This window comes from Streptomyces sp. NPDC055287 (assembly GCF_053646035.1).
Genome location: NZ_JBSHNE010000001.1, coordinates 271,472 through 327,500, shown reverse-complemented (window position 1 = coordinate 327,500; position 56,029 = coordinate 271,472). Strand labels below are relative to the sequence as shown.

Sequence of the window (56,029 nt, the reverse complement as noted above, 5' to 3'; positions counted from 1 at the left end):
CGCTCACTTCGTTGAGGAACTCCAACCGCTCGCGGACGGCGGCGTGTTCGAGGTCCTCACCAAGGGTCTGGTCGAGGTCGAGGTCGTGGTCGAGGTCGTGGCTCCGGGCCTCGGGCTGGGACTGGGCCTGGCCGAGATCGTGGTCGAGGGCGACATCCTGACGGCCGTTCTCCGCGTGGCCGAGCGCCCGGTCGGGGCCGCCCGCCGGGCGGCCGTGCTCCGGAGCCGTCCGTGTCCTGCGCCCACGGTGCTTCGGTACGCCCCAGTCGGGCGTGACCGGGACTCGCTCGTACGTACTCATCTCCAGTACGGGGTAGCCCAGTTCGAGCATCTGCGACACGATCCGGCCCGCCGTGGCCGGACCCATGTGGGGAAGGATGTCCGGCAGCCGGTCCGCGAGCCGGCCCGCCCCGGGGAATTCGGTGTGCAGCGCGAAACCGGGGGCGACCCGCTCGTGCGGGTCGCCGTCCTCGCCCAGCCGGGCGGCATCGGCGGCCAGTACCAGCAGCCGCTCCGGCCCCGGCAGGACCAACGGGTAGGCCCACCACAGCACGTCCAGCGAACCGGAATCGGCAGGCTGATGCGGGCCGCCGCCCGGCCGAGTGCACTTGGCACGCCCGGACGTGAGGTGGCCGGCGAAGCCGCCGGGCGGCCCTTCGTGCCCGGCGGCGAAGGCGTCGTACCCATAGGGCGTGGTCAGGGCGCCGGAGATCGGCAGCAGGTCGGCGGCGGGGGCGCCCACGGCGTCCTGCCTGCGGTGACCGAAGAGCCGCTGCGCGCCGGAGCTCCAGTGCGACACGAGGCCGTCGCCGCCCACCACGACGACCGCGAGCGGAATCCGGCCGGACACGGCGCGCTGCCGTGGCACCACAGCTTCCATGGGCTTGCGTTCCCTCCCAGCGGCAAGATCTCCGAAGGACCTCACGGTACGGGCGGGTAGTGGCCGGTGCGGGGACTACGGCCGGAAATGCCTTCCATCGAGTGCCGGGGCCGCCCGGGCTCGCCCGCGAACGCGCGTCTCCCTATGATCATGGGACGGGTGAGCGACGACGACGGAGGGCCGAACAACCATGGCGGAACAGCGAGTTGTCATCGTCACCGGCGGAGGGACGGGGATCGGCGCCGCCACGGCCCGGCTGTTGCGCGAAGCCGGGCATCGGGTGGTCGTCTCCGGACGCCGGCCGGAGCCGCTGCGACGCCTCGCCGAGGAGACCGGGGCGCTGGCGCACCCGTCCGACACGGCGGACCCGGACGCGGTCCGTGGCCTCGTGGACGCGACCGTGGCCGCCTACGGGCGGGTGGACGGGCTCGTACTCAACGCGGGAACCGGGCGCTCGGGAGCCGTGGGCGAGCTGTCGGTCGAGGACTGGGAGGCCGTGATGCGTACGAATCTCACCGGCCCCTTCCTGCTGCTGCGCGCCGCGCTCCCGCATCTGCTGGAGACGCGCGGCGCGGTCGTGGCGGTCGCCTCGGTGTCCGCGCTGCGCAACGGCGTGGGCAATGCCGCGTACGCCACGTCCAAGGCGGCTCTGCTCCAGCTCTGCCGTTCGCTGGCCGTCGACTACGGGCAGTACGGACTGCGTGCCAACACCGTGTGCCCCAGCTGGGTGCGTACCGAGATGGCCGACCGGCGGATGGCGCGGTTCGCCGAGGAGGCGGGGCTGGGGGAAGGCGGCGTGGAAGCGGCGTACGAGGAGGCGACCCGGCTGCTGCCGGGGCGGCGCCCCGGTGAGGCGGGCGAAGTCGCGGAGGCGATCAGCTGGCTGCTCTCGCCCGCCGCGTCCTACGTCAACGGCGCGGTGCTCACGGTCGACGGCGGAGTGACGGCGCTCGATCCCGGGACGGCCGCGTTCGACTTCCGCATCGAGGCGCGCGAGCGCGGCTGACCACCCGGCCGTCGAAATCCTGGCCGGTGTCGCCTGGGCCGTCGCGATCCGGCCCGGTGTCGCCTCGGCCGTAAGAGCCTCGGCCGTTGTCGCCCGGGCCGTCACAGCCTTCGGCCTCAGAGCCGGGGCGGCGCCAGCGAGGCCAGGTTCGGCAGGTGGTGCGGGTGGAAGGAGGCGAGTCCGGCGCCCGCGAGCCACCAGCCCCGGTAGACCAGCGCCCGGCACAGGTCCGCGTCGAGGCGGTCGAAGACGGTCGGCACGAGCGCCAGGTCCCGGCCGTCGAAAGCCCGGTGCTCGGCGAACGCCTCGCGCCACTGACGCAGCGGCTCCGAGCCGTTCGGCGGGAAGTCGGTGGAGAGTCCGACCAGGACCCCGCGACGGGCACCGTGCGACGGCACGCCGTCGCCGTCGGCACCCTGATCCCGCTGGAAGCGCTCCACGATCGCCCGGGTCCGCAGCGCCGTGCTCTGCCAGTACAGCAGGGAGTTGGCCCGTGCGAGGTCGCGAATCACCGGCACGCGGCCGTACACGCCCGGCCGGAGGAGTCCGCCGGCGTTGAGGACGAGCACGAAGGCGTGACGGTAGCGTTCGCTGTCGATGGCTTCCAGGCCGGTGTTGTCGTACGTTCCCCCGTCCAGCAGCGCCGGCGCGTGCGTGGCGCACGGGAAGTGGGCGCGGTCCAGGACCAGGGGCGGGAAGGCGCCGGGTACGGCGGCGGAGGCGGCCACGGCGAGGCTCATCCTCAGTCCCGTGCCGGAGGTAGGGGCCAGTCCGGTCGTGTAGTCGCCGAACACGTCGCGTTCGAAGGTGAACCGGGCGCCGGTGGTGAGGTTCGCCGCGTTGAAGATCCAGCGCACCTCCGGGTCCAGGTCCTTCAGCTCGATTCCGTCGAAGAACCACTCGTCCATGCGCTTCGCAAGGAGTTCCGTACGGGTCATCGGACCCAGCGTCCGCCACAGGCCCCGCAGGAGCGCCCGCTTGAACGACCGGGAGGAGATGCGTTCGACGACCGGGTCCACGACGAGTTCGTCGAAGGCCCGGGCAGTGAAGCCCCGCTCCCGCAGGGCGGGCCAGGCCGCGGCGAGGAATCCGTTGGCGACCGATCCGCCGGACACGGACGAGGCGTACCGCAGGCCGGACAGCAGCCCCGCGTCGGCCAGCAGCCGTACGAAACCCAGCGCGGAGAGCGTGGCCCGGAAGCCGCCTCCGGACAGGGTGACCGCGACCGGCAGCGCCGCGGCCGGCGGTTCGGCCGGGCGGAGTGTGTCGCCGCACGGCAGCGCCCGCAGGCCCGTGCCCACGGCGGGCGAGTCCACGACCCAGGCGTCCGTGGTGGGGTGGGCGGCTGAGCTCATCGTTGATCACCGACTTCTATGACGAGCGCGGGGTCCGTGGGTGGCCTGATGTCGACCTCGAAGCTGCGGTTCCCGCGCAGCTCTGCGAGCGCGTCGGTCGCGAAGGCGATGTCGTTCGTCAGGTGAATGACGTACTCGTCGTCCTCGTCCCTGGACTCGACGAGCCACCGCAGGGTGTCCTCGTGGGGATGGTGGTGTCTGATCCCGTCGGCGGAAATCACGTAGTGGTCGGCTCGCACGCTCTCGAAGAAGTCGCGTTCCACGTTGCGTTCGCTCCCGTGGTGCGGCAGCTTCAGCAGATCGACGTGGAACGGCTCCGAGTCTGTGAGCAGGCCGCCGGCCCGCAGCCCGTCGAGTATGCGGTCCCCGCGCGCGTCCCCCGTGAGCAGCGCGGTACGGCCGTCGTGCCTCAGCAGCAGAACGATGCTCGAGAGGTTCGGGATCGAGCTGTCCGTGTACGCCGCCGAGATCACCTCGGGGTCGCCCCGCTTCTTCGCCTCGCGCCAGCGCTTCTCCAGCCGTTCGAGGGCCTCCTCGTCGGGTGCGACGACGCTGACGTGGAGGTCGTCGAGCGTCGTCTCGGCGCCCTCGGTCAGCGGCCCGCCGAACAGGGGGTTGCCGGCCAGGCCCAGTGCCGTCGCCTCGTCGCGGATGGCGCGCCCTTGGCCGTAACTCGCCTTCACCGCGCCGCTGTCGGTCAGGGCGCGGTCGACGAGGGGCTGGACGGAGGCGCTCAGGCCGGGGGCGCGCCGGTCGACGAGCTCCTCCACCGAGTTGAACCACAGTCTCGTCACGCCGAAGGGCTCGGGAAGCTCGTCCCGTCGTGCCCGCCGCAGTTCCGCCAGCAGCCTGACCAGTCCGGCGGCGTGGTCGTCGTCGACGTGCGAGAGGCAGACGACGTCGAGCGTCGGGACGCCGTTGTGGGTGGGTGTCAGGTGCGTCAACTGGTCGCGGAGCGAGGCCTCGTAGACACCGGGAGGACCGCCGTCGACGAGCATGACGCGCTGGTCCCGCGTTCCCCACCGTACGAGGAAACAGTCCCCGTGGCGGGCGTCGAGGAAATCGAAGGTGAGCATGGTGGCTCCTTCCTGCCTGCTCCTGCCTCCTGCCTCCTGCCTCCTGCCTCGGACGGACGGCATCAGACGGGCTGTCAGACGGACTGCATCGCCCTGAGGACATCGACCAGGCCGTGGCCCTGGAAGTCCCGCTCGCGGGCGAGGTCCGTGGCCGTCGAGCACAGGATCTGCTTCACCCGCTCGGGACGCCCCATCAGCTCCCGGTTGCGGGCCAGCAGCATCGCCGCGGCTCCGCTGACGTGGGCGGCCGCCTGGCTCGTACCGTGCATCGCGGAGATGCCCGCGCCGGGGATGGGGCCGTCGATGTCCTCTCCCGGCGCGAGGAGGTCGGGCTTGGGTCTGCCGTCGCCCGTGGGGCCGCGACTGGAGAAGTAACTGACGCCGTGGCGGTGCGGGTTGCTGCGGTGTGTCGAGCCGACGGTGATGACCGACTCCGCGTTGCCGGGGTCGGAGATGCTGATGCTGTGATAATCGGTGCCCAGGGTCCGCATCGCTCCGCTGAACCCCGCGTTGCCGGCCGCCGCGACGACCACGACGCCCGATCGCGCCAGACGGTCGCACTCGATGCACACGGGCGTCCATCCGGTGGAGTGGGTCGCCACGTCGTGCGGTACGGAAAGGCTGATGTTGACGCCGGCGATGACGAACCGGCCTGCCTGCTCGTTGATGTGCCGGATCGCCTGAAGTGCCGTGACGATGGAGAACTCGTCCCCCTCGCCCTTGTCGTCGAGGACCCGGAAGTCGTAGAGCCTGATCCGCGGGCAGATGCCGCGGAACGCGCGGTCGGGCCACCAGGCGCCGAGGATCCCCGCGACGTGCGTGCCGTGGTGGTCGCCCGGGGTCGTGTACGGCATGTCGGTCCGCATCGCGCGGTTCTGCGGCGTGGGGAGTTCCATTTCGACGTACGGCAGGGCGCGCGACCAGTCGATGAGGCCGTTCTCGAGCGCGTCGGCGGACAGTGTTCCCCGTACGCCGACGAAGTTGAAGGCGCGGGTGACGCGTGAGGCCAGTTGCTGTGCGGGCGTGACGGACGTGTCCCAGTCGCTGAACGCCGGATGCCGGGCGTCGATACCGCTGTCGACGACGGCCCAGCCGATCGAGCCGCAGTCGACGGAGAAGACCTGCTCGGCGGCATCGGCCTTGATCGTGGACCGGGACCGGACGACCGCGGGCGCGGCCTGGCGGTTGGTCGTCACGGATGTGACCGGGTGCCGCTGCCTGCGGTCGATGACACCCCTGGCCGGGGTGCCCGACGGCCGTGTCAGTGGCGACTCCAGGGCAACGTCCGCCAGCATGTTCGTCATTGCCTCGGTCATGGCCGGATCGTCTGCGGATGCGCGGCTGAGTTCCGGATGCGAGGCGGTGATCACGTTGCGCAGCAGGTTGAGGAACCACATGAGGTGCTTGCCGCGCTCCTGGCGCCGTTCGATGTTGTCGTGGACGTCGCTGGTCGGCGGGCTCTTGAAGTGTCCCTGGAGGGCGGCCTCGACGCCCGCCGGGCCCACCTGCTGCGCGAGTTCCTTCCCGAGGCGCACGAGGCTGAGCAGGTTCGTCATGGGAAGCACGGCCTGCACGACTTCGCCGAGCGTCAGCCGGGCCGCCACGAAACTGCCCGCCGCGACCGGCTGGCAGTCGGTCATCCGCAGTTGCTTGAACTGCTGCAGAACCCGCAGTACGCCGTGCTCCTCGTTGATCGCGAGGATCAGGTCCTCGCGGTGATCGGGTCCGGGAGGCGACGGCTGGGCCAGTGCCAGCCAGGCGTCGAAGCGCACGGGACAGTCGGTGGCCCACGGAACGGGAAACGGCCCTTCCCCGTAGAACGCCGCCTCAAGGTCTTCTCGATCCATGAGTGCTCCCGGCTCCCGGAGGGAAGGGACATCGGCGGAACGGGTGGTGCTCCACGTGTTGTGCGTGGTGTTCTCAATTCTCCGTCCGGGGAAGGGGACTCGCAACAGAGCCTCTCAACGCACGCCCCGGGGGCGGAACTGCACGCTGATGCGCGGCCCCACGGCACGCGAGGTCTTGGGAATCGCGTGTTCCCAGGTGCGTTGACAACTGCCGCCCATGACGATCAGGTCGCCGTGCCCCAGCGGCTTGTGCACGGTGGCCGAGTCGCGTCGGCGCGGCCGCAGCGCCAGTTGCCGGGGTGCGCCCAGAGACATGATCGCGACCATGGTGTCCTCGCTGCTGCCCCGCCCGATGGTGTCGCCGTGCCAGGCGACGCTGTCCCGTCCGTCGCGGTAGAGGCACAGTCCGGCCGTCACGAACGGCTCGCCGAGTTCGGCGGCGTAGTGCGCGTTCAGTGCGGTACGGGCCTCTTCGAGGCTGGGATGCGGCAGCGGGTCGTCTTCGCCGAAGAACGACAGGAGCCGCGGCACCTCCACCACACGCTCGTACATGACGCGCTTCTCGGCGTGCCATGCGACCTCGTGCGCCAGTACGTCGAAGAGCGAGTCGGCCCCGCCGACCCACTGCGGCAGTACGTCGATCCAGGCACCGTGCCCGAGCTCCGTACGGCGGAGCCCTTCCAGCGGGCCGAGTGCGATCTCGTCTCCCTGGTCGAAGAGTGAGCCCTGGAGATGTACGGCCATGGGCCCAGTGTACCGTCACTCAAATGTTTGTGCGAATTATGGCCGGGGATTGCAGCCAGAGCGTCTCGGGGTCGTCGGCGTCCCCGCCCGGCGACGCGAAGAAACGCTCCACCTGCTCGGCCGTGACCTCCGCGAGGGTGGCCGGTGACCAGCGCGGAACACGATCCTTGTCGATCACCTGCGCGCGGATGCCCTCGACCAGATCGGGTGACGACAGCGCCGCGCACGAGACGCGGTACTCCTGCTCCAGGACCTGTTCGAGGGTGCCGAGCCCCGCCGCCCGGCGCATGGCGGCCAGGGTCACCTTGAGCGCGACGGGCGACTTCGCGAGGATCGTCTCGGCGGCCTCCTTCGCCGCCGGCTCGCCGCTGTCGAAGAGCCGGCCGACGATCTCCTCGACGGTGTCCGCGGCGTAGCAGTGGTCGATCCACGCGCGCTGTACGGCGAATGCGCCCTCAGGCGCCCGGCGGGCGTACCGGGGCAGCACCTCCCGCGCCGGGTCCTTCGCGAGGTCCGCGAGGAGGGCGGGCAGCCGGTCCGACGGTACGAAGTGGTCGGCGAGCCCGCACAGCAGGGCGTCCCCCGCGCCGACCGCCGCGCCGGTGAGCGCCAGGTGCGTGCCCAGCCGTCCCGGCGCCCTGGACAGGAGCCAGGTGCCACCGACGTCCGGCACGAAGCCGATGCCGGTCTCGGGCATGGCCACCTGCGAGCGTTCGGTGACGACGCGGACGCTGCCGTGCGCCGACACCCCGACGCCGCCGCCCATCACGATGCCGTCCATGACGGCGACGTACGGCTTGGAGAAGCGGGCGATGTGCGCGTTGAGCCGGTACTCGTCGCGCCAGAACGCCGCCGATGCGGTACCGCCGGCCGAGGCGTCCGCGTGGATCGAACGGATGTCCCCGCCCGCACACAGGCCGCGCTCCCCCGCCCCGGTGATCACCACGGTCACGACCGCCGGGTCCCGCTCCCAGGCGGCGAGGGCGCCGGCGACGCGGTTCACCATGGCGTGGTCGAGGGCATTGATGGCGCGGGGGCGGTTGAGCGTGAGGTGGGCGGCGTGCCCGTCGGTGCGCAGGAGTACGGAGTCGTCGGTCATCGGGCCAGCGTAGGGACGCGACGCGTGAGCGGGCGCCGCGGGCCCGCGTGAAGCTGCGCTGTTGGCCCGGTTAAGAAATCCTCGATGGACCGCGGGGCGCCGGGGCGACAGATTGGTACGCGTTCACGATCTCCCCCGCATCCCGCCTGGAGCCGAAGCCATGAAGGCACTTGTCAAGCAGTACGCCGAGCCCGGGCTGTGGCTGATGGACGTGCCGGAGCCGGAGACGGGCCCGGGTGATGTGCTGATCAAGGTGCTGCGTACCGGCATCTGCGGCACGGACCTGCACATCAGGTCCTGGGACGGCTGGGCCCAGCAGGCCGTCTCCACCCCGCTCGTCCTCGGCCACGAGTTCGTGGGCGAGGTCGCGGCCGTCGGCGCCGATGTCGCGGACATCGCGGTGGGGGACCTGGTGAGCGGCGAGGGCCACCTGGTGTGCGGGAAGTGCCGCAACTGTCTCGCGGGGCGCCGGCACCTGTGCCGGTCCACGATCGGCCTCGGCGTCGGGCGCAACGGCGCCTTCGCCGAGTACGTCGCCCTGCCTGCGTCCAATGTCTGGGTGCACCGGGCGAAGGTGGACCTGGACATCGCCGCGATCTTCGACCCCTTCGGAAACGCCGTGCACACGGCCCTGTCCTTCCCGCTGGTCGGCGAGGACGTACTGATCACGGGCGCGGGCCCGATCGGCATCATGGCCGCGGCCGTCGCCCGTCACGCCGGTGCGCGCAACGTCGTGATCACCGATGTCAGCGAGTCCCGTCTGGCGATCGCCCGCAAGGCCGGCGCGACACTCGCGCTCAACGTGGCGGAGTCGGACATCGCGGACGCACAGCGGCAGCTGGGCCTCAAGGAGGGCTTCGACATCGGTCTGGAGATGTCGGGCCGGCCCGAGGCGATGCGGGACATGGTCGCGAACATGACGCACGGCGGGCGGATCGCGATGCTCGGCCTGCCGGCGGAGGAGTTCGCCGTCGACTGGTCGAAGATCGTGACGTCGATGATCACCGTCAAGGGGATCTACGGGCGGGAGATGTTCGAGACGTGGTACGCCATGACGGTCCTGCTGGAGGGCGGCCTGGACCTCAGCCCGGTCATCACGGGCAGCTACGCGCACCAGGACTTCGACGCGGCCTTCGACGAGGCGGCGACCGCCCGCAGCGGCAAGATCATCCTCGACTGGACCAGCTAGCCCGTACCGCTGCGCGGGGCCCTTCTGCCCGCCCCGCCCCCTTCCCGGACCGGGGCTCCGCCCCGGACTCCACTCCTCAGACGCCGCAGGGGCTGAGATGTGCCGTCGCGCGGCGCGGCGGGGAACCGGCCCCGCGCGGCGAGCCGCCACCCCATCACCCACCACCGCACCCGCCAGGGAGAGGCCCACCAGATGTACACCTCCGTCCGCGACGACCTCCGCGCCACCCTCGACGAGATCCGCAGCGCCGGTCTCTACAAGCCCGAGCGCGTCATCGCCACCCCGCAGAGCGCGTCCGTCTCCGTCCCCTCCGGCGACGTACTCAACTTCTGCGCGAACAACTACCTCGGCCTGGCCGACCACCCCGAGGTCGTCGCAGCCGCCAAGGACGCCCTGGACCGCTGGGGCTACGGCATGGCCTCGGTCCGCTTCATCTGCGGCACCCAGGAGATCCACAAGGAGCTGGAGCAGCGCCTCTCCGCCTTCCTGGGCCAGGAGGACACGATCCTCTACTCCTCCTGCTTCGACGCCAACGGCGGCGTCTTCGAGACGCTTCTCGGCCCGGAGGACGCCGTCATCTCCGACGCCCTCAACCACGCGTCGATCATCGACGGCATCCGCCTCTCCAAGGCCCGCCGCCACCGCTACGCCAACCGCGACCTCGCGGACCTCGAGCAGCAGCTCAAGGACACGCAGGACGCCCGCCGCCGTCTCGTCGTCACCGACGGCGTCTTCTCGATGGACGGATACGTCGCCCCGCTGGCCGAGATCTGTGACCTCGCCGACCGGTACGACGCCATGGTGATGGTCGACGACTCGCACGCCGTCGGCTTCGTCGGTCCCGAGGGCCGCGGCACGCCCGAGCTGCACGGCGTGATGGACCGCGTCGACATCATCACGGGCACCCTCGGCAAGGCGCTCGGCGGCGCGTCCGGCGGTTACGTCGCGGCCCGCGCCGAGATCGTCGAGCTGCTGCGCCAGCGTTCGCGCCCGTACCTCTTCTCCAACTCCCTGGCCCCGGTGATCGCCGCCGCGTCGATCAAGGTCCTCGACCTCCTGGAGTCGGCGGGCGAGCTGCGTGAGCGCCTCACCGCCAACACCAAGCTGTTCCGTACGAAGATGACCGAGGCCGGCTTCGAGATCCTCCCCGGGGACCACGCCATCGCGCCCGTCATGATCGGTGACGCGGCGGAGGCGGGCCGCATGGCCGAGCTACTGCTGGAGCGCGGCGTGTACGTGATCGGCTTCTCGTACCCCGTGGTCCCGATGGGCGCGGCGCGTATCCGGGTCCAGCTCTCGGCCGCGCACTCGACCGCCGACGTCGAGCGGGCCGTGGCGGCGTTCATCGACGCGCGAGCGACAATGGCTGGGTGATCGACCCCAGACGACTGCGCATCCTGCGGGCCGTGGCGGACCACCGGACGGTGACCGCCGCGGCGGCTGCGCTGTATCTGACCCCCTCCGCCGTGTCCCAGCAGCTCGCCGCGCTGGAGCAGGAGACCGGCCACACCCTGCTGACGCGCAGCGGCCGGGGCGTGCGGCTGACCGCGGCCGGTGACATTCTGCTGGCCCACGCCAACGCCGTACTGGCGCAGCTCGAACGGGCCGAGGCGGAGCTGGCGGCATACGGGGGCGGCGCGGCAGGTGAGGTACGGGTGGTGGCCTTCGCGACGGGCATCGCGGAGGTGCTGGCCCCGGCGATCAGCCGTCTCGCGGACGCCCACCCGGACATCCGCGTCCGGGTCCGGGACGCCGAGGGGGACGAGAGCCTGCCGCTGGTGCTGGACGGGGAGGCGGATGTCGCCCTGGCCGTGGAGTACCGGGGCGCGCCGCGCGAGGACGACCGGCGCCTCGCGCGCGTGCCGCTCTACGCGGAGCCCTTCGACGCCGTACTGCACGCGTCGCATCCGCTGGGCCAGAGCCCCGCGGTCTCGCTGGCCGAGCTGGCCGACAGCGACTGGATCGGCCCGTACCCCGGCAACCCCTGCCACGACGTGATGCTGCTGGCCTGCGAACTCGCCGGCTTCGAGCCACGGCTCGTGCACTCCTCGGACGACTTCCGCGCCGTGGTGGCGCTGGCGGGTGCGGGGGCGGGGGTGGCACTGGTGCCGCGCTCGGCGCTGCGCGGGATGGAGCTCAAGGACACGGTGGTACGCCCCGTCGCGGGCCCGGCGGCGACCCGCCGCGTGTTCGCCGCGGTGCGCCGGGGGGCGGAGGACCACCCCCTGATCAGCCCCGTACTGGACGCCCTGGCCGCGTCGGCGGCCGGCCTCTCCACCACCGGCTGACGGCGGGGACCGCGTAGCCGTGTCTCGTTCGCCGGGCATGCGCCCCGGCGAACTCGCCGTGTCCGTCCGTACCGCGTCGTACGTGCGTCGCTACCGCACACCTCCGGGCCGGCCGGTGACCGCGGGCGGCTGCTCCGCCGTCGGCAGTTCCTCGTCGACGAGCGGCAGTCCGGGCTCGGACCGGGCCTGAACCTGGGGCTGCGCCGATGGCTGGGACTGCTTGGCCTGCGTCTGCGCCCGGGACTCCGGGCCGTCGGGCGACTCTTCCTGCCCGGGCAGCGGCCCCTGCTGCTGCGCCGCCCGCTCCAGGAACCGCAGCAGCTCCACAGGGAACGGCAGTACCAGCGTCGAGTTCTTCTCGGCCGCCACCGCCACCACCGTCTGGAGCAGTCGCAGTTGAAGCGCCGCCGGCTGGTCGGACATGACCTCCGCCGCCTCCGCGAGTTTCTTCGACGCCTGAAGCTCCGCGTCCGCGTTGATGACCCGCGCCCGCCGTTCCCGGTCGGCCTCGGCCTGCCGGGCCATGGACCGCTTCATCGTCTCGGGCAGCGACACGTCCTTGATCTCGACCCGGTCGATCGACACGCCCCACCCCACGGCGGGGCTGTCGAGCATCAGCTCGAGCCCTTGGTTGAGTTTCTCCCGGTTGGACAGCAGGTCGTCCAGGTCGCTCTTGCCGATGATCGACCGAAGGGACGTCTGCGCCATCTGCGAGACCGCGAACCGGTAGTCCTCCACCCTCACAACGGCGTCGGCGGCGTCCATCACCTTGAAATAGATCACGGCGTCCACCCGCACCGTGACGTTGTCCCGGGTGATGCCGTCCTGCGCGGGCACCGGCATGGTCACGATCTGCATGTTCACTTTCCGCATCCGGTCCACGCCAGGAACGATCATGGTGAAACCTGGCCCCCGGATGTCCCTGCGGAGCCGCCCGAGGCGGAAGACCACACCCCGCTCGTACTGCCGCACGACGCGGGCCGCCGCCGCCACGTACACCACGGCGGCAGCTCCCACGCCCGCCGCAATTGCCAGAAGCTCGTCGAGCATCACGACCCCCATGAGTCCGAGCCGCATCTTATTTGTCACGATACGCCCGACTTTTCGCTGAGGTCGAGACGCCTCCCCACGCTCCCAATTGAAAATGGAATCCATTTGCATGTAGCGTTCGGTGACCGACCACCCCCGTTCGCTCCCGCAGGAGGACTCCATGGCCGTACCCAAGCGGAAGATGTCACGCAGCAACACCCGTCACCGGCGCGCCCAGTGGAAGGCCGTCACGCCGCAGCTCGTGCCCGTCACCGTGGGCGGCTCGGTGTACCGCGTACCGCAGCGGCTGGCCAAGGCGTACGAGCGCGGGCTCCTGCGCCCCGAGGGCCGACCGGCATGACCGGCACGTCCCTCCCCGGCCCCGGCCGGCTGCCCGTGACCGTGCTCTCCGGGTTCCTGGGCGCGGGCAAGACGACCCTGCTCAATCACATCCTGGGCAACCGGGACGGCCTGCGCGTGGCCGTGATCGTGAACGACATGAGCGAGGTCAACATCGACGCCGCGCTCGTACGGGGCGGCACTGCGGCGCTCTCGCGCACCGAGGAGCGCCTGGTCGAGATGACCAACGGGTGCATCTGCTGCACCCTGCGCGACGACCTGCTGGAAGAGGTCGACCGGCTCGCCGGGGAGGGCCGTTTCGACTACCTCCTGATCGAGTCGAGCGGCATCTCCGAACCCATGCCGGTGGCGGCGACGTTCGCCTTCCCCCGCGACGACGGGGCGACGCTCGGCGACCTGGCCCGCCTCGACACCATGGTCACCGTCGTCGACGCCGCGGGCTTCCTGCCCGAACTGACAGGCGGCGACGGGCTCGCGGAACGCGGACTCGACCAGTACGAGGACGACGACCGCACCGTCAGCGATCTGCTGATGGACCAGATCGAGTTCGCCGACGTCATCGTTCTCAACAAAATCGATCTCGTGGATTCCGCGACGGCTCACCGGCTGCGGGCGGCCCTTTCCCGCCTCAATCCGGCCGCCAGGATCGTGGCCGCCACCCACGGCCGCGTCTCCCCCGCCGACGTACTGGGCACCGGGCTCTTCGACTTGGAGCGCGCTCAGGAGGCGCCGGGGTGGGTGCGGGAGCTGAACGGCGACCATGTGCCGGAGACCGAGGAGTACGGCATCTCCAGCACGGTGTTCCGCGCGGACCGCCCCTTCCACCCCGGGCGCCTGTGGGAATTCGTCACGCGAGACCTCGACAGCGGTGCGTACGGTCAGATCCTGCGCTCGAAGGGCTTCTTCTGGCTGGCCACCCGGCCCCGTGTGACCGGTCTGTGGTCGCAGGCCGGTGCGGTGGCCCGCTTCGAACCGTCCGGGGCGCGGGGCCCGGACACCGAGCAGGGGCAGGAGCTCGTCTTCATCGGTACGGGGCTGCGGGCCCACGCCCTGCACGCCGCGCTGACGGCGTGCCTCGGCACGGCCGGCGAAGACGCCCGGGCGGACGACCCGTTCCCCGCCTGGGAGACGTACGGCATCGACGACGCGTGCGCGCACGAGCCGCACGAGCCGTCAGCCCCCGTCGGGCCACTCACACCGGCGCTGCCGGGAGCGTGACCTCGAAGCGGCAGCCGCCCCGCACATTGCGTACGTCGGCACGCCCCGCGTGGGCCTCGACGATGCCCCGGACGATGGCGAGCCCGAGGCCCGCGCCCCCCGGGGGTGTCCGGGCCTCGGTGCCGCGCCAGCCGGTGTCGAAGACGCGCGGGAGGTCGTCGGCCGGGATGCCGCCGCAGCCGTCCGTGACGGAGAGGACCACGCTGTCCTCGCGCAGTTCGGCGCCGACCGCCACCGTGCCGTCGGCAGGGGTCCGGCGGATCGCGTTGACCAGGAGGTTGGCGAGAACGCGGGTCATCTCGCGTGCGTCCACCTCCAGCGGGAGAGCCTCGGTCGCGTCACCGACGAGGCGTACGCCCTGTTCGCGGGCGAGCGGGTCGGCGCCCGCGAGTGCCTCGCCGATCAGGTCGTGGGCGGAGATGCGCACCGGTGTCAGGGCGAGCGCGCCCGCGTGGATGCGGGAGAGCTCGAAGAGGTCGCCGACCATGGAGTTGAGCCGGTCGACCTCGGTGCGCATCTGCCGGTGGTAGCGGGCCGGGTCGGCGACGACACCGTCCTCCAGCGCCTCCGACATGGCGCGCAGACCGGCCAGCGGGGTGCGCAGGTCGTGGGAGATCCAGGCGACCAGCTCGCGGCGGGAGGTCTCCAGGGTGCGCTCGCGCTCGCGGGAGGCGGCCAGTTTCTCGCTGGTGGATGCCAGTTCGCGGCTCAGCGCGTCGAGTTCGGCGGTGGACGAGCCGGCGGGGGCCGCGAAGGACCCGCCGTCGCCGAAGGTACGGGTCGCCAGCGTGAGGGCTTTGCTGCGGGCCACGACCCAGCGGCCGAGGAGCAGCGCGGTCGCCAGCGAGACCACGGCGGCCATCGCGACGACCAAGGTCACCACCGTCAGGTCGTGCCGCGACAGGAACATCGCCTGGGCCACGGCGAGCGTGCCGGCGAGCATCGCGGTGACCGTCACGGCGGCGACGACCGTCAGCGAGACGGCGACCGAGCGGCTGCGCAGGAGCCACAGGGCCACGGCGCCGAGCAGGCCGGCGGCGGCCGCCCCGAGAAAGGCGATGAGGGCGATGAGCGGCAGGTCACCCATGGCCGGCCCCCTCTCCCCCGCCGGTACGGTCGTCGGCGCCGGGGCCGTCGTCCGCGCCGGTACGGTCGTCGAAGCGGTAGCCGACGCCCCAGACCGTCCGGATGAGGCGGGGCCGGGCCGGGTCGTCCTCGATCTTGCCGCGCAGCCGCCGCACATGGACGGTGACGGTGGACAGGTCCCCGAACTCCCAGCCCCATACGTCGTGCATCAGCCGCTCACGGCCGATGGCCTCGCCCCGGTGGCTCATGAGGTGCGCGAGGAGGTCGAACTCGCGCAGGGTGAGAGCCAGTTCGCGGCCGTCCTTGGTGGCGCGGCGGCCGGCCGGGTCCAGGACGATCCCGGCGGCCCGCACCCGTGGGCCCCGGTGCTGGGCGACGGCCCGCCGGAGTACGGACTCGACGCGCAGCACCAGCTCGCGCGGGCTGAACGGCTTGGTGACGTAGTCATCGGCGCCGACCTCCAGCCCCAGGATCCGGTCGTCCTCGTCGCCGCGCGCTGTGAGCATGATGACCGGTACGGGTCCCTCGGCCCGCAGCTCGCGGCACACCTCCAGGCCGTCCATTCCGGGCAGCATGAGGTCCAGGACCACGAGATCGGGCCGTTGGTCCTTCGCCCGCCGCAGCGCGGCGGGGCCGTCGGCGGCCCGGGTGACGGCGAAGCCCGCGCGTTCCAGGTAGCCGGTCACGACCTCGGCGACGGTCGGATCGTCGTCCACGACCAGGATGTTCTGCATGGGTCCAGTCTGTCCGGACAGGGGCGGCAATGGCCGCGCGGGCGTCTTACGAACCGGTGACGTCCGCCGGTGTCCGATTCCTTCAAGAGCGGACCCCGCAGCCCCGCCTACCGTGAATCTCATGACTCCACGACTCGACTCCATCGCCATCGTGGCGGCCGACATGGCCGCCTCGCTCGCCTTCTACCGGCTCCTCGGCCTGGACGTCCCGGCCGGGGCCGACACAGCCCCGCACGCCGAGGCGACGCTGCCCAGTGGGCTGCGCGTCCTGTGGGACACCGAGGAGACCGTCCGCTCCTTCGACCCGGACTGGACCAGGCCCGAGGGCGGCGACCGGGTCGGCCTCGCCTTCCGCTGCGACAGCCCGGCCGAGGTCGACGCCGTGTACGACGCTCTGACCGCCGCCGGACACCGCGGTCACCTGAAGCCCTGGGACGCGTTCTGGGGGCAGCGCTACGCGGTGGTGCTCGACCCCGACGGCTGCGGTGTCTCCCTGTTCGCCGACGCCGCGTAGGCGCCCAGCGTCGTTCCGGCCAGGTCGCGCATCTCGCGGGAGAGGTGGGCCTGATCGGCGCAGCCGGCGGCGAGGGCGGCATCGGCGTACGGCACACCGTCGCGTACGAGGGACAGCGCGCGCTGGAGCCGCAGGATCCTGGCCAGCGTCTTGGGGCCGTACCCGAAGGCGGCCAGCGAGCGGCGGTGCAGCTGCCGGGCGCTGAGCCCGGCGGCGTCGGCGGTCGCGGCGACGGTGCGTCCCGCGGACAGCCCCCGGGCCACGGCGCTCAGCACCGGGTCGGGCGGCCGGCTGTCCGCCGCGTGGCGCAGGGCCAGGTCCTCCAGGGCGGCCGCCGGGTCCGCCGCGCCGCCGACCCGGCCCGCCAGGGCGCGGACCCTGGCCGCGGGCCACAGGTCGGACAGGTCCACGCGCCGGTCGCGCAGCTCGTGCGCGGGTACGCCGAGGAGTGCGGGGGCCGCGCCGGGGGCGAAGCGCACTCCGTCGTAGCGGGCGTCCGCCCCGGCCGGGGTGTCGCCGGGCGGGTGGGCGCGCGTGTCGGGGCCCGCGACGTACAGCCTGCCGTTGGTCCACAGCAGGTCCATGCAGCCGTCCGGGAGGACGGGGTGGGCGGGGGCGGCGGGCCCGGGAACGGGCACGGTGCGGGTCCAGACGACGGCGCCGTCGAGCCGGGATGCGCGTTCCGCGTACATGCTCCCCAGGTTAGGGAATGCGTCTTTCCCCGACCGCCCCTTCCGGAACCGGGAGCGAACTCACCGGCCCCCGCCGTCTGCGCCTACTGGCGCGTCTCCCGGGCCTCGCGGGTCTCCCGGGACGTCTCCTTCGGTTCCTTCTCACGCTCGCGGCTCGTGTGCAGCCGGGACTTCACATCGTCCGGCGGCAGGAACCGCGACCACCGCTCCGGGAACTCCGACGGCATGTCCGGGTCGGAATCGTCCCCGTCCTCGGCGTCCCCCGCCGCCGCCCGCGCCGCTTCCGCTCGGGCTATGACCGCCGCCGCCTGGGCCGTCCGTACCCGGTCGTTCGCCTCCCGTGCCGCGGCCGTGGCGACCGAGGGCCAGACCCGGTCGATCGCCGCGTTGACCGCCGCGCCCACCAGGACCGCGAAGGCGCAGATGCAGATCCACAGCAGGACGGCGATGGGGGCCGCCAGGGAGCCGTAGATGGTGGGGCCCTCGACGGTGCTGGTGAGGTAGATCCGGAGCAGGAAACTGCCGAGCACACACATCGCGAGCGCCATCAGCGCACCGGGGACGTCCTCGATCCACGGCGATCGCACGGGCACGGACACGTGGTAGAGCGTCGTGAGGAAGACGATGGACAGCACGATGACCACGGGCCAGTACAGGACGCTGACGACCTCCGTACCGAACGGGACGAGGTCCACCACCCGGTCGGGACCGACCACCATCAGCGGCAGTACCACCGCGCCGATGATCAGAGCGACGACGTACAGCAGGAAGGCGAGGAGCCGGGTCTTCACGATGCCGCGATGGCCGTCGAGGCCGTACATGACGGTGATCGTATCGATGAAGACGTTGACCGCGCGCGAGCCCGACCAGAGCGCGATGGCGAAGCCGATCGAGATGATGTCGGGGCGGGCGCCCTGGGTGACGTCGGCGATGAGCGGTTTCGCGAAGTCGTTGACGCCGCGGTCGGACAGGACTGTTTCGGCGGCGGTCAGGATGTTGCGCTCGATGGACGCGACGGTGTCGGTGTCGGTCCAGGCGTCGACGTAACCGAGCAGACCGATCATGCCGAGCAGGAGGGGCGGCAGGGACAGCAGGGTGAAGAACGCCGCCTCGGCGGCGAGACCGAGGATGCGGTACTCGATGCACGAGTTGACAGTGTCCTTCAGCAGCAGCCAGACCAACTTGCGCTTGGAGACGTTGCGATAGAGGACTCTGGCCCGGTGAAGCCGGCCCTGGGGCCGTTCGGGTGTTTCTTTTGCTGCCTGCACCTCCTTACCGTAGCGGCATGGCAGCCACCACACACACAGTGACCAACCAGGCTCCGCCCCTGGTGGAGTACGACGTCTTCACCTCCGACCGGGCCCTGTCCGAGGGTGTGGAGCGGCACATCGCGCCCGAACTCGCTGAGGAGGTACGGGAGGAACTGGCCGGCCTCGGCCGCGGCGCGGGATCCTCCCAGGCCCAGGATTGGGGGGTGCAGGCCAATGAGAACCCGCCGAAATTGAGGACGCACGACCGCTACGGCCATCGGATCGACGAGGTGGAGTTCCATCCGGCCTGGCACCGGCTGCTCGGCAAGGCCGTCGCGGCGGGCCTCACGGACGCCTGGGGCCGGCCCGGCGGGCACGTGCGGCGTGCGGCCGGGTTCCTGGTGTGGACGCAGGCCGAGGCGGGGCACGGCTGCCCGCTGTCCATGACGCACGCGGCGGTGCCCGCGCTGCGCACCGACCCGGCGCTGGCCGCCGAGTGGGAACCGCGGCTCACCTCGCACGTGTACGAGGAGGGGCTGACGACGCCGTCGCTCAAGGCCGGGGCCCTCTTCGGGATGGGAATGACGGAGAAGCAGGGCGGCAGTGACGTCCGGGCCAATACGACCGACGCCGAGCCGCTGGCCGGCGAGGGCGAGTACCTCCTCACCGGGCACAAGTGGTTCTGCTCGGCCCCGATGTGTGACGGCTTCCTGGTGCTGGCGCAGGCGCCGGGAGGCCTGAGTTGCTTCCTGGTGCCGCGGGTGCTGGCCGACGGGACGCGCAATGTGTTCCGGATCCAGCGTCTGAAGGACAAACTGGGCAACCGGTCCAACGCGTCGAGCGAGGTCGAGTTCGACGGTACGTGGGCGCGGCTGGTCGGTGAGGAGGGGCGCGGTGTGCGCACCATCATCGAGATGGTGGCCGCCACCCGGCTCGACTGCGTCGTCGGCTCGGCGGCGCTGATGCGTCAGGCGGTGGCCCAGGCCACGCATCACGCGGCGTACCGCAGCGCGTTCGGCGGCAAGCTGATCGACAAGCCGCTGATGCGCAATGTGCTGGCCGATCTCGCGCTGGAGTCTGAGGCGGCGACGACGCTCGCGATGCGGCTGGCGGCGGCGTACGACAACGACTCCGAGCAGGACCGGGCCTTCCTGCGGCTCGCGGTGCCCGCCGCCAAGTACTGGGTGACGAAACGGTGCACACCGGTCGCGGCGGAGGCGCTGGAGTGCCTGGGCGGCAATGGGTACGTGGAGGAGTCCGGCATGCCCCGGCTGCTGCGCGAGTCGCCGCTCAACTCGATCTGGGAGGGGTCGGGCAACGTACAGGCGCTGGATGTCCTGCGGGCGCTCCAGCGCGAACCGCAGGCGCTCAACGCGTTTCTCACCGAGATCGGGCAGGCGCGGGGCGCCGATCACCGCCTCGACGGGGCGATCAAGGACCTGCTGACCGAACTGGCCGACCTGGGCGGCATGGAGGGGCGTGCGCGCCGCGTCGTGGAGCGGATGGCGCTCGTGCTCCAGGGCTCGCTGCTGGTGCGGTGGGCGCCGCCGGAGGTCGCGGACGCGTTCTGCTCGTCGCGGCTCGGCGGGGACTGGGGCGCGGCGTTCGGCACACTGCCGCCGAGTCTCGATCTGGCGGCGGTGGTGGAGCGGGCGCGGGTGGAGGTCTGAGCGGCCTGCCCCGCTCCGCTGCCCGACCCGGCGAGCCGCCGGGGGAACGACCCGCCGGGAGAAGGGAGCCGCCGGGGTGATGCTGCGCCGACACGGCACCACCCCGGCTGAACATCTCCACCTTCGTACAAACGCGACCCGGCGCACGAGAGTTGCAGACCGTTGCAATGTTGTCCCGACTGCTGGGCAGGCGCGCCCCCGGCGGTGCACGATGAGCAATGACCACCTCACAGCAAGTGACTTTCACGTGAGTTACGGGGTACGCCCAGTGAAGATCGAACCTCTCGACCCTCGCGGCCTGTCACGTCTGAGTGCCCTGCACAGCGCCGGTTCGACCCAATTGCTGGCAGAGGTACGGGCCGCCACCCTGGCCGGCGACACGCCACGGGTCGCTCCGCGCCCCGTCATCGACGCGTCCTGGCAGCGTGTGATGCGGATCGGCATCGACCCGGACCGGACGACCAGCAGCGAGCTCCTGCCGGCCGGCGAGCTGGAGCACCGGCGGCGGGCCACCGCGCTCGGTGAGCTGCTGCCCTCGCTCAGCCAGGGGCTGATCGCGGTCGTGCAGGCGTCGCAGCAGATCATGGTGGTGACCGACGAGGAGGGCCGCGTGCTGTGGCGCGACGGCGACCGCGGGGTGATGCGCAAGGCCGACGGCATCTGTCTGGAGGCGGGCGCGGCCTGGAGCGAGGACACGACGGGAACAAATGGCATCGGCACGGCGCTTGCGCTGCGCAGACCCGTCCAGGTGCACTCCGCCGAGCACTTCGTCCGTACGCTCCACAACTGGACGTGCGCGGCCGCGCCCGTGCACGATCCGCGCGACGGGCGGCTCCTCGGCGTCATTGATGTGAGCGGGGCCGACTCCACGTTCCACCCGGCCACGCTCGCCCTGGTGGAATCCGTGGCACGGCTCGCCCAGGCCGAGCTGCGCGACCGGCACCTGCGGTCCGTCGAGCGCCTGCGGTCGGTGGCCTCGCCGATCCTGTGCCGAGTGGGCGGCCGGGCGCTCGCGGTCGATTCGCACGGCTGGCTCGCGGCGGTGACGGGTATGCCGCCGGTCGACCGGCTGCCGCTGCCCAAGTCGTTCGCGGCGGGCCGCAGGTGGCTGCCTTCGCTGGGGATGTGCGCGGTGGAGCCGCTGCCGGGCGGGTGGCTGGTGCGGGTGGAGGAGGAGGCGGCCCCGGGAGGGGGCGGGGGCGCGGCGAGCCGGGTCCTACTGGACCTGAGCAGCCGGCGGCGTTCGTCGGTGACGGTTTCGGGCGCGGCCGGGCGATGGACGCATGAGCTGAGTCCGCGGCACGCGGAGCTGCTGTACGTGCTGAGTGTGCACCGGGAGGGGCGCAGCGCGGCGGAGCTGGCGGCGGACCTGTTCGGCGACCGGACGCGCACGGTGACGGTACGGGCCGAAATGTCCCGCCTTCGGCGTCACTTGGCCCAGGTCCTGGCCCACCGTCCGTACCGCTTCGTGGACGAGGCGGAGGTGGAGGTGACCCCTCCGCCCCACCTGGCGGACCTGCTGCCCCACTCCACGGCCCCGGCCGTCATGGCGGCGCGGCGGGTACGGGGCGCCGGGTAGGAGGTGCGGACGGCGGAACCCGCGGGCCTGCACCTCCTACCCGGCGCGCCCTACCCGCCCCTTCCGGAAGGGCGTCCGGCGGTCCGGGGGCTCGCACCCAGACCGGGAGGGGACGGGTAGGGGAAAGGCCCCGCAGGGCCATTCCCGGCGCCAGGGCCTTACACCCCCGGTATCTCGCGCGCCCGGAACGCTTCCCGTACCGACTCTGCCGCGCCCGCGCCGTACATCTTCCGCGCTGTCGCGATCGTCGTGAGCGCCGCGTCAGTGAAGCTCGTGTCCGGGGCGAAGCCGAACTGCGCGTTCACGATGATCCGGTCGGCCGTCCGTGCACCGAGCTCCGACCGGATGTCGAAGAGCGCCCGGGACCAGATCTGGCCGTCGGCGTGCACCTGGCCGACCCGGTCGCCGTACACCTTGTCGCCGTCGGCGCGGCGCAGGCAGTGCGGCGTGGTCGAGGAGTACGACACCGCGTCCCAGTCCGCGACGCACGCCAGGTCCGCCTCCAGCGGCCAGCCGTACTTCGCCGCCGCGTGCGCGCCGACCGTCACGGCGAGGTAGTCGCCGAACGCCTCACCGATCGACCCGGCCTCCACGGACGTGCCGAAGCCCGGCACCTGCGCGTGGTGCACGGCGTGCCCGTACTCGTGCATGACCACCTCGGCGTCCTCGGCATCGTCTACGCCGCCCTTGCCGAAGCGGATCTCGGCCTTCTTGTCCGTGAAGAAAGAGTTGTCGGAGCCCCACTGGTTGATACGGATCGGCTGCGCCCGGTCGTTCGCTCCGGGCAGCTCGCTGCCGAAGCCGAGGCCCTGGAGGTACTCCTGCGACTCGTTGACCCAGAAATAGGCCATGACCTGTTCGAACTGGTCGTCGTGACGGTCGTACGTCCCAGCCTCCGCGATCTTCGCGGAGGCACCGGTGTCCGATCTCACGTATGCCCACCTGCCGGACAGCCCACCGCTCGCGTCGAGGTTGCGCAGCGCGGCTGTGGCGTAGGCGGAAGAGGGGACGGCGTCCGCGGAGTCCTTCGCGTCGGTCAGCGACTGGTCGTTCGACGACTGGACCGGGTTGACCATGAACAGGCGGGCCTGCGGACCGGCCGAGGCCCCCGCGGGGACGGTCAGGGTCGTCAGGGTGGCGAGGGCCGCGGTGAGGGTGGCCGCGGCGAGCAGGCCGCGGTGCGTGCGACGGGACATGGAGCATCCTTCTGCCAAGGGATGCGGGGGGTGGCGTGGCGCGGCGCGATCATCCCGTACCCGCCCGGCTTTGGCCAGGGCCCGGGCCCGTGGTTCGCTTGCCGCATGAGCACCGTCACCGTGACCACCTGGTCCCTGGAACAGACCTCCCCCGACGATCTTCGGCCGGCCACCGAGCCGCTGGGTGACGTCCGGATCGTCCGGGCGGAGATCCCCTCCCCGGAGTTCAGCCGTTTCCTCTATACGGCGGTGGGCGGCGACATCCGGTGGACCGACCGGCTGGGGCTGACGTACGAGCAGTGGCAGGCCGCCCTGGCCCGGCCCGGGGTCGAGACCTGGGTCGCGTACGAGAACGGCACGCCGGCCGGGTACGTGGAGCTGGACCCGCAGGACGAGGGCGTCGTGGAGATCATGTACTTCGGCCTGATCCCGGCCTTCCGGGGGCGGCGCATCGGCGGGCATCTGCTGTCCTACGGGGTCGCGCGCGCCTGGGACCTCGCCGAGCGGTGGCCGGAGCGGCCCGGCACGAAGCGGGTGTGGCTGCACACGTGCAGCAAGGACGGGCCGCACGCCATGGACAACTATCTGCGCCGGGGGTTCCGCCTCTTCGAGACCGGGACCGCCGAGGAGGCGGACGTGGAGAGCCCCGGGCCGTGGCCCGGAGCACGCGCCTGAGCGACCGGCCCGAAGGGCGCGCACGCCGGTCCCGGGAAAGTGACCGGCGACACACTGTCTCGCGATTCGAGACATACTTGTCCACATTGTGGGCGGTGGTGGACTGGCCGGAGATCCCCGTGACACGCTTCCGTCATGTCTTCAGCTGGAGTTGCCTTGGTGAGTCGGCGGCACGTCGACCTCGGCCGCATGTCCAGCGCCATCTGTCCGGTGGGCTGACAGCACAGCACCGCCGCACTTACTAGCCGTCCCCGCCGTCGCGGACGAGCCGGCCGCCCCGATACGCGCGTGATCTCCGCCCACCCGGCGGAGCACTCCGGTCTGCCGTGTCCGACCGTCCTTTCGCTGGTCATGGGGGCGGCCGGCGCGATCCGCCACCCCTTGAGCCGCCAGAGAAGGACGAACAACCATGGCCGCCACGCCGGAAAAGCCCGCTACCGTCACGCCCCGCCGCAAGGCCGGACGCCACCGTGGCGAGGGTCAGTGGGCCGTAGGTCACTTCACCCCCCTCAATGGCAATGAGCAGTTCAAGAAGGACGACGACGGTCTCAATGTGCGGACACGCATTGAGACGATCTACTCCAAGCGGGGATTCGACTCCATCGACCCCAACGACCTGCGCGGCCGCATGCGTTGGTGGGGTCTCTACACCCAGCGCAAGCCCGGGATCGACGGCGGCAAGACCGCGATCCTGGAGCCGGAGGAGCTGGACGACGAGTACTTCATGCTGCGCGTGCGCATCGACGGCGGGCGGCTGACCACCGAGCAGCTGCGCGTCATCGGCGAGATCTCACAGGAGTTCGCGCGCGGGACGGCCGACCTCACCGACCGGCAGAACGTCCAGTACCACTGGATCCGGATCGAGGACGTACCGGAGATCTGGCGGCGGCTCGAAGAGGTCGGGCTCTCGACGACCGAGGCCTGCGGTGACACGCCCCGCGTGATCCTCGGCTCGCCCGTCGCGGGCATCGCCGAGAACGAGATCATCGACGGATCCCCCGCCATCGACGAGATCCAGCGGCGTTTCATCGGCAACCCGGACTTCTCGAACCTGCCCCGCAAGTTCAAGTCCGCGGTCTCCGGTTCCCCGCAGCTCGATGTCGCCCACGAGATCAACGACATCGCGTTCGTGGGCGTCGACCACCCCGAGCACGGCCCCGGCTTCGACCTGTGGGTCGGCGGCGGGCTCTCCACCAACCCCAAGCTCGGTGTCCGGCTCGGCGCCTGGGTGCCGCTCGACGAGGTGCCCGACGTCTACGGCGGCGTCATCGGCATCTTCCGCGACTACGGCTACCGGCGCCTGCGTACCCGCGCCCGCCTGAAGTTCCTCGTCGCCGACTGGGGTCCGGAGAAGTTCCGCCAGATCCTGGAGGACGAGTACCTCAAGTACAAGCTGGTCGACGGCCCCGCGCCCGAGCAGCCCACCGGGACCTGGCGTGACCACCTCGGCGTGCACCAGCAGAAAGACGGCCGCTTCTACGTCGGCTTCGCCCCGCGCGTCGGCCGCGTGGACGGCGCCACGCTGACGAAGATCGCCGACCTGGCGGGCACGCACGGCTCGGGCCGGCTGCGGACCACCGCCGAGCAGAAGATGATCGTGCTCGACGTCGAAGAGGCGCAGGTCGAGTCGCTGGTCGCCGGGCTGGAGGCACTGGACCTGCGGGTCACGCCGTCCCCGTTCCGGCGCGGCACGATGGCCTGCACCGGCATCGAGTTCTGCAAGCTGGCGATCGTCGAGACGAAGGCGCGCGGCGCCTCGCTCATCGACGAGCTGGAGCGGCGCATCCCGGAGTTCGACGAGCCCATCACCATCAACATCAATGGCTGCCCGAATGCCTGCGCCCGTATCCAGGTGGCGGACATCGGTCTCAAGGGCCAGCTGGTCCTCGACGACAACGGCAACCAGGTCGAGGGCTTCCAGGTGCACCTGGGCGGTGCGCTCGGTCTGGAGGCCGGTTTCGGCCGCAAGGTCCGCGGCCTGAAGGTCACCTCGGCCGAGCTGCCCGACTACGTCGAGCGCGTCCTGCTCCGCTTCCAGGAGCAGCGTGAGACCGGCGAGCGGTTCGCCACCTGGGTGACCCGGGCGAGCGACGGGGACCTGTCATGAGCGAACGCGCGGCGCCGTTCTACTGCCCGTACTGCGGCGACGAGGACCTGCGGCCCAACGAGACCGGTCACGGCGCGTGGGAATGCGCGGCGTGCAACCGCGCCTTCCAGCTGAAGTTCCTCGGGCTGCTCGCCCGTGGGGTTCAGCGCAACGACGGTGGAGGGGACGAGATATGACCACGGTTCAGGAAGATCTCAAGTCACTGGCGGAACAAGCCGGGCGGGACCTCGAAGAGGCCTCCGCCCTGGACATCCTCAAGTGGGCCGCCGACACCTTCGGTGACCGTTTCTGCGTGACCTCCTCCATGGAGGACGCGGTCGTCGCCCATCTCGCCTCCCGCGCCAAGCCCGGCGTGGACGTCGTCTTCCTCGACACCGGCTACCACTTCCCGGAGACCATCGGGACGCGGGACGCCGTCGAGGCCGTCATGGACGTCAACGTCATCACCCTGCTGCCCTGGCAGTCCGTCGAGGAGCAGGACGCCGAGTACGGGCCGCGGCTGCACGACCGCGACCCCGACCTCTGCTGCGTCCTGCGCAAGGTCAAGCCCCTCGAAGACGGGCTGAAGGGCTACAGCGCCTGGGCGACCGGCCTGCGCCGCGACGAGTCCGCGACCCGGGCGAACACCCCGGTCGTCGGCTGGGACGAGAAGCGCCAGAAGGTCAAGATCTCGCCGATCGCCCGCTGGACGCAGGACGACGTGGAGGCGTACGTCGCCGAGCACGGCGTCCTCACGAACCCGCTGCTGATGGACGGTTACGCGTCCGTCGGCTGCGCGCCCTGCACCCGCAGGGTCGAGGAGGGCGAGGACGCCCGCGCCGGCCGCTGGGCCGGACGCAACAAGACCGAGTGCGGGCTGCACGGCTGATGACGAGAAACGATCAGGAGCAGGAGAAAGACGTGACTGGGGCCACCACCGGCGCCACCATCTGGCTCACGGGTCTGCCGAGCGCAGGCAAGACCACCATCGCCTACGAGCTGGCCGGACGGCTGAAGGCCGAGGGCCGGCGGGTCCAGGTGCTGGACGGCGACGAGATCCGTGAGTTCCTCTCGGCCGGCCTCGGCTTCAGCCGCGAGGACCGGCACACCAACGTGCAGCGGATCGGTTACGTCGCCGAACTGCTCGCCCGTAACGGCGTGCTGGCCCTGGCACCCGTCATCGCGCCGTACGCCGACAGCCGCGAGGCCGTGCGCAAGCGCCACCAGAGCGAGGGCACCGCGTACCTGGAGGTGCACGTCGCCACGCCGGTGGACGTGTGCTCCGTACGCGATGTGAAGGGTCTGTACGCCAAGCAGGCGGCCGGCGAGATTTCCGGGCTCACCGGGGTCGACGACCCCTACGAGGCCCCCGAGTCGCCCGACCTGCGGATCGAGTCGCACCAGCAGACCGTGCAGGAGTCCGCAGCCGCGCTGCACGCGCTGCTCACCGAAAGGGGCCTGGCCTGATGACGACGACCGCCGCAAGCGTCAGCGAGGGTACGGACAGCCCGTACGCGCTCAGCCACCTGGACGCCCTGGAGTCCGAGGCCGTCCACATCTTCCGTGAGGTGGCGGGTGAGTTCGAGCGGCCGGTGATCCTCTTCTCCGGCGGCAAGGACTCGATCGTCATGCTGCACCTGGCGCTCAAGGCGTTCGCGCCCGCGCCGGTTCCCTTCACGCTCCTGCACGTCGACACCGGGCACAACTTCCCGGAGGTGCTGGAGTACCGCGACCGCACGGTCGCCGAGCACGGGCTGCGGCTGCACGTCGCGTCCGTACAGGAGTACATCGACGCCGGGAAGCTGCGCGAGCGGCCCGACGGCACGCGCAACCCGCTCCAGACCGTGCCGCTGACCGAGGCCATCCAGCAGCACCGCTTCGACGCGGTGTTCGGCGGCGGGCGGCGCGACGAGGAGAAGGCGCGCGCGAAGGAGCGGGTCTTCTCGCTGCGCGACGAGTTCTCCGCCTGGGACCCGCGCCGCCAGCGCCCCGAGCTGTGGCAGCTCTACAACGGCCGCCACGCGCCGGGCGAGCACGTGCGCGTGTTCCCGCTGTCCAACTGGACCGAGCTGGACGTGTGGCAGTACATCGCCCGCGAGAAGATCGAACTCCCCGGCATCTACTACGCCCACGAGCGCGAGGTCTTCGCCCGCAACGGCATGTGGTTGACGGCGGGCGAGTGGGGCGGCCCCAAGGAGCACGAGAGCGTCGAGACGCGGCTGATCCGCTACCGCACGGTCGGCGACATGTCCTGCACCGGCGCCGTCGACTCCGACGCCACGACGCTCGACGCCGTGATCGCCGAGATCGCCGCCTCCCGGCTCACCGAGCGGGGAGCGACCCGCGCCGACGACAAGATGTCCGAGGCCGCGATGGAAGACCGCAAGCGCGAGGGGTACTTCTAAACATGACCACCACCATTGGGCTGACCGAGCAGCTGTCGGCCACCACCCTGCTGCGGTTCGCGACGGCCGGTTCCGTCGACGACGGCAAGTCCACCCTCGTGGGGCGGCTGCTGCACGACTCCAAGTCGATCCTGACCGACCAGCTGGAGGCCGTCGAGGCGGCGTCCCTCAAGCGTGGCCAGGAGGCGCCCGACCTGGCGCTGCTGACGGACGGCCTGCGCGCCGAGCGCGAGCAGGGCATCACCATCGACGTCGCGTACCGCTACTTCGCCACCACGCGCCGCCGGTTCATCCTGGCCGACACCCCCGGGCACGTGCAGTACACCCGGAACATGGTGACGGGCGCGTCGACCGCCGAGCTGGCCGTCGTCCTGGTCGACGCACGCAACGGTGTCGTCGAGCAGACCCGCCGCCACGCGGCGGTCGCGGCGCTGCTGCGCGTCCCGCACGTGGTGCTCGCCGTCAACAAGATGGACCTCGTCGAGTACGCCGAGCCCGTCTTCGCCGCCATCGCCGAGGAGTTCACGGCGTACGCCGCCTCGCTCGGTGTCCCGGAGATCACCGCGATCCCCATCTCGGCGCTGGCCGGTGACAACGTCGTGGAGCCCTCCGCGAACATGGACTGGTACGGCGGGCCCACGGTGCTGGAGCACCTGGAGACCGTCCCGGTCAGCAACGACCTGGCGAGCTGCAAGGCCCGCTTCCCGGTCCAGTACGTGATCCGCCCGCAGACCGCCGAGCACCCCGACTACCGGGGTTACGCCGGCCAGATCGCCTCCGGCGCGCTGCGCGTCGGCGAGGCCGTGACGGTGCTTCCCTCCGGTCGTACGTCGACGATCACCGGCATCGACGCGCTGGGCGAGGCCGTCGACATCGCCTGGGCGCCGCAGTCCGTGACGGTCACGCTCGCCGACGACCTGGACATCTCGCGCGGTGACCTCATCGCGCCGAGCGGCTCCGCGCCGGGCACCACCCAGGACGTCGAGGCGACCGTCTGCCACGTGGCGGACCAGCCGCTCACCGTCGGCCAGCGGGTGCTGCTGAAGCACACCACCCGTACGGTCAAGGCGATCGTCAAGGAGATCCCGTCGCGACTGACGCTGGACGACCTGTCCCAGCATCCGGACCCGGGTCAGCTGGTCGCCAACGACATCGGCCGGGTGAAGGTCCGTACCGCCGAGCCGCTCGCGCTCGACGCGTACCGCGACTCGCGCCGCACCGGATCGTTCCTGCTGATCGACCCGGCGGACGGTACGACGCTGGCGGCCGGCATGGCGGGCGACTCGTTCGCCGCCGAGGCCGTGAAGCCCGTGGCGGACGACGAGGGCTGGGACTTCTGATCATGGCCTGGGCCACCATCGACATCTATGCGACGTTCGCGAAAGAGGGCGGCCGCATCGGCAGCGGCACCGTAGGCGCGGGCACGGGCGGCGTGGCGCGATGTGCCCGATGACGTACGCGCACCGCTTGCGCGCCCTGCCGCTGTACCGACGAAGACCTGCCGACTTCCCGGGCACACCCCACTCCGAGCGAGAGGTGTGACGCCGGGCCTCCGAGAGGAAAGCCTCCCGTGCATGCCCCCCGTACGACCCTTCGCCGCAGCCTCGCCGCTGCCGCCGCCCTGCCGCTGCTGATCGGCGTGCTGGGCGCCTGCGGCTACGGTTCGAAGGCCGAGAAGGACGACAAGGTCGCTCCCGTCGCCAAGGGCGACAAGATCGGCGGCGTCGACGAAGTGCGTATCGGCTATTTCGCCAACGTCACCCACGCCACCGCGCTGGTAGGCCTGCAGAAGGGCCTGTTCCAGAAGGAACTGGGCGGCACCAAGGTCAAGCCGCAGGTCTTCAACGCCGGCCCCTCCGAGATCGAGGCCCTGAACGCCGGCGCCATCGACATCGGCTGGATCGGCCCCTCCCCCGCTATCAACGGCTTCACCAAGTCCGAGGGCCAGAACCTCAAGATCATCTCGGGCTCGGCCTCCGGCGGCGTCTCCCTCGTTGTCAACCCGAAGAAGATCAAGTCGCTGGACGACCTCAAGGGCAAGCGCATCGCCACCCCGCAGCTCGGCAACACCCAGGACGTGGCGCTGCTGAACTACCTGTCGGGGAAGGGTCTGAAGGTCGACCCCAACACCGGCAAGGGCGACGTCTCCGTCGTCCGCCAGGACAACAAGGAGATCCCCGCCTCCTTCGAGTCCGGCGCGCTGGACGGTGCCTGGGTCCCGGAGCCCACCGCGTCGAAGCTGGTCGCGGGCGGCGGCAAGGTGCTGCTCGACGAGAAGAAGCTGTGGAAGGACGGCAAGTTCGTCATCACGAACGTGATCGTCTCCCAGAAGTTCCTCAAGGAGCACCCGGACGTCGTCGAGGCGGTGCTGCGCGGCTCCGTGAAGAGCAATGAGTGGATCAAGGCCAACCCGGACGGGGCGAAGGCCGCGATCAACGCGAAGCTCAAGGCGGACTCCGGCAAGGAACTGCCCGCCGAGGTGCTCGACCCCGCGTTCCGAAACGTCGAGACGATCAACGACCCGCTCGCTTCCACGCTGCGGGACGAGGCCGATCACGCGGTGAAGGCCGGTCTCCTCAAGGACCCGGTGCTCGACGGCATCTACGACCTGACGCTCCTCAACAAGGTGCTCAAGGCCGAGAAGCAGCCCGCCGTCGAGGACGCCGGACTCGGCACCAAGTAACCCGGCACCAAGAACCGTCCTTCCCGCAACCGGAACGCCCTCAGGAGGTGAGGCTCATGGCCACCACACTCGACGTCAAGCAGGCCGCCGCGCCCGTAGACACGGTGCCGTACGCCGCACGGATCGACCACGTGTCGAAGTCGTTCGGCCGGCCCGGCGCGCAGCAGCTCGTACTGGACGACATCAGCATCGATGTGGCGCCGGGTGAGTTCGTGACCCTGCTGGGGGCTTCCGGCTGCGGCAAGTCGACGCTGCTCAACCTGGTCGCCGGGCTCGACCGGCCGTCCGCGGGCACGATCGACGTGCCCGGCGGGCGGCCCGCCCTGATGTTCCAGGAGCACGCGCTGTTCCCCTGGCTGACGGCCGGGAAGAACATCGAACTCGCCCTCAAGATGCGCGGCATGGCGAAGGCCGAGCGGCGCGGCGAGGCCGAGCGGCTGCTCCAGCTCGTACGGCTCAACGGGGCGTACGGGAAGCGGGTGCACGAGCTGTCGGGCGGTATGCGCCAGCGCGTCGCACTGGCGCGTGCGCTCGCCCAGGACAGCAAGCTCCTGCTGATGGACGAGCCGTTCGCGGCTCTGGACGCCATCACCCGCGACGTACTGCACGAGGAACTCACGCGGATCTGGTCCGAGACCAGCCTGTCGGTCCTCTTCGTCACCCACAACGTCCGCGAGGCCGTCCGCCTCGCCGAGCGCGTGGTGCTGCTGTCGTCCCGCCCGGGACGCATCGCGCGCGAGTGGAAGGTCGGCATCCCGCAGCCGCGCCGGATCGAGGATTCCGCGGTCGCCGACCTTTCCGTAGAGATCACTGAACAGCTGCGGGGGGAGATCCGCCGACATGGCCAGCACTGAAACCAGCCCGAAGAACGACCTCGCCGGTCTCGAGGCCGGCCTGGACGCACTGGAGACCACTCACTCCACCGAGCGGGTCGGCCTCGGTCGGGTCCTGCTGTCCAAGGTGGTGCCGCCGCTGGTGGCCATCGCCCTGGTCGTCACCCTGTGGCAGCTCGCCGCGGCCTCGGACCTCAAGCCGGACTATGTCCTGCCCGGCCCGGTCGACGTGTGGCACTCCATCGAGCAGATGTGGCTCGACGGCACGCTGCTCGGCTACATCTGGACGAGCATCTCGCGCGGCGCCCTCGGCTTCGCCGTATCAGTGGCCATCGGCACGCCGCTCGGACTCCTGGTGGCCCGGGTGAAGGTGGTGCGGGCAGCCATCGGGCCGATCCTGTCCGGGCTCCAGTCGCTGCCTTCCGTGGCCTGGGTGCCCGCCGCGATCATCTGGTTCGGGCTGACCGACGCGACGATCTACGCGGTGGTGCTGCTCGGCGCCGTACCGTCGATCGCGAACGGCCTCGTCGCCGGCGTCGACCAGATCCCGCCGCTGTATCTGCGGGCCGGCCGCACCATCGGGGCCACTGGGGTCAACGGCATCCGCCATGTGCTGCTGCCCGCCGCGCTGCCCGGCTATCTGGCAGGGCTCAAGCAGGGTTGGGCGTTCTCGTGGCGCTCGCTGATGGCCGCCGAGCTGATCGCCAACTCGCCGGACCTCGGCACGGGTCTGGGACAGCTGATGGAGAACTTCCGCACCTACAGCGACATGTCGGGTGTGCTGGCCACCATCATCCTGATCCTGGTCGTAGGTATCGGCATCGACCTGCTGTTCTTCTCCCCGCTGGAGCGCCGCGTGCTGCGCAGCCGTGGCCTGCTGACCAAGGGCTGATCACCATGTTCCGTCGTCCGGTTCTCCTCGTCATAGCCCACGGCAGCCGCGATCCGCGGCACGCGGCGACCGTGCACGCCCTCGTGGCGCGCGTACGGTCGCTGCGGCCCGGGCTGCGTGTGGAGACCGGCTTCCTGGACTTCAACGCGCCGGCTGTTCCTCAGGTACTGGAAGGCCTCGCGGCCGAGGGCGTACGGGACGTGGTGGCCCTCCCGCTCCTGCTGACCCGCGCCTTCCACGCGAAGGCCGACATCCCCGCCGTACTCCACGAGGCGTCGGCGCGGCTGCCGCGGCTGCGGATCCACCAGGCGGAGGTGCTCGGCCCGTCGCCGCTGCTGCTCACCGCGCTGGAGCGGCGGCTGTACGAGGCCGGGCTCACGCCCGGCGACAAGAGCTCGACCGGGGTCGTTCTGGCCTCGGCGGGCTCCACAGACCCGGAGGCGATCGCAGTGATCGCTGAAATCGCGCGGGAGCTGCGGTACACCGGTTGGTGCGCCGTGCGGCCTGCGTTCGCCTCCGCATCTCTGCCGCGTACGCAGGACGCGGTGCGGGACCTGCGGGCGGCCCGCGGTGTACGGCGGGTCGCCGTCGCCCCGTACGTCATCGCCCCCGGCTTCCTGCCGGACCGGATCGCGCGGGGAGCGCGGGAATCCGGCGCGGAGGTACTGGGCGAGGTCCTGGGCGCGTGCCCGGAGCTGGCCGGCCTGCTGCTGACGCGCTACGACGAGGCCCGGGTGCCGGTGCGGCTGGCGGCGGTCGGCGCGTAGAGAGTGCGTGCGGTTTTCGGCGCCCTCCAGGCTGTTCCCCGACCAGCTCAGCCTGCGTCGATCAGGGTCTTCAGTTCCGTGACGGGCAGCGAGCCCGCTGCCCTCCGCTCGCGCGCGAACGCGTTGGCGATGCGCTGCAACGCCTCGTTCACCGGGGTCGGGACGCCGTGCAGTCGGCCCAGCAGAACAATCTCCCCGTTCAGATAGTCCGCTTCGATCGTGCCCGTCCCCCGGCTGAGGCTCTGCCACGACGACCCGCCCCCGCGCTCGGACCCGCACAACGGTGCCAAGGTGATGCGGCCGTCGCGCGCCGCCGCCTGTTCCGCGGGGGACGCCGCCTCGATGCCCGCCGCGGTCAGCGCGGCCCGCCCCTCGGCGAGGGCCCGCTTGAAGAGAGCCTTCGCCTCGTCGCCGGCGATGACCCCCGACACCGCCTCGATCGCATTGGCCAGGTTGCTCAGCAGCTTGGCGTACTTCCACCGCATCACGTCCGGCACCACCGGTGCCAGGAACCGCGACTTCTCCAGGTCGGCCGCGATCCCCCGGGCCGTGTCGTCGGCGTCGCCCGACGGGTAGCGGCCGACGTGCAGCATGCCGGAGACGGGCGTTCCGGCGGCGGACACCACGCCCGGCTCCGTGTGGGTCGCGGGCAGCCAGACGCACATCGCGTAGACGTGACGGAAGCGGCGCAGCGCCAGGCGTTCGCTCTCGACGCCGTTCTGCGCGCAGACGAGAGGAAGGAGCTCGCCCGCGGTGCCGCCGCCGGCCACCGGATGCGCGCTCCACGCGTCGAGTGCGGCCGTGCTGTCCTGGGTCTTGACGGCGAGCATCAGTACGTCGTCCGCGCGCAGGGGCCCGCCGAGCTCGTCCGGACCCTGCAGCACGGGGAGTTGGTGCGTGCGGGTGCCTTCGGGCGTCGTCAGGCGCAGTCCCCCGGTGCGCAGCGCCTCGTAGTGCGCCCCGCGTGCGACGAGTACGACGTCGTGCCCGCCCTCGGCCAGCCGCCCACCGATGGTGCCGCCGACCGCCCCTGCCCCGATGATGATGTAGCGCATGCGTGCGAGCCTGCCACACCCCGCGCGTTGTGTGCAGGGGGCACGGAGTAGCGTCCGTACATGATCTCGGAAACCTTCACGATCGGCGGCGACCTTCCCGTACGCCGTCTCGGGTTCGGTACGGCCCAGCTCACCGGGCCCGGTTACTGGGGACCGCGCGGCGAACTCGCGGACGCCGTCGCGGTACTGCGGCGCGCGGCCGAGCGCGGCGTCACGCTCATCGACACGGCGGACAACTACGGCCCGGGGCTGGCGGAGGAACTTGTCGCCGAGGCGCTCCATCCGTACCCGGACGGGCTCGTCGTCGCGACGAAGGGCGGCGTGGTCCGTACCAGCGCCGACGCCTGGCACATCGCGGGGCGGCCCGAGCAGCTGCGGGCGATGTGCGACGCGAGCCTTCGGCGGCTGCGGGTGGAGACCATCGACCTGTACCAGCTGCACCGGTTCGACCCGGACGTGCCGATGGCCGAGCAGCTCGGCACGCTCGACGAGCTGCGCGCGGCGGGCAAGATCCGGCACATCGGTCTGGACTCCGTCACCGCCGGGCAGTTGGAGGGGGCGCTGGCACTGACCCGGATCGCGTCCGTGCAGAACCGCTTCAACCTGGTGGACCGCTCTTGCGAGGACGTTCTTGAGCTGTGCGAGGCGCGCGGGATCGCGTTCTTGCCCTGGTTCCCGCTGGCCAACGGGGAGTTGAAGGGGCGCGGGCAGCTCGCGCTGGCCTGGCTGCTGCACCGCTCACCGGTGCTGTGCCCGACGCCGGGCACGGGGTCGCTCGTACACCTGGAGGAGAACCTGGGCGCGGCGGCGCTGCGGTTGAGCGCGGAGGAGATGGCCGAGCTCACCGGCTCCGTCGTGTGACGTCGGGGTCCTCCTCTGTCTCCTCTTCGTACGGCGTGCCCTGGTGGAAGTAGAGGAGCCAGCCGCGATCCGTGAGGCGCCACAGTGAGCTGCGGTGCGCGCGGCGGCCGCTGCTGTCGGTGTCGAAGGTCAGCTGGACGAGGCCGGGAGCCAGCTGTACGCCTTTCATCCGTGTGGTGGTGATCGGGCGGGCCGTCGACGCGGACTCGGCGGTGAGCGACGCGATGATCGAGTCGCGGTCCCAGCGGCGTCCCGACACGCCGAATTCGTGGAAGTCGGGATGCAGGAGTTCGGCGAGGAGCTCGGGCGTGTTGCGGACGGCCGGGTCGAGCAGGCGCAGCTCGTTCTCGATGGCGGCTTCGACCGCTTCGTCAGTCACGCGTCATCTCCACGAGCTTGGCGACCGTGTTCCAGTTGCGGGTGGTCCCGCTGACGCCCTTGAGGAGGGCCGGTCGCGCGAGTGCTTCGGCGAGCTTGGAGCGGCCGAGGCCGTCCGGTGCGTAAAGGTAGAGGGTCCGGTCGCCGAGGCGGAACTCCTCGGGGAGGTACGCCGCCGGGTCGACGGAGGCGAACCGCTCGGGGCCGACCGGCTGCGAGAAGTACGTGACGTGGAGCTGCTTGGCCTCCAGCTCGGCGGCCGGGAAGGGGCAGGCGTCGGCGACGGCCTGCAGGTAGGCGCCGCTGCGGACCAGGCAGTCGACCGTGAACCCGAAGCGGGTCTCCATGGCCTGTTCGAGGGCCGCGGCGAGAGCGTCCTCGGAGGCGCCGGCGTCGGTGGCGAAGACGGCGTTGCCGCTCTGGAGGTACGTACGGACATCCCGGTGGCCCAGTCCGGTCAGCAGTTCCCGGAGTTCCGCCATGGACACTTTCTTGTGGCCGCTCACATTGATTCCGCGCAGCAGGGCGGCGTACGTCGTGGTCATGTGCCAAACGATAGGCGGCCGCCGCACCCCGTGGGGGAGGGCACGGCGACCGCCCGTTCAGTGCTGGGACCGAGTTCTTACTCGACGACCTTCAGCAGCTTGTTCGGGGTGCCCTCGCTCGGGTTGCTGATCTTGTCGGCGGTGGCGCCGTCGGTCAGCGCCTTCGCGACGGCGTCCGGGGTGGCGTCCTTGTGGCCCGCCAGGTAGACCGCGGCGGCGCCCACGACGTGCGGCGTGGCCATGGACGTGCCGGAGATGGTCTTCGTGCCCTCGTCGCTGTCGTTCCACGAGGAGGTGATGTCCGAGCCCGGCGCGTAGATGTCGACGGGCGCACCGAAGTTGGAGAAGTCGGACTGCGCGTCGTCCTTGGTGCTGGAGGCGACCGTGATGGCCTCCTTCACCCGGGCCGGAGAGCCCTGGCCCGCGTCACTCGACTCGTTGCCCGCCGCGACACCGAAGGTGACGCCGGCGGCGATGGCCTTGCGTACGGCCTCGTCGAGGGCCTCGTCGGCGCCGCCGCCGAGGCTCATGTTGGCGACGGAGGGGCCCTGGTGGTTCTTGGTGACCCAGTCGATGCCGGCGACGACGCCCTCGGTGGTGCCCGATCCCTGGTCGTCCAGGACGCGGACCGCGACGATCTTCGCCTTCTTGGCGACGCCGTGCGCGGCGCCGGCGATGGTACCGGCGACGTGCGTGCCGTGGCCGTTGCCGTCGTCTGCGGACTCGTCGTTGTCCACGGCGTCGAAGCCGTGGGCGGCGCGGCCCTCGAAGTCCTTGTGCGAAATGCGGACACCGGTGTCGATGACGTACGCCGTGACGCCTTCACCCGCGCTGTCCGGGTAGGTGTACTTGCTGTCGCCCGCGGTGTCCGCCTGGTCGATGCGGTCGATGCCCCAGGACGGCGGGTTGTCCTGCGTCGCGTTGATCGTGAACTTCTTGTTCTGGACGACCTTGGCGACGGACGGGTCGGCGGCGAGGCGCTTGGCCTCGGTCTCCGAAAGCCCGCTGGCCGAGAAGCCGTTGATGGCGGAGCTGTAGTTGCGCTTCAGCTTGCCGCCGTACTCCTTGGCCAGGTCCTGCTTGTCGGCCTTCTCGTCCAGCATCACGATGTAGCTGCCGGCGACGGCGCCCTTGGCGTCGGCTCCGTACACGTGGCCCTCGGCCACGGGAGCCGCTCCCGCGAAGGAGGAGTTGAGTACGGTCACGCCTGCCGCTGCCGCTACGGCGGTTATCGCCGCGGTGAGCTTGAGCCGGCTGGAACGCTTGTGAATTGCCATGAAGAGGGTGTCTCCTCGTCAAAATGTGGGGGGATTCGCCTCCGGACCGGAAAATCTCCGGGGGCTGGCTCGAAACCCTGACTGATTGACGCGCTCAGATCAAGACCTACATACGCCTGTTACTTACTCAACAAGGTTTCGTAATAAAAAAAGGGTCAGCGCGTTCCAAGTCGGACAGGTGCCCCAACTTCCGTTACGTGTAAGGGGCTTCCGTCTCGTCTTCCGCCTCAGTGGGGAGACGGCCGCTTCCCCAGGGTGGAGACGCGCGATCTTCGTCTCGGCAACGAGCAGGAGGAGACCGCGCTCCCGGGCCCCTAGCTTCGGAAGTGGAGCTGGCGGCGCGGTGCCGCCACCGCTGACGCACAAGGGGGCGGCCCGTCATGGGCAAGGCAGACAGCACGGGGAGGGGCACCGCTGCCCGGGGCATCGCCGCCCGGGCCGGCGGGTGGAGCGCCAGGCACCGCTGGGCGGCGGTGGGCATCTGGGTGCTCTTCGTCGTCCTGGCCATGGGACTCGGCACGGCGGCGGGCCGGGTCGACGTCAAGGACAGTCAGCAGCTGTCCGGCGAGGTCGGCACGGCCATGCGGATCGTCGAGGAGGCGGGGCTCGAGGAACCGGCGGGCGAGAGCGTACTGATCCAGTCGGACACCGAGGGAACGAAGACGGGCGACCCCGAGTTCCGCCGGGCCGTGGAAGCGGTCATGACCGCCGTCGAGGCCACCGGCGAAGTGGCCGCGGTGACCTCGCCGTACGACACCGGGACCCTGTCGAAGGACGGCCGGAGCGCGCTCGTGCAGTTCACGATCCGCGGCGACCCCGAGACGGCGGCCGAACGGGTCGAGCCGGTCCTGAAGGCGGTCGCGGGCGTCCAGGACGAGCACCGGGGGCTGGTGATCGAGGAGATCGGCAGCGCCAGCATGAACAAGACCTTCGACGACGCCTTCGGTGACGACTTCAAGCAGGCCGAACTCTCCGCCGTGCCGGTCGCCCTGGGCATCCTGCTGATCGCCTTCGGGGCGCTCGTCGCCGCCCTGCTGCCGGTCGCGCTCGCCATCACCGCCATCCTGGCGACGATGGGCCTGATGGGCGTCGTGAGCCACATCCAGCCGATGAGCGAGACGGCGAACTCCGTCATGCTGCTGGTCGGTCTGGCGGTCGGCGTCGACTACTGCCTGTTCTACCTGCGGCGCGAGCGCGAGGAGCGGGAGGCCGGGCACGACCCGCAGACCGCGCTGCGGATCGCTGCGGCCACCAGCGGGCGGGCCATCATCGTCTCCGGCGTGACCGTGTGCGTGGCGATGGCCGGAATGCTCTTCACCGGACTCGCGGAGTTCGAGGCGATGGGGCTGGCCTCACTGATGGTCGTCGCGGTGGCGATGGTCGGCTCGGTGACCGTCCTGCCCGCACTGCTGTCCCTGCTGGGCGAGCGCGTCGAGAAGGGCCGCGTCCCGCTGCTCGGACGGCTGCGGCGTGGTGACGGCAGCGGCGAGAGCCGGTTCTGGCGTGCGGTGCTGAAACGCGTCCTGCGCAGGCCCAAGCTGTCACTGGTGCTGGCCGTCGGCCTGCTGGCCGCGATCGCCGCGCCCGCGGTGGGCATGAAGACGCAGAACCTCACGCTGGACCAGGAGTTCGGCGATTCGGTGCCGATCGTCCGTACGTACGAGAGGGTCAACGCGGCCTTCCCGGGCGGCGCGGATCCGGCCCAGGTGGTGGTGAAGGCCGACGACATCGACGCCGCGCCCGTGCGCCGGGCCATCGAGGACTTCCGGGAGCGGGCCGTTTCGTCGGGCGCCTCGCAGGGCCCGGTGGAGGTGGTCACGCACGCGAAGGAGAACATCGCGCTCATCGACGTACCGCTGGTCGGCGGTTCGGATCAGGAAAAGGCCGAAAAGAGCCTGGACCTGCTGCGTGACGAGGTGCGCCCGGACACCTTGGGCAAGGTCGCGGGTGTGGAGGCGCCGATCAGCGGGCAGGTGGCCGGATCGAAGGACTTCAACGACCAGATCGTCGGCGCGGTGGTGCCGGTGTTCGCCTTCGTGGTCGTCTTCGCCTTCCTGCTGATGCTGCTCTGCTTCAGGTCACTGACGATTGCGGTCACCTCGATCGCGCTCAACCTGCTGTCGGTGGGGGCGGCGTACGGAATCCTGACCGCCGTCTTCCAGCACGGCTGGGGCGCGTCGCTGGTCGGCGCGGAGGGGGTGGGCGCGATCATCTCGTGGCTGCCGCTGTTCCTCTTCGTGATCCTTTTCGGACTTTCGATGGACTACCACGTCTTCGTCGTCTCGCGGATCCGCGAGGCGCGGCTCCAGGGCCGGACCACCCGGGACGCCATCACACACGGTGTCGTGACGACGGCCGGTGTGGTGACGAGCGCGGCGGTCATCATGGTCGCGGTGTTCGCCATCTTCGGCACGCTCTCGATGCAGTCGATGAAGCAGATGGGCGTGGGCCTCGCGACAGCCGTACTCATCGACGCGACGATCATCCGGGGCGTACTGCTGCCGGCGGTCATGGCGCTGCTCGACGACCGCAACTGGTACCTGCCCAAGTGGCTGCGGTGGCTGCCGGACCTGACCCACGACGAATCGGCCGTGGCGCCGCCGCTGCCGCCGTCCTCAACGGCTGAGGAGGAGCCGGAGCGCGTACGGGTCTGACGGGCCGACGGATGAACGGCCAGGGATGAAAGGGCGGCCCGCGCCACCTCAGGGGGTGCGGGCCGCCCTCTCACATGCCAGAACGCCCCGCTCCCGACTCTGACGATCAAGGAGACGGTACCCCTGTCACGGAGCGGGCAGTTCGGCCTCGATGAGGTCGGCCGCCCGCTTTGCGCCTCCCTCCGACACCATGCCCCGACGGATGTCCTCGGCCCTGCGGGCAACCTCGGGGTCGTCGACGAGACCGAGGACGGCGGCGCGCAGGGCCTGCGCGGTCGCGTCCTCGGTGTCGAGCCTGCGGGCGACGCCGAGCGAGACGAGCATGTCGGCGTTGCCGAACTGGTCGACGGCCTGCGGGACGGCGACCATCGGCGTACCGGTGGCGAGACCCTCCTGGCTGCCGCCCGCGCCCGCGTGGGTGATGAAGGCGTCGGCCTGCCGGAGGACGGCCAGCTGCGGCACCCAGCTGTGCACCTCGATGTTGGCGGGCAGCTCGCCGAGCTCGGCCGCGTCCACGAACTTGCCGATCTGGAGCACCACGTGCCAGCCGGGCAGGTCGCCGAACGCCTTGACGCACTCCCGGTAGAAGCCGGGCAGCTTGGTGAACGCCGAACCGAGCGACACCAGCAGGACCTTGTCCGCTCCGGCCGGGCGCTGCCAGCCCCCCTGGTCCGTTCGGTCGCCCTGGCAGGCGCCGACGAAGGAGTGGACGGACTCGTCGACCCGGTCGGCGTTCGGCTGGAGGACCTTGGGGATCAGGACGATGCTGCGGGGCGGGCGGCCCACGAAGTGGTCGGGGTCCACGTCGTTCAGGCCGTTCTCGTCGAGCCAGGCACGGAACCGCGTGTAGTACGCCCGGCCGCGCTCGGTCTGCTTGAGCGGGCCGAACATCGGCTCCGCGACCTCCTTCTCGTAACCCTCCCAGGCGACGAGGTTCGGGGAGAGCGAGACGGCGGGCACGCCCCAGCGGTGGGCGAGGACGCGCGCCGGGTAGGAGGTGATGTCGTGGAGTGCGAGGTCCGGCTCGTCCCCGTCGAACGCCTCGGCCAGCTGGGGCAGTGCCTGGATCGCGTCGTTCAGGAACGGCTCGATGTTGTCGATCAGTTCCGTGCCCCAGTCCTCGGGGTTGTCCTCGGTGGGGAGCGTCGAGCTGTAGATCACCGGTTCGGCTCCGGTGACGGCGACCTTCTCGGCGAAGGAAGCGGGGATCGCGTACGAGACGCGGTGGCCCCGGGCGACGAGTTCCCGGATCACTTCGATGCTCGGGTTCACGTGCCCGGGGGCGGCGATGGAGAACATGGCGATGTGGGCACGCTTGCGTGAAGTCATGCCCCGAGGCTAAACGAGACGAGACGTCTCGTGCAACTGAAATACGTGGCGACTTCCGCCTTCACTTCAGCGCTGGTAGCGGGCAAGAACCAGGTTTCCGTCCTTGACCAGGCGCTTCCTCAACTCCTCGGCGTCGATCGCACCGCTGTAGTACTCCTGGTAGGCGGGCGTCGCCACCTTGTCCTTCCACTCGGGATAACCGCGTACGGACTGCGCCGGAGCCGAGACCAGATGCCCGGCGAGCGCGGTGCCGGTCGCCCAGCCGTCCTTCTCGGCGCGCAGGACCGGGTCCTTCAGCGCGGCGGTGCCGGTCGGGAGCATCCAGTCACCCTTGGCGAGACGCGCCATGGCGGCGGGCTGAAGGAAGAAGTCGATGAACTCCATCGCCTCCTTCTTGTACGGGCTGTCCTCCGCGACCGAAAGCGTCTGGGGGCTCACCCCCTGCGCAGGGCCGCCGTCGCCCGCCGGGGCCGGCAGCACCTTCCACCGAAAGCCCTCGGGCGCCTGCTGGACGATCTGCTGGCGGTAGGAGAAGCCGAGCGGCACCATGGCGTACTTGCCCCCGAAGAAACCGGGCAGCGTGTCGGAACCACCCATGCCGAGAGTGGCCGCCGACGCGCTCTTGTCGGTGTTCACCTGGTCGTGGATGGTGCCGGGGACCACGGCGTCGCCCTCGGCGAAGCGCACGTTCGCCTTGCCGTCGGCGTCGCGGTGGAAGAGCCGGCCGCCGGCCGAGAGCCCGAGGTTGAGGGTGGCCGAGACGGGGTCCTTGAGAGGCCAGGCCACGCCGTACGTCTTGCCGTCGCCGCCGCTCAGTTCCTTCGTGATCCGCCGGAACTCCGGCCAGCTCCATGGCTTTTCGGGGGTGGGGACGCGTACACCCGACGCCTTGAGGAGCTTCTCGTTCGCGATCAGGACCCTCGGCTCCTGGAGGAACGGCACGCCGTACACGCCCTCGCCGAAGGTCGTCGTCTCCCAGCTGCGCTGCGGGATGTCGCTCTTGAGCCGGGCGGGCAGCAACTCGCGCAGGTCGGTGAGGTAGCCGCCGTACGCGAAGTCCGCGAGGTCGTCGGAGGCATCGTGGATGATGTCCGGCGCTTCGCCGCCCTCGAAGGACGTCAGCAGCTGGTCGTGGACGCTGTCCCAGCTGCCCTGCACGTACTCGACGCGGACGTCGGGGTGCGCGGCGTTCCACTCGTCGACGAGCTCCTTGTTGGCGTCTACGGATTCCTTCTGCCAGGCGAGGGACTGGAAGCGGAGTGTGATCTTCCCGTCGGCGTCGCGGCCGTCGCCGTCGCCCGAGCAGCCGGTGAGGAGCAGCGCGAGTACGGCGGCCGCGACGGTGAGCCGCGCGGTCTTGGTGGGCCAGGACTTCCTGCGTTCGGCCTTCCTGAGTTCGGTCCTTCTGCGATCGGTCTTCCTGAGTTCGGCGATACGTCGCATCACGCCTTCACCGCCCCGGCCGTCATCCCGCCGGTGATCCGCTTCTGGATGAGGGCGAAGACAACGAGGGAAGGCAGCGTGGCGAGGAACGCGGCCGCGGCGAGCGGGCCGAGGTCGGCCACGCCCTCGGCGCCGAGGAAGTGGGTGAGAACGACCGGCAACGTCTGCTTCTCCGGGGTCTTGAGCAGGACGAGGGCGAAGAAGAACTCGTTCCATGCGGTGATGAACGCGAACAGCGCGGTCGCGACGATGCCGGGGGCCAGCAGGGGGGCGGTGACGGAGACGAGGGTGCGGAGCCGGCTCGCGCCGTCCACCGCGGCGGCCTCCTCCAGTTCGGGCGGTACGGCCCTGACGTAACCGACCAGCATCCAGAGGGCGAAGGGCAGCGACCACACGACGTACACCATGACCAGGCCCACGAGGGAGTTGATCAGGTGGAGGTTCTTGAGGATCAGGAAGAGCGGGATGATCACCAGGACGAAGGGGAACGCCTGGCTGACCACGACCCATCCCGTGGCGGCGGCCGAGAGCCTGTTGCGGTGGCGGGCCATGACGTACGCCATCGGGGTCGCGATGACGACGGCGATCAGGGCGGCCGAGAGAGCGGCGACGAGGCTGTTGAGCGCCGCTTCCAGCAGGGGCTGTTCGTCGAAGGCCTGGCGGAAGTTGTCGAGGGTCGGGCTCTGCGGGATCCAGGTGGGGTGCAGCGAGCCGAGCTCGCGCGGCGGCTTGAAGGCCGTCGAGACGAGCCAGAGGAAGGGGAAGGCGAGAAAGACCAGGTAGCCGAGGAGCGCCAGGTACTGACCGGCGCGTGCGGACCTGCTGGTGCGCATCGTCACTGGTCGTCGCCTCCCTTCAGGCGGCCCACGAGGTAGAGGGCGAGCATCACCGAGATCACCGCGACCATGACGCAGCCCATGGCGGCGGCGTAACCGAACTGTCCGTAACGGAAGGCCTGTTCGTACGCGAAGAGCATGGGGAGGCGGGTGCGGCCGCCGGGGCCGCCGTTGGTCAGGACGTAGACCAGCGCGAAGGAGTTGAAGTTCCAGATGAAATTGAGTGCCGTAATGGCGAGGGCGACCGGCTTGATGGCGGGCCAGGTGACGGTACGGAAGCGGCGCCACGCCCCCGCACCGTCGAGAGCGGCTGCTTCGTGCAGCTCGTACGGGGTGTTCTGAAGGCCCGCGAGCAGGGCGACCGTCGTCTGCGGCATGCCGGCCCAGATCCCGACGACGATCACGGCGGGCAGAGCGGTGGCGAGGCCGGTGAGCCAGTCCCGTCCGTCACCCAGGCCCAGGTCGCGGACAGTCTCGTTCAGGATTCCGGCGTCAGGGTTGTAGACGAGACGCCACATGATGCCGACGACGACTTCGGGCATGGCCCAGGGGATGATCGCCAGCGCCCTGGCCAGCCAGCGGAAGCGGAGGTTCTGGTTGAGCAGGAGGGCGAGGCCGAGTGCCAGCACGAACTGCGGCACGGTCACCCCGACCGCCCATATCAGGCCGATCCGGAACGAGTCCCAGAACAGCGTGTCGTGCAGCAGGTCCTGGAAGTTCAGCAGCCCTGTCCACTGCGTGGCTGTGGTGCGGCCCGACTGGGAGTCGGTGAAGGCGAGGGCCAGGCCGTAGAGCAGCGGGCCGACGCTGAGGATCAGGATCGGGATCAGCGCGGGCAGCACCAGGAACCAGGCGCCGCGGTCCGCGCCACTGCGGGAACTTGTGCCGGACCGCGCCTTCGCGGTCTCTGAGGTCACGGATTCGACTCCTTCGGGCGGGTCGGCCGTACGGGACTGCCCGGCCGCCCCGGCGGCCCCCGTCATCGTGCTGACGGGTCGTCGGTTCGTCAACCCCACCTGCGGGAATGCGAGAATCTGTGGTCATGGACGAGACACGAGCACGCGAGCTCCTGGCCGCCGCCGGGCTGCCCGCCTCCCCCGCCGCCGCGAAGCTGCTGGCGCTGGGCGAGAACGCGGTGTTCGCGGCCGGCGATCTGGTCGTCAAGGCCGGCCGCCGTGACCCCGAGCTGGTGGCACGGGCCGAGCGCGAACTGGCCGTCGCCGCCTGGCTCGCCTCTTCTGACGTCCCCGCCGTACGGGCCGCCGAGGCGAAGCCCCGCGTGGTGGAGGGCCACCCGGTGACGCTGTGGCACCGGCTGCCCGAGTCCGTACGGCCTGCGGGCGCCCAGGACCTGGCGGAGCTGCTGCGCCTCGTCCACGCCCTGCCCGCTCCTTCCTTCCCCCTCCCCCGGCGCGAACTGCTCGGCGGTGTCGAACGGTGGCTGCGGCTGGCGGGAGACGCGATCGACCCGGCCGACGCGGCCTGTCTGCGCGAGCGGCGCGACGGATTCGCGGCGGCGTCGGCCGCGCTCACCCCGCACCTGCCGCAGGGACCGATCCACGGGGACGCGCTTCCCCGCAACGTCCATGTCGGTCCCGCGGGGCCGGTCCTGGTCGACCTGGAGACGTTCGCCGCCGACTTCCGCGAGCACGACCTGGTGGTCATGGCCCTCTCGCGCGACCGCTACGGCCTGGCGCCCGAGGCGTACGACGCGTTCACCACGGCGTACGGGTGGGACGTGCGCGAATGGGCCGGCTGCGCGGTGCTGCGCGGCGCCCGCGAGACGGCCAGCTGCGCCTGGGTGGCCCAGCACGCCCCGGCCAACCCGGCGGCGCTGGCCGAGTTCCGCAGGCGGGTGGCGTCGCTGCGCGACGGTGACCCGGGGGTCCGCTGGTATCCGTTCTGAGGTGTGGCCGGGCGCGGACAGCCGGGACCGGTCGCGGCCCGTCGCGACCAGGTCGGCCCGGACCGGGTCAGAGCGCGACCGGGGCCGGTTCGCGCAGCGGCCACCGGGGATCGATGACCGCGTCCGGGGTGCCCTTCCTGCGGAGGAACTCCTGGAAGTCGGCTGCCCAGTCGGCGTACCACTGGATCTGCTTGTCGTGCAGCTCGGCGGGGGTCAGCGCCGCGATCGACGGGTGGCGCTCGGCTATCGCGCAGGCCACGCCGACCGCCGCGAGGGCATCGGCCGAGGCCTCGTGGGCGCCGTCAAGGACCACGCCGTACTCGACGCAGACCGCTTCCAGCGTCCGCTTGCCCCTGCGGTAGCGGTCGACGGCGCGGTCGATCGTGTACGGGTCGATGACCGGGCCGAGGCCGGCGCCGCCGCGCCGCTCGCTCAGCGACGGCAGCCCGTGCCTGCGCAACTCGGCCGCGAGCAGCGTCAGATCGAACGCCGCGTTGTAGGCGACGACGGGCACCCCCTGCGCCCAGTAACCGGTGAGGGTTTCCGCGATCTGGTCGGCCACCTCACGGGCCGGCCTGCCCTCCGCGCCGGCCCGCTCGCTGCTGATCCCGTGGATCGCGGACGCCTGCGCCGGAATGCGGATGCCCGGGTCGGCCAGCCAGTCGCGCCGGCGGGACACCGTGCCGTCCGTCACGCCGACGATCGCGGCTGTGACGATCCGGGACTCCAGCGGCTCCGTGCCGGTCGTCTCCAGGTCGAATCCGACCAGCGGTTCCCCGTGCCATCCCATCGCGGGACCTCCTTCGTGATGCTCCCCCCGGAAGATCCCCGGTGGAGAACAACCCTCGCACGCACCACTGACAACGCCCTCAGGACACCGGCCGGGAGTCCGCCCACACGGCTTCGAATTCCTCCCGGTACGTCTCGAAAAGCCCGTGTTCGGTGTCCTGGCCGCCCTGAGCGTCCTGTCCGCTCTGCCTGCGGATGACCACACCGCGCCCGGCGCCCCGCAGCACCAGCACCGGCGCCTCCATGCCGCGCGCCTTGCGCAGGTACGTCTGGACGACGGCGAGCCCGTCCGGGCCGTCCCCGTCCACCAGGTACGCCGTGAAGCGCGGCGTCTCGTCGAAGACCTGGATCTCGAACGCCCCGGGGTCACGGAGCTTCGAGCGCACCCGCCGCATGTGGAGGATGTTCATCTCCACCGAACGGCTCAATTCACCCTTTTTCAGCCCGAGTTCCCGCTCACGCCGTTTGACCGCACTGCTCGCCGGGTTGAGGAAGAGCAGCCGTACGCGGCAGCCCGACTCGGCCAGCCGCACCAGCCGCCTGCCGGAGAAATTCTGGACGAGGAGGTTCAGGCCTATGCCGATCGCGTCGAGGCGCCGCGCGCCGCCGAAGAGGTCCTCGGCGGGCAGCTGACGCTGGAGGCGCACCCGGTCGGGGTGGACGCTGACCACATCGGCGTACCGGTCCCCCACCAGTTCCTCGACGGCGTCCACCTTGAGCCGGCCCCCGGACTGCGCGCCGGCCCCGCTGCCCAGGATTTCGAGGAGCCGCGCGGACGCCCGTTCCGCCTGGGCGAGCACCGCCTCGGACAGCGCCCGGTTGCGCGAGACGACGTTACGGGTGACTTCCAGCTCGTCCAGGGCCAGCTCGACGTCGCGCCGGTCGTCGAAGTACGGCTCGAAGCACGGCCAGTGCTGGACCATGAGCTCGCGCAGCTGGGGCAGCGTGAGGAAGCTGATGACGTTGTCGTCGGCCGGATCGAGCAGGTAGCCCTTCCTGCGGGACACCTCCCGCACCGCGACGGCGCGCTGCACCCACTCCTGGCCAGCCGGGCCCGCGGCGGCCACCACCCATTCGTCCTCGCCGTGCACCGGCTCGTAGATGGGCCGGAGCACGGCTGCGACGACGGCGCGCAGCCGCTGCTCCACGAGGTTCAGCCAGATGTAGGCCCGTCCTGCCCGCTGCGCACGCGTACGCACCTCGCTCCATGCGTCCGCGCCCCAGTCCAGTTCCGCTCCGATCTCCACCGGACGCGCAAGCGAGACCGCTCCGGGCGGGACGCCTGCGGAACCCCCCTCGTGACCTGCGTCACCGGGGGGCAGTTCCAGCCCTCCCGAGCTCACCCACGCACCGCCTTCAGCTCCTGGAAGCCCCGTCTTCAACGATCAAGGAAGGGTACTCCGGGAGCGGGAGGCGGTGCAGCCGGATCCGCAGGCTCCTTTCCCAACTCCCTTATCGCTGATGCCCGTTCTGTCCTGCGAGATCAGCCGGAGTGAGCGGATTCATAGCGGTTACGTCCCTGGGCGCGAGCTGGAATCCCTGCCAGTGGACCGGCATGGGCTGCTGGTCCTCGTCGCGGGCGATGTGGTGGAACCCGATGTTGACCCAGGTGATCGGATTCTTGAGGGCTTCGCCGTTCACCCACTTGTCGACGCTGTCCGGGGCGTTCGCGCCGCCGCAGTCGCGGATGTTGTTGCTCGCGAACTGTTCACACTTGCGGTAGTTCGTGAAGTACATGTCGTGCTTGGTGAAGCTGCGCCCGAGGTGCTTGCTGGACACGCCGGGCACGATCTCGTACGAGCGCGCGTGCCCGTCCTTGTTCTTGCCGGTCGCGCTGACGACCCGCCACCACCGCATGCTCTTGGCGTCGCCCGCGAGCTCCTTGGACACGGGGGTACGGGTGGTCTTGGTGGTGGGCTTCGCATTGCCCTGGGGCGGCGTGACCTTCGAGTCGTACTGCTCGATGCGGTTCTTGGAGTTCCCGTCGAGACCGAAGTTCAGCCGCCAGAAGACGTTGTGGCTGTGGCTGGTGGCGTAGTCGCGCGCGCCCTTGCCGATCGGCCAGCCCCGGCCGTCGGTGGCGTCGTAATCCTCCGGCGCGAGGCTGCCCGTGGCGCCCACGTTGGCGGATATGGTGCCGTCGGACGAGAAGCGCCACTCGGTGATGTACTCGTACCAGGACACCTTGTTGACCGTGTAGACCAGCAGGTCCTTGCCCTGGGCCTGCCAGACCTTGGTGCCCTCGTCGCTGGCGAGGCGGTACGCGTGCCCGCGCGCACGCGTGGTCGTGCAGATGCCCTTGACGTTGCCCGCCTCCGGGACCCGGACGGTCCTGATGGTGCCGCCGGGGCACTCGGCGGGCTTCAGGTCCTGGAGTCCGCCGCCGAAGCCGTAGCTGGTGAGGTCGTCGTACTCCGCCTCGCCGTTGTCGTACGGCACGTGCACCTGGGCGAGCTTGCCGCTCGTCAGGATGCGGATCGGTTTGGGTTCGCCCTTGGGCTGGTACGACACCTTCTCCAGGACGAGGCCGGCGTCGCTGTCGTAGTTCCAGCACATGCGCCAGGTGGTGCCGCCGTCGAGCTTCTGCTCGATGCGGTAGGCCGCGCTGCAGTCGGCCGGGGGCGGTGCGGGGGCGGCGGGTGCCGCCTCGGGTGCTGTCCTGGGTGCGGCGGAGGCCGCAGAACCGCCCGCGGCGGCGAGGCCGCCCAGCAGGGCGGCGGCCGCGAGGGTTGCCGCGGCCCGCTTGCGGGCACCAGAAGCTCTGTTGACGTGCATGAGGATGAACTCCCTCGTACGGAAGTGCGGGAAGGGACTGAGGACGATGAGCCGGGTCAGCGGGCCGGGAGAGCCAGGAGGGTCAGCCGATGCGGCCGACCGTCCTCGCACTCAGGTCGACGACGAGATCGCGGGTGTCGATCCACGGCCCGTTCCTGACCTTGGACGTGACGCTGACGCACCGGTGCTCCCCGCACTTCGCGAGCGCCTGCGGCACCCTCTCCTCGCGGTCCGCCCGGAAGATCCCGCCGGTCACCCACAGCTGGTCCACCGAGGTGAGCGGCTTGCCCATGGCGTCCTGGTAGTCCTTCTTCAGGCCCTCGCCGAGCGGGCTCGCCAGGATCAGCTCCGTGGCCTCCCGGCTCTCCTGACGGGTCGGCGACGGCTGTACGCCCTTGAGCGCGCCCGACCGCTCCACCTTGCCGGTGGCGAGGTTGACCGTCTTCGTCACCAGTTCGTCGCGCTTGTAGTCGTAGTACGAGACTTCCGCGCGGCGCGGCGGCGTGGCGTCGTCGACCTCGGACGGCTGTATCTCGCTCAGATTCGTGGCGAGGTGCTGCGGCCCCCGGTCGCCCTCGACGTCCCGGCCGCCGGCGAACTGCGACGGCGTCAGCGCGAGCTTCTCCACTCGCTCCAGCTCGGCGTCCGTCAGAGGATCCCTGCCGATGCCCTGCTCCTCCTCGGCCGGGGCGCCCTCGACGACCCCAGGCTCCGGAGCCTGCCCCGCCGCGCTCCCACCGGCCTGGTCGCCCCGGGCGCTCTGGTCGCCCCGGGCCGACCCCGCGACGGCCGCGTTCCCCGTCCGGCCGCCGCGCGTGTCGTCGGCGGCGCCCGCCGGTTCCGGCAGCGTCACCCCGATCATCACCGCGGTTCCGGTCACCGCTATCGCGGCCCCCGCCAGCACCTTTCCCAGGTGCCGGCGCACTGTCCTGTGCACATTGCCCCCCTACTCTCCCCGGAGCCCCCCGTCGCCCCGCGCGTCACGCGCGTCAGCAACTGGCATACCGGGTATGCGTGGTCACCCGGTAGGACGGTCCGAAGTCCTAGGAGGTTGCCCCACTTTCGGGGAAGATCTGTGCGAAGTGCCCCGCAGCACCCGGATCAGAAGTGGAAGAGTCGATCGCATGCAGGTCTGGCCGGGAGAGGCTTACCCACTCGGCGCCACGTACGACGGCGCCGGAACCAATTTCGCTGTCTATTCGGAGGCCGCCGACCGGATCGAGTTGTGCCTGTTGCACGACGACGGTTCGGAGACGGCGGTGGAACTGCGCGAGTCCGACGCGTTCGTACGTCATGCCTTCCTGCCCGGCATCATGCCGGGCCAGCGCTACGGCTACCGGGTCCACGGCCCGTACGCCCCGCAGGAGGGCAAGCGGTGCAACTCCGCCAAGCTGCTGCTCGACCCGTACGCACGGGCCATCAGCGGCAAGATCGACTGGGGCGAGGCGGTGTACGGCTACCACTTCGGGAAGCCGGACTCGCGCAACGACCTGGACTCGGCGCCGCACACGATGGCGTCGGTGGTGGTCAACCCGTACTTCGACTGGGGTGACGACCGTCCGCCGCGCACGGACTATCACCGCACGATCCTCTACGAGGCCCATGTGAAGGGCCTCACGATGATGCACCCGGATCTCCCCGACGAGCTCCGGGGTACGTACGCGGCGCTCGCGCATCCCTCGATCATCTCGCACCTGACGGAACTGGGGGTCACGGCGCTCGAGTTGATGCCGGTGCACCAGTTCGTCAACGATCACCGGCTGGCCGACGCCGATCTCAGCAACTACTGGGGCTACAACACGATCGGCTTCTTCGCCCCCCACAACGCGTACGCGTCGTGGGGAGACCGGGGGCAGCAGGTCCTGGAGTTCAAGACGGCCGTACGGGCGCTGCACCGTGCGGGCATCGAGGTCATCCTCGACGTCGTCTACAACCACACGGCGGAGGGCAACCACCTGGGCCCCACTCTCTCCTTCCGCGGCCTCGACAACGCCTCGTACTACCGCCTCGCCGACGATCCCCGCTACTACATGGACACCACGGGGACCGGGAACTCGCTTCTGATGCGCTCGCCGCACGTACTCCAGCTGATCATGGATTCGCTGCGGTACTGGGTGACGGAGATGCACGTCGACGGCTTCCGCTTCGATCTGGCGGCGACGCTGGCCAGGCAGTTCCACGAGGTGGACCGGCTTTCGTCGTTCTTCGACCTGGTGCAGCAGGACCCGGTCGTCAGTCAGGTGAAGCTGATCGCCGAGCCGTGGGACGTGGGCGAGGGCGGGTACCAGGTGGGGAACTTCCCGCCGCTGTGGACCGAGTGGAACGGCAAGTACCGGGACACCGTGCGGGACCTCTGGCGGGGTGAGCCCCGCACGATCGCCGAGTTCGCGGGGCGTCTGACGGGGTCGTCCGACCTGTACCAGGACGACGGCCGCCGGCCGCTGGCGTCGATCAACTTCACCACCTGTCACGACGGTTTCACGCTGGCCGACCTGGTCTCGTACAACGACAAGCACAACGAGGCCAACGGCGAGGGCAACCGGGACGGCGAGAGCCACAACCGGTCCTGGAACTGCGGGGCGGAGGGTGATACGGACGATCCCGCGATCCTGGAGCTGCGCGCCCGCCAGATGCGCAACTTCATCGCGACGCTGATGCTCTCCCAGGGCGTGCCGATGCTGTCGCACGGGGACGAGTTCGCGCGGACACAGGACGGCAACAACAACGCCTACTGCCAGGACAACGAGCTGTCCTGGGTCCACTGGCCGGACAAGGACGACGAGGAGGGCTCGCTCCACGCCTTCACCCGCGCGATGGTGTGGCTGCGGCGGGACCATCCGGTCTTCCGGCGCAGGCGCTTCTTCCACGGGCGTCCGGTGGAGGGCACGCACGACGACCTGTCGGACATCGCGTGGTTCACCCCGGACGGCAAGGAGATGGCTCAGCGGGACTGGCAGGCGGCGCACGCGAAAGCGCTGACGGTCTTCCTGAACGGTCACGCCATCTCGGAGCCGGGTCCGCGCGGCGAGCGGATCTCGGACGACTCCTTCCTGCTGATGTTCAACGCGAGCGCGAAGGCCCTCGACTTCACGGTCCCCGTCAACCACGGGAAGCAGTGGCAGGTCGTGGTCGACACCGCGCGGGCGGAGGGTGTGCCGCCCGGCAGCGGCCCCAAGGTGGGAGCGGGCGAACTGGTCACGCTGATCGGGCGCAGTCTGGTGGTGCTGCAGCGGCCCGCCTAGGGACGGGAGCGGGGCGGGCGGTCCACGCCAGTACGGCGCAGAGCGTGGCCGCCGCCACCGCTACGGCAAACGCCGCGGGCGGCCCGCTGCCCTCCGCGAGGCGTCCCGAGAGGGCGAGGGCCAGGGCCTGACCGCCCACGACGCCGCTCGTCAGGAAGGCCATCGACTCGGCGAGCCGGTTCTCGGGAACGATCCGTTCGGTGAGGCCGAAGATGGTGATCAGGTGCGGGGCGTACGCGACGCCGAGGACCACCACGACGGCGTACAGCGCCCACAGGGATTCGACGGACAGCAGTGGCACGGACAGCACGACGAGGGCGGCCGTCGCGGCGCGCCAGCGGGCCGTCAGGGTTATTCCTTCCGGTACGGCCGCCATGGCGAGCCCGGCGGCCGCGCTCATGACGCCCATGGCCGCGTAGACGAGCCCCGCCTGCTCGGGCTGCCCGAGGCGCTCGGTGAGCGCCGTGATGCCCGCCTGGGACGCGCCGAACATGGCTCCCTGGAGCACCATCGCGGCGCGCAGGGCGTGCACCGCACCGGGCAGGCTCGTCCGTACGGTGGACGCCTCCCGGGACGGGGGACGTACCCGGGACGCCGTCGGATGCAGGGCGAACCAGGTGCCGCAGACGGCCAGCAGACCCGCCGCGGCGAGCAGGGCGGCCGCGGGGTGCGCGACCGCGACGGCGAGGCCGACGAGGGCGGGGCCGAGGACGAACGACACCTCGTCGAGCGTTCCCTCGAACGACAGGACGGCGCCGACGAGCCGTTCGTCGGCGCCGTTCCCACGGGCGAGTGCGACCGATCTCGTACGCGCCATCGGGCCGACCTGGGGAACGCTCGCTCCCGCGAGCGCGCCGATGAGAGCGAGCGGGAGCGTACCGAGGTGGTCGAGGGCGGCGATCACGAGAGCGGCGACGGCGACCGCGTTGACGAGGGCGGCGACCAGGACGACGGTGCGCTGCCCTTGACGGTCGGCCACCCGGCCGAGGAGCGGCCCGCCGGCGGTCTGTCCCGCCGCGAGCGCGCCGCCGACCAGTCCTGCCGTCGCGAGGCTGCCGCTGGTCTCGGCGACCAGCAGGAGGCTGCCGAGCTGGCACATCGCGGTCGGCAGCCTGCCGAGGAACGACACGACGGGCAGCGCGGGTCCGGTGAGGGCGATGACCCTGCGATACGTCTGAAGGGTGCCAGGCATCAGGTGAACGTAATACCGGGTCATCACACGGACGCATGGGCCGATGACACAGAAGCTCCCAATCCGGGTACGTACGTTCGCATGACGCCCACCGCCACCTATCGTCTGCAGCTCCGTTCCGACTTCCCCTTCCCGGCCGCCGAGGAGGCGGTGCCCCATCTGGCCGCCCTCGGGGTCTCGCATCTGCACCTGTCACCCGTGCTCGAAGCCGTGCCCGGCTCCCAGCACGGATACGACGTCGTCGACCACGCGCGCGTGCGGGCCGAACTCGGCGGCGAGGAGGGACTGCGCGCGCTGTCCCGTACGGCCCGCGCGCACGGCCTCGGTCTGATCCTGGACATCGTGCCGAACCACATGGCCGTACCGGCGCCCGAGAGTCTGAACCGCCCGCTGTGGGAGGTGCTGAGAGAGGGGCCCGGTTCGCCGTACGCCAGGTGGTTCGACATCGACTGGGAGGGCGGCGACGGCAAGGTGCTGCTGCCCGTCCTGGCGCACCGCATCGGTGACGAGCTGGAGGGGCTGAGGTTCGACGGCGAGACTCTGCGCTACTACGACCACACGCTCCCGCTGCGCGACGGCACGGCGCACCTGCCGATGCCGGAGCTGCTGGACGCCCAGTGGTACCGGCTCACCTGGTGGCGGCTGGCGCGCACCGAGCTGAACTACCGGCGCTTCTTCACCATCTCGGAGCTGATCGGAGTCCGCGTGGAGGACCCCGAGGTCTTCGCCGCCTCGCACGCGAAGATCCTGGAGCTGGTACGGGACGGGGTGGTGGAGGGGCTGCGGGTCGACCACCCGGACGGTCTCGCCGATCCGGAGGCGTATCTGCGCCGCCTGGGTGAGGCGGTCGGGGGCCGCTGGACAGTGGTGGAGAAGATCCTGACCGGTCCCGAGCGGCTGCCCGCCGAATGGCCGGTCGCGGGAACGACGGGTTACGACGCGCTGTACCGGATCGACGGCCTGTTCACCGATCCGGCCGGTGTCGGGGAACTGGCCGCTCACTACCGGGATTTCGCCGGTCCCGCCGGGGACCGGGGCGGTTTGTGGGAAGCGACGGTACGACGGTCGGCGTACAAGGTGCTCACGCATGAGCTGGCCGCGGAGACGCGCTATCTCGTCCGTACGGCGGAACGGATCTGCGCGGCCGATCCCGCCCTGCGCGACTACGCGCCGTGGGCGCTGCGCACCGCCATTCGGGAACTGCTGGTGCGTGTTCCCGTGTACCGCCCGTACGTGACGGCCGGCGGGCCCTGTCCCGAGAGCGCCGAGGCCGCAGTCCCGGTGGAGGCGGCGCGGCAGGTGAAGGCGTCCTTCGCCGTGCAGGAGGAGGCGGCGGTCGTCGACCTGGTGCGCGATCTGGCCCTGGGGAGGCGGGGGGCGGGGCCGGACCGCGCGGCGTTCTGCGCTCGGTTCGCGCAGACGGCGTCGGCGCTGCGGGCCAAGTCGGTGGAGGACACGGCGTTCTACCGGTACACGCCGCTGATCTCGGCGAACGAGGTGGGCGGCGACCCCGGGGCGCCCGGGGTGAGCCCGGCGGGCTTCCACGCCTTCTGCACGCGGCTGGCGCGCGACTGGCCGGCCACCGGCACCGTGCTGTCCACGCACGACACGAAGCGCAGCGCGGACGTGCGCGCGCGGATCGCGGTGCTGTCCGAGTGCCCGCAGCGGTGGGCCCGGCTGCTCGCCGGGCTGGCCTCGGTCCCGGGCCCCGACGCCCACCTCGCGTGGACGGCCTGGCAGACCGCTCTCGGCTTCGGCGAGCCCGACGCGGAGCGGCTCACGGCCGCGCTGCTCAAGTCCGTACGGGAGGCGGGGCTGCACACGAGCTGGACCGAGCAGGACACGGTGTACGAGGAGGCGGTGGCGGACTTCGTGGCGGCGGGTCCCGCGGGGCCGCCGTTCGAGACGGTGGGGAAGTTCGCGAGGGATCTGGGTCCGTACGTACGGGCCAATGTGCTCGGGGCCGCGCTGCTGCATCTGACGATGCCGGGAGTGCCGGACCTCTACCAGGGCACGGAACGGGAGTTCCGCGCTCTGGTGGACCCGGACAACCGGCGTCCTGTCGACTTCACGCCGCCCGCCCCGGGTGACGAAAGCCTGTCGGCGGAGAAGTACGCCCTCACGGTGGCCGCGCTCGGCCTGCGGCGGGCGCGCCCGGAGGTCTTCGACGAGTCGGGGACGTACACGCCGCTCACGGCCGTGGGACCGGCCGCGGACCACTGCGTGGCGTTCTGCCGCTCCGGGGAGGCCGTCACCGCCGTCACCCGGCTGTCGCTGCGGCTGACAGAGGCGGGCGGGTGGCGCGACACGGAACTGGTGCTGCCGGAGGGGCGGTGGGCGGACGTCCTGGCACCGGGCCGCGCCTTCTCGGGACCGGTGCGCCTGTCGGACCTCTTCACGACGCGCCCCGTGGCACTGCTCACCCGTGCCCCCGGCCAGGCGCCCTAAGAGGCACGGTCGTGGGGGGGGGGGGCGCCCCGCCCCCCCCCCAGGCATGGGCATAAGATGGCCTTTGGGGCCCCCGGGGCGGGGCCAAAGGTTTGGGGCCCCGCGGGGGCCCCGTAGCCCCCGGAGGGGGGGGGGGGTGGATAGAG

General features: G+C 71.0%; 51 protein-coding genes (1 of these 51 only partly in view). 26 read left to right on the top strand and 25 right to left on the bottom strand.

Features of this window, described 5'->3' with window-relative positions:
• On the bottom strand, positions 1-880 hold the 5' end (the start) of the coding sequence (locus tag ACWIHY_RS01405; RefSeq protein WP_454373495.1) for an ATP-binding SpoIIE family protein phosphatase. 1,670 nt of this gene lie to the left of the window's left edge; only the first 880 of its 2,550 coding nucleotides appear in the window; the start codon lies at positions 878-880; its stop codon lies beyond the left edge, outside the window.
• Positions 881-1,070: 190 nt separating this feature from the next.
• On the opposite strand from ACWIHY_RS01405, the gene ACWIHY_RS01400 reads away from it, so the two are divergent.
• Complete coding sequence (locus tag ACWIHY_RS01400; protein WP_454373494.1) at positions 1,071-1,886, top strand: SDR family NAD(P)-dependent oxidoreductase; 816 nt, start codon at positions 1,071-1,073, stop codon at positions 1,884-1,886.
• 116 nt (positions 1,887-2,002) lie between these two features.
• Here the strand turns inward: ACWIHY_RS01400 and ACWIHY_RS01395 are convergent, their stop codons facing one another.
• The 5 genes from ACWIHY_RS01395 to ACWIHY_RS01375 form a co-directional block, all read right to left on the bottom strand.
• Positions 2,003-3,241, bottom strand: coding sequence for a patatin-like phospholipase family protein (locus ACWIHY_RS01395; protein WP_454373493.1), 1,239 nt, complete (start codon positions 3,239-3,241; stop codon positions 2,003-2,005).
• On the bottom strand, positions 3,238-4,317 hold the full coding sequence (locus ACWIHY_RS01390; protein ID WP_454373492.1) for a ComEC/Rec2 family competence protein: 1,080 nt from the start codon (positions 4,315-4,317) through the stop codon (positions 3,238-3,240). Before ACWIHY_RS01390 ends, ACWIHY_RS01395 begins: the two co-directional genes overlap by 4 nt.
• A 74-nt stretch (positions 4,318-4,391) precedes the next feature.
• The gene (locus ACWIHY_RS01385; RefSeq protein WP_454373491.1) at positions 4,392-6,164 is read right to left on the bottom strand and encodes a S8 family serine peptidase; all 1,773 of its coding nucleotides are present in this window, start codon (positions 6,162-6,164) and stop codon (positions 4,392-4,394) included.
• 114 nt (positions 6,165-6,278) lie between these two features.
• Complete coding sequence (locus ACWIHY_RS01380) at positions 6,279-6,908, bottom strand: alpha-ketoglutarate-dependent dioxygenase AlkB (protein ID WP_454373490.1); 630 nt, start codon at positions 6,906-6,908, stop codon at positions 6,279-6,281.
• A 19-nt stretch (positions 6,909-6,927) separates the two neighbouring features.
• The gene (locus ACWIHY_RS01375) at positions 6,928-8,007 is read right to left on the bottom strand and encodes an enoyl-CoA hydratase/isomerase family protein (RefSeq protein WP_454373489.1); all 1,080 of its coding nucleotides are present in this window, start codon (positions 8,005-8,007) and stop codon (positions 6,928-6,930) included.
• 160 nt (positions 8,008-8,167) lie between these two features.
• On the opposite strand from ACWIHY_RS01375, the gene tdh reads away from it, so the two are divergent.
• The 3 genes from tdh (at position 8,168) to ACWIHY_RS01360 (ending at position 11,484) form a co-directional block, all read left to right on the top strand.
• Positions 8,168-9,196: an L-threonine 3-dehydrogenase gene (tdh, locus tag ACWIHY_RS01370; protein ID WP_454373488.1), complete on the top strand. Its 1,029-nt coding sequence runs from the start codon at positions 8,168-8,170 to the stop codon at positions 9,194-9,196.
• Between the two features lie 192 nt (positions 9,197-9,388).
• The gene (locus tag ACWIHY_RS01365; protein ID WP_454373487.1) at positions 9,389-10,570 is read left to right on the top strand and encodes a glycine C-acetyltransferase; all 1,182 of its coding nucleotides are present in this window, start codon (positions 9,389-9,391) and stop codon (positions 10,568-10,570) included.
• Positions 10,567-11,484: a LysR family transcriptional regulator gene (locus ACWIHY_RS01360; RefSeq protein ID WP_454373486.1), complete on the top strand. Its 918-nt coding sequence runs from the start codon at positions 10,567-10,569 to the stop codon at positions 11,482-11,484. The genes ACWIHY_RS01365 and ACWIHY_RS01360 overlap by 4 nt, the downstream gene beginning before the upstream one ends.
• Before the next feature lie 90 nt (positions 11,485-11,574).
• On the opposite strand, the gene ACWIHY_RS01355 is transcribed toward ACWIHY_RS01360, so the two are convergent.
• Positions 11,575-12,534 carry a slipin family protein gene (locus ACWIHY_RS01355; protein WP_454373849.1) on the bottom strand — a complete coding sequence of 320 codons (960 nt, stop codon included), beginning with the start codon at positions 12,532-12,534 and terminating at the stop codon, positions 11,575-11,577.
• Positions 12,535-12,694: 160 nt separating this feature from the next.
• Between ACWIHY_RS01355 and rpmF the strand changes: the two genes are divergently transcribed.
• Together rpmF and ACWIHY_RS01345 are read left to right on the top strand one after the other, a co-directional pair.
• Positions 12,695-12,874: a 50S ribosomal protein L32 gene (gene rpmF / locus ACWIHY_RS01350; RefSeq protein ID WP_454373485.1), complete on the top strand. Its 180-nt coding sequence runs from the start codon at positions 12,695-12,697 to the stop codon at positions 12,872-12,874.
• On the top strand, positions 12,871-14,091 hold the full coding sequence (locus ACWIHY_RS01345) for a GTP-binding protein (RefSeq protein WP_454373484.1): 1,221 nt from the start codon (positions 12,871-12,873) through the stop codon (positions 14,089-14,091). The genes rpmF and ACWIHY_RS01345 overlap by 4 nt, the downstream gene beginning before the upstream one ends.
• Here the strand turns inward: ACWIHY_RS01345 and ACWIHY_RS01340 are convergent.
• Positions 14,066-15,178, bottom strand: coding sequence for a sensor histidine kinase (locus tag ACWIHY_RS01340; protein ID WP_454373483.1), 1,113 nt, complete (start codon positions 15,176-15,178; stop codon positions 14,066-14,068). The genes ACWIHY_RS01345 and ACWIHY_RS01340 overlap by 26 nt on opposite strands.
• Complete coding sequence (locus tag ACWIHY_RS01335; RefSeq protein WP_454373482.1) at positions 15,171-15,911, bottom strand: response regulator transcription factor; 741 nt, start codon at positions 15,909-15,911, stop codon at positions 15,171-15,173. The genes ACWIHY_RS01340 and ACWIHY_RS01335 overlap by 8 nt, the downstream gene beginning before the upstream one ends.
• Positions 15,912-16,032: 121 nt before the next feature.
• On the opposite strand from ACWIHY_RS01335, the gene ACWIHY_RS01330 reads away from it, so the two are divergent.
• Positions 16,033-16,425, top strand: coding sequence for a VOC family protein (locus ACWIHY_RS01330; RefSeq protein ID WP_454373481.1), 393 nt, complete (start codon positions 16,033-16,035; stop codon positions 16,423-16,425).
• On the opposite strand, the gene ACWIHY_RS01325 is transcribed toward ACWIHY_RS01330, so the two are convergent.
• Positions 16,365-17,117, bottom strand: a complete 753-nt coding sequence (locus tag ACWIHY_RS01325; protein ID WP_454373480.1) for a helix-turn-helix domain-containing protein — start codon at positions 17,115-17,117, stop codon at positions 16,365-16,367. The two genes, ACWIHY_RS01330 and ACWIHY_RS01325, sit on opposite strands and share 61 nt — an antisense overlap.
• A gap of 83 nt (positions 17,118-17,200) precedes the next feature.
• Positions 17,201-18,385, bottom strand: coding sequence for a YihY/virulence factor BrkB family protein (locus ACWIHY_RS01320; RefSeq protein ID WP_454373479.1), 1,185 nt, complete (start codon positions 18,383-18,385; stop codon positions 17,201-17,203).
• Positions 18,386-18,402: 17 nt separating this feature from the next.
• On the opposite strand from ACWIHY_RS01320, the gene ACWIHY_RS01315 reads away from it, so the two are divergent.
• On the top strand, positions 18,403-20,037 hold the full coding sequence (locus tag ACWIHY_RS01315; RefSeq protein ID WP_454373478.1) for an acyl-CoA dehydrogenase family protein: 1,635 nt from the start codon (positions 18,403-18,405) through the stop codon (positions 20,035-20,037).
• A 79-nt stretch (positions 20,038-20,116) separates the two neighbouring features.
• Positions 20,117-21,616: a GAF domain-containing protein gene (locus ACWIHY_RS01310; protein ID WP_454373477.1), complete on the top strand. Its 1,500-nt coding sequence runs from the start codon at positions 20,117-20,119 to the stop codon at positions 21,614-21,616.
• A gap of 158 nt (positions 21,617-21,774) precedes the next feature.
• On the opposite strand, the gene ACWIHY_RS01305 is transcribed toward ACWIHY_RS01310, so the two are convergent.
• Complete coding sequence (locus ACWIHY_RS01305) at positions 21,775-22,812, bottom strand: M4 family metallopeptidase (RefSeq protein WP_454373476.1); 1,038 nt, start codon at positions 22,810-22,812, stop codon at positions 21,775-21,777.
• A 105-nt stretch (positions 22,813-22,917) separates the two neighbouring features.
• Between ACWIHY_RS01305 and ACWIHY_RS01300 the strand changes: the two genes are divergently transcribed.
• The 12 genes from ACWIHY_RS01300 (at position 22,918) to ACWIHY_RS01245 (ending at position 33,153) form a co-directional block, all read left to right on the top strand.
• The gene (locus ACWIHY_RS01300) at positions 22,918-23,487 is read left to right on the top strand and encodes a GNAT family N-acetyltransferase (RefSeq protein WP_454373475.1); all 570 of its coding nucleotides are present in this window, start codon (positions 22,918-22,920) and stop codon (positions 23,485-23,487) included.
• A 135-nt stretch (positions 23,488-23,622) separates the two neighbouring features.
• Positions 23,623-23,706: a putative leader peptide gene (locus tag ACWIHY_RS01295; protein ID WP_355250053.1), complete on the top strand. Its 84-nt coding sequence runs from the start codon at positions 23,623-23,625 to the stop codon at positions 23,704-23,706.
• Between the two features lie 190 nt (positions 23,707-23,896).
• On the top strand, positions 23,897-25,594 hold the full coding sequence (locus ACWIHY_RS01290; RefSeq protein WP_454373474.1) for a nitrite/sulfite reductase: 1,698 nt from the start codon (positions 23,897-23,899) through the stop codon (positions 25,592-25,594).
• Complete coding sequence (locus ACWIHY_RS01285) at positions 25,591-25,770, top strand: hypothetical protein (RefSeq protein WP_451508769.1); 180 nt, start codon at positions 25,591-25,593, stop codon at positions 25,768-25,770. The genes ACWIHY_RS01290 and ACWIHY_RS01285 overlap by 4 nt, the downstream gene beginning before the upstream one ends.
• Complete coding sequence (locus tag ACWIHY_RS01280) at positions 25,767-26,462, top strand: phosphoadenylyl-sulfate reductase (protein WP_454373473.1); 696 nt, start codon at positions 25,767-25,769, stop codon at positions 26,460-26,462. The genes ACWIHY_RS01285 and ACWIHY_RS01280 overlap by 4 nt, the downstream gene beginning before the upstream one ends.
• Positions 26,462-27,040: an adenylyl-sulfate kinase gene (gene cysC, locus ACWIHY_RS01275; protein WP_454373472.1), complete on the top strand. Its 579-nt coding sequence runs from the start codon at positions 26,462-26,464 to the stop codon at positions 27,038-27,040. The genes ACWIHY_RS01280 and cysC overlap by 1 nt, the downstream gene beginning before the upstream one ends.
• A complete protein-coding gene (gene cysD / locus ACWIHY_RS01270) occupies positions 27,040-27,978 on the top strand; it encodes a sulfate adenylyltransferase subunit CysD (RefSeq protein WP_454373471.1) in 939 nt (312 codons plus the stop codon). Before cysC ends, cysD begins: the two co-directional genes overlap by 1 nt.
• 2 nt (positions 27,979-27,980) lie before the next feature.
• Positions 27,981-29,318: a sulfate adenylyltransferase subunit 1 gene (locus ACWIHY_RS01265; RefSeq protein ID WP_454373470.1), complete on the top strand. Its 1,338-nt coding sequence runs from the start codon at positions 27,981-27,983 to the stop codon at positions 29,316-29,318.
• A 230-nt stretch (positions 29,319-29,548) separates the two neighbouring features.
• Complete coding sequence (locus tag ACWIHY_RS01260) at positions 29,549-30,661, top strand: aliphatic sulfonate ABC transporter substrate-binding protein (RefSeq protein ID WP_454373469.1); 1,113 nt, start codon at positions 29,549-29,551, stop codon at positions 30,659-30,661.
• A gap of 56 nt (positions 30,662-30,717) precedes the next feature.
• Positions 30,718-31,515: an ABC transporter ATP-binding protein gene (locus tag ACWIHY_RS01255; protein ID WP_454373468.1), complete on the top strand. Its 798-nt coding sequence runs from the start codon at positions 30,718-30,720 to the stop codon at positions 31,513-31,515.
• On the top strand, positions 31,502-32,386 hold the full coding sequence (locus ACWIHY_RS01250; protein ID WP_454373467.1) for an ABC transporter permease: 885 nt from the start codon (positions 31,502-31,504) through the stop codon (positions 32,384-32,386). The genes ACWIHY_RS01255 and ACWIHY_RS01250 overlap by 14 nt, the downstream gene beginning before the upstream one ends.
• 5 nt (positions 32,387-32,391) lie before the next feature.
• The gene (locus ACWIHY_RS01245; protein ID WP_454373466.1) at positions 32,392-33,153 is read left to right on the top strand and encodes a sirohydrochlorin chelatase; all 762 of its coding nucleotides are present in this window, start codon (positions 32,392-32,394) and stop codon (positions 33,151-33,153) included.
• A gap of 47 nt (positions 33,154-33,200) precedes the next feature.
• Here ACWIHY_RS01245 and ACWIHY_RS01240 read toward each other — a convergent pair whose 3' ends face one another.
• Positions 33,201-34,208, bottom strand: coding sequence for a ketopantoate reductase family protein (locus ACWIHY_RS01240; RefSeq protein ID WP_454373465.1), 1,008 nt, complete (start codon positions 34,206-34,208; stop codon positions 33,201-33,203).
• A gap of 60 nt (positions 34,209-34,268) precedes the next feature.
• Between ACWIHY_RS01240 and ACWIHY_RS01235 the strand changes: the two genes are divergently transcribed.
• A complete protein-coding gene (locus ACWIHY_RS01235; protein WP_454373464.1) occupies positions 34,269-35,069 on the top strand; it encodes an aldo/keto reductase in 801 nt (266 codons plus the stop codon).
• Here ACWIHY_RS01235 and ACWIHY_RS01230 read toward each other — a convergent pair.
• From ACWIHY_RS01230 to ACWIHY_RS01220, 3 genes are all read right to left on the bottom strand, one after another.
• Positions 35,050-35,448 carry a nuclear transport factor 2 family protein gene (locus tag ACWIHY_RS01230; RefSeq protein WP_454373463.1) on the bottom strand — a complete coding sequence of 133 codons (399 nt, stop codon included), beginning with the start codon at positions 35,446-35,448 and terminating at the stop codon, positions 35,050-35,052. The two genes, ACWIHY_RS01235 and ACWIHY_RS01230, sit on opposite strands and share 20 nt — an antisense overlap.
• Entirely contained in the window at positions 35,441-35,992 is a 552-nt protein-coding gene (locus ACWIHY_RS01225) for a DUF1697 domain-containing protein (protein ID WP_454373462.1), read from the bottom strand. Before ACWIHY_RS01225 ends, ACWIHY_RS01230 begins: the two co-directional genes overlap by 8 nt.
• Before the next feature lie 77 nt (positions 35,993-36,069).
• Positions 36,070-37,269 (bottom strand): S8 family peptidase, encoded by a 1,200-nt coding sequence (locus ACWIHY_RS01220; protein ID WP_454373461.1) that lies wholly within the window; start codon positions 37,267-37,269, stop codon positions 36,070-36,072.
• A 380-nt stretch (positions 37,270-37,649) separates the two neighbouring features.
• On the opposite strand from ACWIHY_RS01220, the gene ACWIHY_RS01215 reads away from it, so the two are divergent.
• On the top strand, positions 37,650-39,923 hold the full coding sequence (locus tag ACWIHY_RS01215; protein ID WP_454373460.1) for an MMPL family transporter: 2,274 nt from the start codon (positions 37,650-37,652) through the stop codon (positions 39,921-39,923).
• Between the two features lie 126 nt (positions 39,924-40,049).
• Here the strand turns inward: ACWIHY_RS01215 and mgt are convergent, their stop codons facing one another.
• The 4 genes from mgt to ACWIHY_RS01195 all read right to left on the bottom strand — a co-directional run bounded on the left by mgt (position 40,050) and on the right by ACWIHY_RS01195 (position 44,448).
• Positions 40,050-41,252, bottom strand: coding sequence for a macrolide-inactivating glycosyltransferase (mgt, locus tag ACWIHY_RS01210; protein ID WP_454373459.1), 1,203 nt, complete (start codon positions 41,250-41,252; stop codon positions 40,050-40,052).
• A gap of 66 nt (positions 41,253-41,318) precedes the next feature.
• Positions 41,319-42,695: an ABC transporter substrate-binding protein gene (locus tag ACWIHY_RS01205; RefSeq protein WP_454373458.1), complete on the bottom strand. Its 1,377-nt coding sequence runs from the start codon at positions 42,693-42,695 to the stop codon at positions 41,319-41,321.
• Positions 42,695-43,528, bottom strand: a complete 834-nt coding sequence (locus tag ACWIHY_RS01200; RefSeq protein ID WP_454373848.1) for a carbohydrate ABC transporter permease — start codon at positions 43,526-43,528, stop codon at positions 42,695-42,697. The genes ACWIHY_RS01205 and ACWIHY_RS01200 overlap by 1 nt, the downstream gene beginning before the upstream one ends.
• A gap of 2 nt (positions 43,529-43,530) precedes the next feature.
• Positions 43,531-44,448 carry a carbohydrate ABC transporter permease gene (locus tag ACWIHY_RS01195; protein ID WP_454373457.1) on the bottom strand — a complete coding sequence of 306 codons (918 nt, stop codon included), beginning with the start codon at positions 44,446-44,448 and terminating at the stop codon, positions 43,531-43,533.
• 125 nt (positions 44,449-44,573) lie between these two features.
• On the opposite strand from ACWIHY_RS01195, the gene ACWIHY_RS01190 reads away from it, so the two are divergent.
• Entirely contained in the window at positions 44,574-45,437 is an 864-nt protein-coding gene (locus ACWIHY_RS01190) for a phosphotransferase enzyme family protein (protein WP_454373456.1), read from the top strand.
• A gap of 67 nt (positions 45,438-45,504) precedes the next feature.
• Here the strand turns inward: ACWIHY_RS01190 and ACWIHY_RS01185 are convergent, their stop codons facing one another.
• From ACWIHY_RS01185 to ACWIHY_RS01170, 4 genes are all read right to left on the bottom strand, one after another.
• On the bottom strand, positions 45,505-46,227 hold the full coding sequence (locus tag ACWIHY_RS01185) for an exonuclease domain-containing protein (RefSeq protein WP_454373455.1): 723 nt from the start codon (positions 46,225-46,227) through the stop codon (positions 45,505-45,507).
• Between the two features lie 79 nt (positions 46,228-46,306).
• Positions 46,307-47,569: an SAV2148 family HEPN domain-containing protein gene (locus ACWIHY_RS01180; RefSeq protein WP_454373454.1), complete on the bottom strand. Its 1,263-nt coding sequence runs from the start codon at positions 47,567-47,569 to the stop codon at positions 46,307-46,309.
• Positions 47,570-47,678: 109 nt separating this feature from the next.
• Positions 47,679-49,001 (bottom strand): copper amine oxidase, encoded by a 1,323-nt coding sequence (locus tag ACWIHY_RS01175; RefSeq protein ID WP_454373453.1) that lies wholly within the window; start codon positions 48,999-49,001, stop codon positions 47,679-47,681.
• Between the two features lie 82 nt (positions 49,002-49,083).
• A complete protein-coding gene (locus ACWIHY_RS01170; RefSeq protein WP_454373452.1) occupies positions 49,084-49,938 on the bottom strand; it encodes a Tat pathway signal sequence domain protein in 855 nt (284 codons plus the stop codon).
• 187 nt (positions 49,939-50,125) lie between these two features.
• On the opposite strand from ACWIHY_RS01170, the gene glgX reads away from it, so the two are divergent.
• Entirely contained in the window at positions 50,126-52,243 is a 2,118-nt protein-coding gene (glgX, locus tag ACWIHY_RS01165) for a glycogen debranching protein GlgX (RefSeq protein ID WP_454373451.1), read from the top strand.
• Here glgX and ACWIHY_RS01160 read toward each other — a convergent pair.
• Positions 52,197-53,435 carry an MFS transporter gene (locus ACWIHY_RS01160; protein ID WP_454373450.1) on the bottom strand — a complete coding sequence of 413 codons (1,239 nt, stop codon included), beginning with the start codon at positions 53,433-53,435 and terminating at the stop codon, positions 52,197-52,199. The genes glgX and ACWIHY_RS01160 overlap by 47 nt on opposite strands.
• An 81-nt stretch (positions 53,436-53,516) precedes the next feature.
• On the opposite strand from ACWIHY_RS01160, the gene treY reads away from it, so the two are divergent.
• Positions 53,517-55,883, top strand: coding sequence for a malto-oligosyltrehalose synthase (gene treY / locus ACWIHY_RS01155; RefSeq protein ID WP_454373449.1), 2,367 nt, complete (start codon positions 53,517-53,519; stop codon positions 55,881-55,883).
• Positions 55,884-56,029: the final 146 nt, after the last annotated feature.

Bases quoted from the DNA above. Each gene is read 5' to 3' on its own strand.
- ACWIHY_RS01400 (WP_454373494.1), top strand. From the start codon at position 1,071: ATGGCGGAACAGCGAGTTGTCATCGTCACCGGCGGAGGGACGGGGATC.
- ACWIHY_RS01395 (WP_454373493.1), bottom strand. From the start codon at position 3,241: ATGAGCTCAGCCGCCCACCCCACCACGGACGCCTGGGTCGTGGACTCG.
- ACWIHY_RS01390 (WP_454373492.1), bottom strand. From the start codon at position 4,317: ATGCTCACCTTCGATTTCCTCGACGCCCGCCACGGGGACTGTTTCCTC.
- ACWIHY_RS01385 (WP_454373491.1), bottom strand. From the start codon at position 6,164: ATGGATCGAGAAGACCTTGAGGCGGCGTTCTACGGGGAAGGGCCGTTT.
- ACWIHY_RS01380 (WP_454373490.1), bottom strand. From the start codon at position 6,908: ATGGCCGTACATCTCCAGGGCTCACTCTTCGACCAGGGAGACGAGATC.
- ACWIHY_RS01375 (WP_454373489.1), bottom strand. From the start codon at position 8,007: ATGACCGACGACTCCGTACTCCTGCGCACCGACGGGCACGCCGCCCAC.
- tdh (WP_454373488.1), top strand. From the start codon at position 8,168: ATGAAGGCACTTGTCAAGCAGTACGCCGAGCCCGGGCTGTGGCTGATG.
- ACWIHY_RS01365 (WP_454373487.1), top strand. From the start codon at position 9,389: ATGTACACCTCCGTCCGCGACGACCTCCGCGCCACCCTCGACGAGATC.
- ACWIHY_RS01355 (WP_454373849.1), bottom strand. From the start codon at position 12,534: ATGCTCGACGAGCTTCTGGCAATTGCGGCGGGCGTGGGAGCTGCCGCC.
- rpmF (WP_454373485.1), top strand. From the start codon at position 12,695: ATGGCCGTACCCAAGCGGAAGATGTCACGCAGCAACACCCGTCACCGG.
- ACWIHY_RS01345 (WP_454373484.1), top strand. From the start codon at position 12,871: ATGACCGGCACGTCCCTCCCCGGCCCCGGCCGGCTGCCCGTGACCGTG.
- ACWIHY_RS01340 (WP_454373483.1), bottom strand. From the start codon at position 15,178: ATGGGTGACCTGCCGCTCATCGCCCTCATCGCCTTTCTCGGGGCGGCC.
- ACWIHY_RS01335 (WP_454373482.1), bottom strand. From the start codon at position 15,911: ATGCAGAACATCCTGGTCGTGGACGACGATCCGACCGTCGCCGAGGTC.
- ACWIHY_RS01330 (WP_454373481.1), top strand. From the start codon at position 16,033: ATGACTCCACGACTCGACTCCATCGCCATCGTGGCGGCCGACATGGCC.
- ACWIHY_RS01325 (WP_454373480.1), bottom strand. From the start codon at position 17,117: ATGTACGCGGAACGCGCATCCCGGCTCGACGGCGCCGTCGTCTGGACC.
- ACWIHY_RS01315 (WP_454373478.1), top strand. From the start codon at position 18,403: ATGGCAGCCACCACACACACAGTGACCAACCAGGCTCCGCCCCTGGTG.
- ACWIHY_RS01310 (WP_454373477.1), top strand. From the start codon at position 20,117: ATGCTGCGCCGACACGGCACCACCCCGGCTGAACATCTCCACCTTCGT.
- ACWIHY_RS01305 (WP_454373476.1), bottom strand. From the start codon at position 22,812: ATGTCCCGTCGCACGCACCGCGGCCTGCTCGCCGCGGCCACCCTCACC.
- ACWIHY_RS01300 (WP_454373475.1), top strand. From the start codon at position 22,918: ATGAGCACCGTCACCGTGACCACCTGGTCCCTGGAACAGACCTCCCCC.
- ACWIHY_RS01295 (WP_355250053.1), top strand. From the start codon at position 23,623: ATGTCTTCAGCTGGAGTTGCCTTGGTGAGTCGGCGGCACGTCGACCTC.
- ACWIHY_RS01290 (WP_454373474.1), top strand. From the start codon at position 23,897: ATGGCCGCCACGCCGGAAAAGCCCGCTACCGTCACGCCCCGCCGCAAG.
- ACWIHY_RS01285 (WP_451508769.1), top strand. From the start codon at position 25,591: ATGAGCGAACGCGCGGCGCCGTTCTACTGCCCGTACTGCGGCGACGAG.
- ACWIHY_RS01280 (WP_454373473.1), top strand. From the start codon at position 25,767: ATGACCACGGTTCAGGAAGATCTCAAGTCACTGGCGGAACAAGCCGGG.
- cysC (WP_454373472.1), top strand. From the start codon at position 26,462: ATGACGAGAAACGATCAGGAGCAGGAGAAAGACGTGACTGGGGCCACC.
- cysD (WP_454373471.1), top strand. From the start codon at position 27,040: ATGACGACGACCGCCGCAAGCGTCAGCGAGGGTACGGACAGCCCGTAC.
- ACWIHY_RS01265 (WP_454373470.1), top strand. From the start codon at position 27,981: ATGACCACCACCATTGGGCTGACCGAGCAGCTGTCGGCCACCACCCTG.
- ACWIHY_RS01255 (WP_454373468.1), top strand. From the start codon at position 30,718: ATGGCCACCACACTCGACGTCAAGCAGGCCGCCGCGCCCGTAGACACG.
- ACWIHY_RS01250 (WP_454373467.1), top strand. From the start codon at position 31,502: ATGGCCAGCACTGAAACCAGCCCGAAGAACGACCTCGCCGGTCTCGAG.
- ACWIHY_RS01245 (WP_454373466.1), top strand. From the start codon at position 32,392: ATGTTCCGTCGTCCGGTTCTCCTCGTCATAGCCCACGGCAGCCGCGAT.
- ACWIHY_RS01240 (WP_454373465.1), bottom strand. From the start codon at position 34,208: ATGCGCTACATCATCATCGGGGCAGGGGCGGTCGGCGGCACCATCGGT.
- ACWIHY_RS01235 (WP_454373464.1), top strand. From the start codon at position 34,269: ATGATCTCGGAAACCTTCACGATCGGCGGCGACCTTCCCGTACGCCGT.
- ACWIHY_RS01225 (WP_454373462.1), bottom strand. From the start codon at position 35,992: ATGACCACGACGTACGCCGCCCTGCTGCGCGGAATCAATGTGAGCGGC.
- ACWIHY_RS01220 (WP_454373461.1), bottom strand. From the start codon at position 37,269: ATGGCAATTCACAAGCGTTCCAGCCGGCTCAAGCTCACCGCGGCGATA.
- ACWIHY_RS01215 (WP_454373460.1), top strand. From the start codon at position 37,650: ATGGGCAAGGCAGACAGCACGGGGAGGGGCACCGCTGCCCGGGGCATC.
- mgt (WP_454373459.1), bottom strand. From the start codon at position 41,252: ATGACTTCACGCAAGCGTGCCCACATCGCCATGTTCTCCATCGCCGCC.
- ACWIHY_RS01205 (WP_454373458.1), bottom strand. From the start codon at position 42,695: ATGCGACGTATCGCCGAACTCAGGAAGACCGATCGCAGAAGGACCGAA.
- ACWIHY_RS01200 (WP_454373848.1), bottom strand. From the start codon at position 43,528: ATGCGCACCAGCAGGTCCGCACGCGCCGGTCAGTACCTGGCGCTCCTC.
- ACWIHY_RS01190 (WP_454373456.1), top strand. From the start codon at position 44,574: ATGGACGAGACACGAGCACGCGAGCTCCTGGCCGCCGCCGGGCTGCCC.
- ACWIHY_RS01185 (WP_454373455.1), bottom strand. From the start codon at position 46,227: ATGGGATGGCACGGGGAACCGCTGGTCGGATTCGACCTGGAGACGACC.
- ACWIHY_RS01175 (WP_454373453.1), bottom strand. From the start codon at position 49,001: ATGCACGTCAACAGAGCTTCTGGTGCCCGCAAGCGGGCCGCGGCAACC.
- glgX (WP_454373451.1), top strand. From the start codon at position 50,126: ATGCAGGTCTGGCCGGGAGAGGCTTACCCACTCGGCGCCACGTACGAC.
- ACWIHY_RS01160 (WP_454373450.1), bottom strand. From the start codon at position 53,435: ATGCCTGGCACCCTTCAGACGTATCGCAGGGTCATCGCCCTCACCGGA.
- treY (WP_454373449.1), top strand. From the start codon at position 53,517: ATGACGCCCACCGCCACCTATCGTCTGCAGCTCCGTTCCGACTTCCCC.